Below are 56,651 nucleotides of genomic sequence, written 5' to 3'. Positions count from 1 at the left end.
ACCAGCAACGTGGTGCGCACCTTCGCCTGGATCGTCATTCTCGGGCGTCAGGGGCCGATCAGCGAAACCCTGATGGCATTAGGTGTGACGGGAAGCCCCACCAGCCTGATGTTTACCGAGCTGGGCCTCGTCATGGCCATGTGTCAGATCGACCTTCCGCTGATCATCCTGCCGCTGATCGCCATCCTGTCGCGAACGCCCGTGCAATTTAGTGAAGCTGCTCAGGTGTCCGGTGCCGGTCCGTGGCGCATCTTCGTCACGGTGCTTCTGCCCCTGATGCTGCCCGGCTTGCTCGCCGGCTGGATCCTCGTTTTCGCCAGCACCAGCAGTTCCTTCGTGACACAAGCGGTTATCGGCGGCGCACGCAATGTCTACGTGCCGCAACTGATCTACCGGGAGGTCGGCACGCTGTTCGACTGGCCCATGGCATCGGCGATTGCCGTCGTGCTTCTGCTCTCAACCGGCTGCCTGCTGGTCGCCATGACAATGATTTCCCGTCACAGGAGGCTGGTCGGCCATGCGTGATACCGATAAAAGTCAAATTGGGGAAAATCCCATTCCCGCGTTTCTCTACAAGGCATTCGTCTTCGGCTTTGGTGGCCTGTGCGTCATCTATCTCGTCGCGCCGATCTTCATCGCCCTGACGATGTCCTTCACATCAGGCCAGTCGCTGAAATATCCACCGGAAGGCTTTTCGTTGCGCTGGTACGAGGCACTACTCGATCCGGTCCGTTCGGCGACGGAGCACGTCGCGGCCTGGAATTCGCTGAAGATCGCCGGGCTTGCGGTTCTGGGCTCGTTGCTGTTCGCTGTGCCGGCCACCATCGGCATGAGCCGGATGCGGCGTGGCACGGTCGGGGCCATCGAGCCTCTGCTTCTCGCCCCGCTGGTTCTGCCCAGCCTTGTCTATGGCCTCGCCGCGCTGATCGTTGCGAATTTCGTCGGCTTTCAGCCTTCGCTCTGGCTGACGGTGACCGGGCATATCGTCGTGTTCGGACCACTGATGTACCGCGCCGCGTCTGTCGTGGCCCAAGGCCTCAATCCCTCGCTGGCCGAGGCATCCACGGTGATGGGCGCAACATGGTTCACGACGCTCAGGCGGGTGATACTGCCACTGCTGATGCCGGGCATCCTGGCCGGGGCGTTCCTCGTGTTCATCCAGTCGCTGGACAACGTCTCGGTCTCGCTCTTCCTTGCGGATGCGCAGACGACGGTTCTTCCGCTCCGGATGTTCGCCCTGATCGAAGAATCGCTCGATGTCCGCGTCGCCGCGATCTCCGGAATTCTGATCGGACTGACGCTCATCGTCATGCTCGTCGCCCGGCGCGTGCTGGCGCCGCCGAAGCAGGCGTGACCATCCGAACAAACCAAATTTTGTGTACTTTGAAGGAATAGACCAATGAACATTCGCGCATCGAAGTCAGGTGCTTACCGCATGGGACAGTTGATGGCCGATTTCGAGCCGGATTTCGAGTTCTCTGCGCCGCTGCCGCTGCCGGTCGAGGAATTCGAGGATCGCCTGCGCCGCATCCGGCGCCAAGCCGTCGAAGCGGGTCACGATGCGATCATCGTGCACACCGGCGGCGTCGGCTGGTTCCACACGTCCAACGCTTATCTTCGCTACATCTGCGACTGGATGCGTGAAGGCGTCCTGATCATTCCGACCGACGAGGACAAAGCCATGGTGCTCCTGTCCTTCTTCACGCAATCCGTGCTGTTGCCGCCGGGTGGCGAACCAGTTCTGGTCGAAGAAATCTGGCAGATCGGTCCCATCGGCCGCGAGTACGCTGACCGCCCCGGCGATTCCATCGTCAAGACAGCCGAGAAATGCGCGGAACTCCTGAGCAATCTCGGTCTCGCCAAGGCCCAGATCGGCCGGATCGGCGACCGCACATCGCTGACCTTCTGGTCGGCGCTTGATGAGCTTCTTCCCAAAGCCAAGTTCATCGCCGACAACGGCGTTCTCGACCGCATGCAGAAAGTCCGCTCGCCGCGCGAGGTCGAGCTGTTCCGCGCGGCAGCCCAACTCGTCAGCATCGGCACCCAGGCTGCCTATCACGTCGCCAAACCCGGCGTGACCGACCATGAAATCTATTCGGCCTTCACCTATGCCCAGTTAACGCTCGGCGGCGAGACCGGCGACGGCTATCAGATCGGCATCAACGAGTTCGGCACCCATTGCGGCAAGCCCTACGGCCATGTCGTGCGTCCCGGCGATCTGATCAACCTCTATATCTCCAATGTCACCTATCGCGGCTATACCGCCCAGACCGCCCGCATGGTCGCAGTCGGCGAGATCACCAAACGCCAGGAGGAGGTACTGGCCGTCTGCACAGATGGCGTCAAGCGCGCCGAAAAGTTGATCAGGCCGGGTGCCCTGATGCGCGACATCAACAACGCCGCCTTCGAGCCGATGATCGAGCGCGGTTTCCTGACGTCGCCAGAAGCGCGTGCCATGCCCTACAACTGGTCGTCGATGCCGGACGGCAAGGCGCGGCTGATCCCGCAGCAATATGTCAAGGATATCGACTGGGAGGCGCAGGGCCGCAAGCTGATGCACGTTTACCCGGCCACCGCAGGCCCGCACAATCCGAACCTCGGTCACTCCGTCGGCATGGCCGGCGGCCAGAACAGCTTCAACATCTCGTCTCACAACTACGACCGGCTGGAGGAGGGCATGGTGTTCGTCATGCACACCCAATGGCTTGAGCCGCTATCCGCCGGCTGCAATATCGGTGACATGTATGTCGTCACCAAGGATGGCTTCGAGAACCTGAGCCGTCATACCCCGCTTGAAACCCATCGCATTGCCGTCGAGGCCTGACATGAACGAAAACATTCCCCACACGCATTTCGATTTCGCTAAGCTGACGGAGCGGGAGCGCTACAAGATCCTGATCGGCACGGTCATCCCACGGCCGATCGCGCTGGTGACCACCGTCAGCAAGGAAGGCCTGCCGAATGCCGGGCCGTTCAGCTTCTTCAACGTGCTGACCCACGACCCGGCCATCGTCGCCATCGGCGTCGAGAACTATTCCGACATGCGCTTCAAGGACACGGCTCGGAATATCCGCGAAACAGGTGAATTCACGGTGCATATCTGCGACGACGACCTCGTCGCCCAGATGGAAATCTGCGCCATCAAGTTCGGACCCGAGGTCGACGAACTTGAGGAAGCGGGCTTGGCCACCGCACCGGGCCAGATGGTCCGCAGCCCGCGCATCCTCGCCGCCCCGGCCGCCCTCGAATGCCGCCGTCACACGACGTTGCAGGTCGGTCCGGCCCGTGAAATCATTCTCGGGGAAGTCCTGGGCGTCTACGTCCGCAGCGATGCGGTCAACCCGTCGAACCTGCATATCGACCAGCAACTGATGGACCCCGTCGGCCGCATGGGCGGGCACACCTACACCCGGACGCGGGACCAGTTCGATGTAAAGACACACACCAAGGAAGAGTGGGCTCTCCCCCAAACCAGTTCCATGCATGTTGTGGCGTAAAACAATGTCATCCTCGTCGATCATCGCCACTCGCTTCGGCGTACGAAGGCCGCAATGATCTACAAGGCCACAGGCAATCTTCGCACGATCCAAATCTTGTTGGGGCACACGACGATCGGAAACACGGTCAAATACCTCGGCGTGGACATAGAGGATGCGCTGGAATTAGGTGAGCATACTGAAATTTGACAAGGCACGGCCCCGCATTAGCGGGGCCGTGCCATATGGAATATGTGTTCCCGGATTAGCAGCTCGATTGAGCAGCTACGCGCCTGCCATGCGCTCATAGGGCCACCGGCCGCCGCTTCTGCAAAGCGGACACTACCTGACCTCTCGGGATTGGGATTCTTGTCGAGAACTACGTTTCTGGAAGCTGCAGGTCCTCTCAAGAAGGTTACCTATGGATACGCAATTGACAGCACTTGGCGTCGCTTTCGTCTCGGTCGGATTGATGAACCTCGCCACGTCCTAAAACGCGTGTTGTGGCTCGCCATCATGAGACCGATTGTCGAAATCTCGCAAAGGGTTTAACTTGGCATTGCACGGTCCGGGTGGCGAGATCCACAGGAGGTGAGAACGAGATGCGCGTCAAAGATGCAATGACGACGAATGTCATCAGGATATCGCCCGACAACAGTGTCAGGCAGGCAGCCAAGGTCATGCTGGAAAATCACATCAGCGGCATGCCTGTCGTCGATGATGAGGGACATCTGCTCGGCATTATCAGCGAAGGCGACCTTATTCGAAGGACGGAGCTAGGAAGCGGAGCATTTACATCGCCGGGCGACAAAGCTTCGTCTGCCGAAGATCGGGCGAGCGCGTATGTCAAACGCAGCTCCTGGAGAGTGGGTGACGCGATGACTAGCGATCCCCTGACCATTGACGAGAATGCTCCCCTACGGCGCGTCGCACAGCTTATGCAGGATCGCGGTGTAAAGCGAATTCCCGTCATAAGAGCGGGTGAACTGGTCGGAATCATCAGCCGAGCGGATCTGCTGCAGGCAATTCTAATGGCTAAGCAGGATGAAACCGCAGCGGGCGATGAGGCCATTCAACGCAGCATTTCGATCCGCCTGGGAGAAAGCACAGGGCTGGAAGGCCTGGACGTGAAAGTGACGGTCGCCGACGGGATCGTTCATCTCTGGGGCAACGTCGAGACGCAAGAGTGCAAGAGAGCCGCACGGATCGTCGCAGAAAGTGTTCGAGGGGTCAGAGGAGTTGTCGAGCACTTTTAGCGGCATTCTCCCTATCGGAGAAGCCAAATTTGCCTGCTCAAGAATTACATGCGGGATCATGCCGCAAACTATGAAAGCCGCGGTCGTCCGTGCATTTCGGGCGCCTCTTGCAATCGACGAGGTAGAGGTTCCAACTCCCAGGGCAGGTGGGATCGTCGTCCGGTATGAAGCGACCGGCGTTTGCCATACAGACCCTCGTGCGAACCGATTTCTTTCAGATAAGGCGTCATCTCAGCGAACTCCTTCTTTCACCGCGGTTTACGACCGCTGAGTATACTGACGAAATCTGGCATGTGTGTCGGTGCGTAGTATCAAGGGGCGCAACTTAAACGTGCTCTTTGGTTCGAATTTACTTTGCCGTTCGCCCTTTTTATGCAACATTGGAGCGCCTATCTAGGTCGCGAAAATTCGCAACCTTTACCTGGTTTGCGCGGCATCCGATGCCAGCCTAGGGGCGAAAGCAGTTTCGTTCAGCGATCGGTCCGACTTCACAGGAGACTTTGATGGTTTCGCTTGCGACGGCAATGGGCAAAGAACTTGCAGCAGCGCAGACCTTGGCGAAGCCGCCCCTGTCGCCAGATGAGCTTCATCTCGTCGACGCCTATTGGCGGGCCTCCAACTATCTTTCTGTAGGGCAGATTTATCTCCTCGATAATCCGCTGCTGAAGCGGCCCTTGGCCCGGGAACACATAAAACCGCGCCTGCTTGGACACTGGGGTACGACGTCCGGGCTAAACTTTCTCTATGTTCACCTCAACCGGGTGATCAAACGAGACGATCTCAACATGATCTACGTCATCGGGCCTGGACACGGTGGTCCGGCTTTGGTTGCACACGCTTATCTCGAAGGAACCTATAGCGAGGTCTATCCAAATATCAGTCAGGACGCCGAGGGGATGCAGAGGCTGTTCAAGCAATTCAGCTTTCCTGGTGGCATCCCCAGCCATGTTGCGCCAGAAACGCCCGGCAGCCTCCATGAGGGAGGCGAACTGGGCTACGCGCTCAGCCACGCTTACGGGGCAGCATTCGACAATCCCGATATGATCGTGGCCTGCGTTGTCGGCGATGGCGAGGCAGAGACCGGGCCGTTGGCGACTGGGTGGCACAGCAACAAGTTCCTCAATCCGGCGCGCGACGGATGCGTGTTACCGATCTTGCATTTGAACGGATACAAGATCGCCAACCCGTGCTTCCTTGCCCGCATTCCCCGAGACGAGCTGCAGAAGTTCTTCGAAGGTATGGGCTACAAGCCCTATTTCGTTGAAGGCCGCGACCCGGAAAACGTGCACCAGCAGTTGGCGGCTGCGCTCGACGCAGCAGTCGCGGAAATTCACAATATCTGGGATGAGGCCCGCATAAACGGCAACCTCAAGCGTCCTGCATGGCCGATGATCGTATTCCGCACACCAAAGGGTTGGACCTGCCCGCCGGAAATAGACGGCAAGAAGTGCGAAGATTACTGGCGGGCGCACCAGGTACCCATGAGCGACATGGACAAGCCGGAGCACATTGGCGTTCTTGAACAATGGATGAAGAGCTATCGACCCGATGAACTTTTCGACGAAAGTGGTCGATTCAAACCGGAGCTGGCGGCGATGGCCCCGGTGGGGCACCGTCGAATGAGCGACAACCCGCACACCAATGGCGGGCTGGTGTTGCGCGACCTGAGGATGCCCGATTTCCGCGATTACGCTGTATCCGTTGACCGTCCAGGGGAAACGATAACGGAATCGGCACGGGTTATGGGCAAGTTTCTTCGTGACGTCATGAAGATGAATCTGGACAGCAAGAACTTTCGCTTGTTCAGCCCCGATGAGAACAACTCAAACCGCTGGCAGGATGTGCTGGAGGTGACCAACCGTTGCTACATGGCGGATATTTACCCGGAGGATGACCATCTCTCTCCGGATGGCCGGGTCATGGAGGTGCTCAGCGAACACCAATGCCAGGGATGGCTTGAGGGCTACCTATTGACGGGTCGGCACGGCTTCTTTTCCTGCTATGAAGCCTTCATTCACATCATCGACTCGATGTTCAATCAGCATGCCAAGTGGCTGAAGGTCTGCAATCACATACCGTGGCGGCGTCCGATCGCCTCGCTCAATTATTTTCTGAGCTCCCATGTGTGGCGCCAGGATCACAATGGTTTCAGCCATCAAGACCCAGGTTTCATTGACCACGTCGTCAACAAGAAGGCAGACGTTGTGCGGGTCTATCTGCCGCCGGATGCCAATACACTTCTCTCGGTGACCGATCACTGCCTGCGCAGCCGCAACTACGTCAATGTCGTCATCGCCGGCAAACAACCAGCTCCGCAATGGCTCACAATGGATCAGGCCGTAAAGCATTGCAGCGAAGGGCTCGGAATTTGGGAGTGGGCAAGCAACGACAAGGGCGTCGAACCCGATGTGGTGATGGCCTGTTGCGGTGACGTTCCAACTCTTGAAACCCTGGCTGCAGTCGAACTCATCCGCGAGCATCTCCCGGAGCTGAAAATCCGCGTTATCAACGTGGTGAACCTCATGAAGCTTCAGCCATCGGAAGAGCATCCGCACGGACTTTCGGATCGGGACTTTGATGTCCTGTTCACGAAGGACAAGCCGATCATCTTTGCATTCCATGGTTATCCGTGGCTGATCCACAGGCTCACCTACCGCCGCACGAACCACGGCAATCTGCATGTCCGTGGTTACAAGGAAGAGGGAACGACAACGACGCCATTCGATATGGTGGTCTTGAATGAAATGGACCGGTTCCATCTGGTCGAGGACGTTATCGACCGGCTGCCGCAGTTGGGCGCCCGGGCCGCGTATTTCAAGCAGGCAATTCACGAGAGGCTGATCGAACACAGGCAATATATCGAGAAGCACGGCGACGATATGCCGGCCATCAGAAGGTGGAAATGGAACTCGAAAGATGGAGGCGCAGCCCACAGAACCTCGACGGAGGGAGACAACGCCTGAGCGAAGGCGCAACCCTGCCGGTTCCCGCGGTGGTTCCATCCAGTGGGCGGGCGGACCTCCGAGGTCAAATGCAGATACGCGTCGGCTATTCATCGCGTCTATCTCGATAATGCCAAAGGGGAGGGGACAGGCGTCCAATCCGAGACGCTGGGCGATGAACCCCCTAGTGAACGAGGGGGTCCGGCTTGCCGAAGGCGGACTCACGCGCGAAATCCACGTATTGGTTGGTTAGCGATCATGCCGGAACTGTTTTCCACGGACGCCGATCTCGACCGTTTGCCAACGGACCAGGACCTCGCCCGGCTGCAATTCACGACCCTGTTATATTATCTGCACTGCACGAACCCCGACAATGGGTTGGTCCGCGATAAAACGGAGCCAAAAGCCCCGGCAAGCATCGCAGCGATCGGCATGGCCTTGGCTACGATCCCTGTCGTTGTAGAACGTGGGATCATTATCCGCGAATTCGCGGCAAAAATCACGCGAGACAGACTTAGGTTTTTAATGGCCTGTCCGCAGGGGCCTGAACCGGATTCATCCGGCTACAAAGGTTTCTTTTATCATTTTCTGGATATCGAAACCGGACGCCGCGTCTGGCAGTGCGAGTTGTCTACCATCGATTCGGCGTTTCTGTTCGCTGGCGCTCTCACCTGTGCGACCTATTTCGATGAAGCTTCAGCCGATGAGGCAGAAATCCGTCGCCTTGCAACGGCGCTCTATGAACGCGCCGATTGGAGGTGGGCATGCAATATCGGTCCCACATTGACACATGGCTGGCGGCCGGAAAGCGGGTTCATCCCCTACCGTTGGCGCGGCTACGACGAGGGCTTGCTGCTTTACATTCTGGGGCTGGGATCTCCCACCTATCCATTGCCCCGTGAAAGCTTTGCCGCCTACACCGAAACCTACGAATGGCGAAACATCTACGGCCGTGAGTTGCTCTATTCAGGGCCTCTCTTTACCCACCAGTTCTCGCACATGTGGATTGATTTTCGTGGCATTCGCGACGACTTCATGCGCCGGCACGACAGCGATTATTTCGAAAATACTCGCCATGCAACGTACGTGCAGCAGGAATACGCAATTCGCAATCCGATGGGATTTGCCGGGTATGGGGAGCATTGTTGGGGCTTCACGGCGTGCGATGGCCCCGGCTGGGGCAAGCGGACGATAGACGGTATCGAGCGGGAGTTCTTTGACTACGTCGCGCGTGGTGCTCCCTTCGGACCCGATGACGGGACCGTTGCGCCATGGGTCGTCGTGGCGTCGTTGCCGTTTGCACCGGAGATAGTGGTGCCGACAGTTCGCAATTTTGCCCGAATGGACCTGGGCATGACCCGGCTTTACGGTTTCAAGCCGTCGTTCAACTTGACGAATGCGGTGGAGGACAATTCGACCGGATGTTGGATAAGTCCTTATCACTTCGGCATTGACCAGGGGCCGGTTGTCTTGATGATCGAAAACTACAGGACCGGACTGATCTGGAATATTGTCCGGCGATGCGGACCGATCGTGGCAGGGTTGCGACGCGCGGGGTTCACCGGAGGGTGGCTGTAGGTTGGCCGACGCGTCGTTGTTTTTCGAACCTGTTATCGGCTGCAAAGGTCAAAGTCAGTTTAGGGTCCGAGTCCACCGGCCAGTCTCACCGTATTCGAGGACGGCTTGGTATCGATCGCGCGGGATATCTGTCTTTCCGATGATGACGCAGGTTATCGATAGCTCGGAGAGCAGATGCAATATCTTTTCGAGCCGTAGAGAGCCCAATGTCATTTCTCTCTCGTGTTCTTCATCTGCAGGCGTGATTTCGCTTCTTCTTCTGTCGGCCCGAGGCGGGTATTAGAGGATTATCATACTTAAACTATGCGGTATGACCCGCAAACCGAGTGCAGCCTGCGTAACCCCGAGGACCACAGCCGGTACTTGAAGAGACGTTCCGACCCACCGCAGAATAGTCTCCGCGAACATCATAGCTACCCAGTCCAGCGCCAGGATCACTGACACTATGGCGGCCACGGTGAGGCTTTCTGCATGGCTGCCCCCCGGCTAACGTCGCGAAAACGATGACGGCGGCGATACCGTATGGCGTGACAATCGTGGGAAATGCCAGCGGCGTGAGGCCAGAGCGGCGATGCCGTTTTTGCCGACAAAGCCTATGACAGCAACGCCTTTCGTTCCGTCATCGCTGCTATGGCGGCCAAGGCGGTGATCCGGCAAACCGCGCCCGCAAGATCATCATTCCGCACGATGTGCTCGACTAACAAACATCGCAACGGTATCGAGTGGTGCTTCAACCGAATGAAGCACTTCCGGCGCAACGCCCTACGACCGAAGAACCATTCATTTCTCAGGCTTCGCCTATCTCACCGCCGCAATGATCTGGATGCAGAGAATGTCGATTGGTCCTAGGCCTCTTTAGGCATAGAAAAAGAGCGGGTATTCGAACCCGCGCATCGATTTTCACATTTATCGTGCACGCAGAGACGTCTTATTGCCGACTGGCAGGGGAGGGTTCACCGTCAGAGCGTGTCGATCAGACCTCCGTCCACGCGCATGGAAGCCCCTGTCGTCGCGGATGCTAAAGGCGAGGCCAAATAGGTTACGAGGTTGGCGATTTCCTCGACGCTTGCCGCGCGTTGAATAATCGAACTGCCACGATGTTTCTTGACGAAGTCCGCCGCGACCTCCTCGATCGGCTTGCCCGTCTTTTCACGCTCTTCAGCTAGCATCGCCTCGACGCCTTCAGACAGTGTTGGGCCGGGGAGAACCGAGTTCACGGTGACGCCCGTGCCCGCCATGCGCTTGGCCAGCCCGCGGGCAACCGCGATATCGGCGGTCTTGCTAACGCCATAGTGAATCATCTCCACCGGAATGTTGAAACCGGATTCCGATGCGATGAAGATGACGCGACCCCAGTCGAGGTTCTGCATGCCCGGAAGGTAGGCACGCGAAAGCCTGACGGCCGACATCACGTTGACCTGCCAATGACGATCCCAGACCTCGTCGCTCGCCTCGAAGAAATCGAGCGGCTGGAAGATGCCCGCATTGTTGATCAGGATATCGACCTGAGGAACCTTCGCGATGAGAGCCTCACACCCTTCGGCGGTAGCGACATCGGCTGCGACGGCGGCTACGGTGCCCACGGCGCCTTCACCTTCCAGGCGCTCGGCGGCCTTAGCGGTCTTTTCTTCAGACCGTCCATTGATCACCACGTCCGCGCCAGCTCGCGAGAGTTGGCGGGCGATTGCGTAGCCGATGCCTTCGGTGGATCCGGTAATCAGAGCGGTCTTACCTGCGAGGTCGATCTGCATCTGCAGCTCCTTCTGAGGTTGAACGGAGAACGTATGAACTGGCGGTCGGTCTTGCAACAGCCCACGCAGTTCCCTGCCGGATGTGAATGATCAGGATGCCGGCGTCCCGGTAGGCTGCGATGAGCCGGTTGACCGGGGGAGGATGGCGCGACGCGGGGGGGCGTAGCCCTGCCGGGCGAAAGTCCGTGGTCTATAGGAAATCGTACTGTCGGTCGATGATGATAGGCACGGTTTTCTGCGGATCAGGCGACGATCTGCCGGCGCCCGCCATATCCCATCAGTTGGCGCGTGTAGTCCTCGGCCGGCTCCCTGGACACCTGTTCGGTCGGTCCGGCTTCGACGACGCGACCGCCGCGCATGACGATAAGGGTGTCGGAGACGTGCTGAACAACCTTGAGGTTATGGGTGACGAACAGCATTGACAGTCCGAACTCTTGCTTGAGATCGGCGAGAAGGTTGAGGATTTGCGCCTGGACGGAGATGTCGAGCGCTGAGGTCGGCTCGTCCAGGATAAGGAGTTTCGGGCGCAGCATCAGCGCCCTGGCGATGGCGACGCGCTGGGCTTGCCCGCCGGATAGTTGTCGCGCCCGCCGGGTTAGAAAATCGCCGGGGAGCCCGCACCGCTCCAGCGTGTCGGCGGAGCGCTCCTTCACCTTGCTGAGCGGAACACCTGTCTGGGCCGTTATCGGCTCGGCCAGGATTTCGGCGATCGTTAGCCGGGGACTGAGCGACAGGAAGGGGTTCTGGGAGACGACGCCGATTGCGCGGCGGTGCTCTCGCAGTTCCTTTTCCGGCAAGGCGAGCCAGTCGTTGCCATCCAGCCGGATCGTTCCGCTCTCCACTGGGATTAGACGCAGGATGGCCCGCAGCAGGCTGCTCTTGCCCGAACCGGATTCGCCCACGAGGCCGAGCGTCGTGCCAGTTGCAAGATCGAGGCTGATCGAGCCGACGGCCGGTGGCGGTGGATTTGAGAACAGGCTTGTGCGACGATAGCGCACCACCAGATCGCGTATCCGCAGCAAAGGCTCATCCATGATGGGGCTCCAGATGGCATGTCCAGCTATGGTCGATACAGCCATGCCGCGGCGGTTTCGCCTCGTGACAGATCGCCAGCGCCTTGGAACAGCGGGGCGCAAACGCGCAACCTCCTATGGCGGTGAAGGGCGGCGGAAAATGGCCTTCGATCGAAGCCAGCTTCCCGCCCTTTGCGACGGCGTCCGGCAGCGCGGCCAGCAGGGCCTGTGAATAGGGGTGGCGGGGCTTGGCCAGCAGGTCGTCCGTTGGCCCTGTCTCCACGGTATATCCAGCGTAGAGCACGGTGGCGCTGTCGCAACATTCCGCGATCACGTCCATGTCGTGTGTGATCATCAGCACCGTCAGCGCGCGTTCGCGAACAAGCCGTTGCAACAGCGCCAGCACCTGCGCGCCGACGGTCACGTCGAGCGCGGTGGTCGGCTCGTCGGCGATGATGAAGTCTGCGCCGGTGGCCAGGGCCTGCGCGATGACGACACGCTGCTGCATGCCGCCCGAAAGCTGGTGCGGATAGCTGTTCAGCACCCGTCTCGGATCGGGCAGACCGGTGGCGGCCAACAGTTCCTCGGCCTGAGCGCGACGCTGAAAGCGCGGCAAGCCGGTGTGGCTCCGCAGCACGTCATCCATTTGCCGGCCGATCCTCAGCACTGGATTTAGCGCGGCGGCGGGGTCCTGCGAGATCATGGCGATACGCCGACCACGCAGGCTTTTCGCCACATCGAGAAGGTTCAGCCCATCGAAGCTGAAGGCCTCGGCGGCGACATGGGCGCTTTGAGGCAATAAACCGAGGAGGGCCATGCCGGAAATTGTCTTGCCGCAGCCGGACTCGCCAATCAGTCCGTGGATAGTACCCCGTTCGATTGACAGATCGAGATGCCGGACCGCATGGATAGGCTGGCGGAGGCTACCGAAGCTGATCGACAGGCCCTGGACTTCAACGAGCGACATCGGCCTGCCCTCCGTCGCCGCCACGCAATGCGTCACCCAGCACCGAAAATGCCAGTGCGAGCAGGAAGATCGTCACGCCTGGGGCTGTTGCATACCACCAGCGAAGTGGGAAGAACGCGCGGCCGGCATTGACCATTTGTCCCCAGTCGGCAGTCGGCGGCAGGATGCCGAGACCGAGAAATGACAGAGCCGATGCCGTCAACAACGCCGGGCCGAAGTCGAGCGCGGCCTGAACCGCGAGCGGGCCGCTTGCGCTCGGCAAAATGTGCCGAAGGATGATCCTGGCGTGGGAAACACCCATCACCCTTGCTGCCTCGACGTAGGGTTGCCCGCGCAACACCAAAACTTCGGCGCGCGCCAGTCGCGCGTACCACGGCCACCAAGTGATGGCGACGGCGATGGTCGAGTTGACCATGCCTGCCCCCATCGCTGCCGCCATCAAAACGGCAAGTAGCAACGCGGGAAAGGCCAGGAAGACGTCCGTGACGCGCATCAGCGCATCATCGACCCAGCCGCCGAAATAGCCGGCCAGTAGGCCAACCGGCAGTCCGATCGCAAGGGAAAGCGCCACGATCAGGAAGCCGGTCGTCATTGACACCCGCGCGCCATAGATGACCCGGCTTACCATATCGCGGCCGAGATGGTCGGCGCCAAGCCAATGCTCGAACGATGGCGGCGCAAACTTGCTGGCGATGTTCGGCGCGCCCAGCCCCTGTTCCGGAAAGGGTGCGACCGCCGGTGCGAACACTGCCAGGAGGAGAACCAAACCAATGATGGCGAGACTGGCGGAGCCAGCCCAACCGAGCCGATTGAGTAATTTGCGCATCAGAGAGCCACCCTCGGATCAAAGACCGCCTGTGCCAGGTCGATCAGCAGATTCATTGCGACATAACAAATCGTCACCACCAGAGCGGCCGCCGCTATGACCGGAAAATCCTTGGACAGGATGGCTTCTGAGACGTAGCGGCCAAGGCCCGGCCAGGCGAAAATGATCTCGACAAGAACGGCTCCCGTCAGCGCATAAGCAAAGCTTAGCCCGACAACCGTGAGTGCCGGCCCCATCGCGTTTGGCAGCGCGTGTCCGAAAAGAATGCGCGGCTCGGACAATCCGAGCGCCCGAGCGGCGATGATGTGCCGCCGCTGCAGGATTTCGATCATCGCCGATCGGGTCAGCCGCATGGCGATGCCCGCCGGATAGCTGGCGAGCGTCAGAGCCGGCAGTACCAGATGCAGCAGCGCATCGACGAATGCCGCGGGGCTTCCTGCCAGCAGGGAGTCCACCAGATTGAAACCGGTAACTGAAGGGAAGGGCGCAAGGACTGCGAACTCCTTGGACAATCGTCCCGAAAGCGGCAGAACGCCCAGCCACTGAGCAAAAAACGCTTGCAGCAGCATCGCAAGAAAGAAGGTGGGCATTGCCACGGTGGCAATCGAGCCGAGCCCACCCAAGCGATCGCAAAAGCCGCCACGCCCCGCGGCGGCCAGGACGCCGGCCGGCACGCCGATGAGGAGCGCAAGCACGGTGGAAAACACCGCGAGTTCAAGTGTCGCCGGTAGGAACACCGAGAGATCGTCCGCGATCAGCCGGCGGGACTTGTAGGAGACGCCAAATTCTCCCGTAGCCATGTGGGCCGAGAAGGCGATGAACCGCTCGTAGAGCGGTGCATCCAGGGCTAGTGTCTTGCGCGCCACCTCGATCTGCGCGGCCGTCGGCCGAGGACCGGCGTAAAGCGCGGCTGGGTCGGACGGCACGACCTGCGCGACGACGAAGACCAGAAACGTGACCCCGAGTACGACGAAGACAGAAAGAACGGCCCGTCGTAACAAGTAGCGTATCAAGTGCATGCCGCCCTCCTTCTCCGCTTCAGCGGCTCATTTCGTGGACGAACGTCACATGGCCATAGGCTGGATTGTCGACATAGTTTTTGACGTCGGAGCGAATGATGTGGACATTGGGCTTGTCGACGATGAAGACCGCCGCCGCCTCATCGATCAGGATGCGCTGCGCCTTCTTGAAGGAGGCCTCGGCGCCGGGCCGATCGGTCGCCGACAGCGTGTTCGCATCATCGATCAGCGTGTCGAACGCGGGGTTCGCATAGTAGCCGAGATTGTAGTTCGGTGCCTTTTCCGAGTGGAAAAGATTGAACAGGTAGTCGTAAGGGGTCACAAATGTCGGCCACCAGTACATCAGGAAGATATCCTGCGCCGCCGTCGGATCGGCCTTCGCCAATTGCCACTGGGCCTCCCAGGCCATGGGCTGCAAAGTGAGAGTAATGCCCAATTGTTCGAGGTTCGCCTTCCACAATTCGCCGGCCACCGCCTCCAGCGCATCGCCGGTCGCATAGGTGAGAGAGAGTTCCAGCCCTTCGGCGACACCGGCTTCGGCGAGCAACGCCCGCGCCTTCTCGATATCGGTCGCGGGGACTGGTGCGTCGGGGTCGTGGCCCCAGATACCGGGAGGAATGGCGCCCTTGGCACGCGTGCCGAACCCCGCGGTTCCGGCGGCGATGACGTCGTCATAGGGGAATGCGATGGCCAATGCCTGTCGGACCTTCGGATTGTCGAGCGGCGCCCGCCGCGTGTTGAACATGCCGACAAGGGTTTCGAAAGACGGATTGACGACGACTTTCAAATCGTCCCGCGCCTTCAGGCCTTCGAGATTGTCGTAGGAAAGGCCGTATGTCCAATCCACTTCGCCATTTTCGATCTTGCTCTGGGCAAGCACGGTGTCTTCGGTAATCTCGAAAACGACCTTGTCGAAGGCACCTTCCGCCCATCCGCCCCAATAGCCATCGTGGCGCGTCAGGATCGCACGTTGGCCGGGCTCATAGCGTTCGATCTTGTAGGGACCGGTACCGGCGCTGTTGCCGGCGTTGAACCAGGCGTTGTCCTTGTCCATCGCGGCCGGGCTATAAATCCAAGCGGCAAAGCCGGCGGCTGCCGCGACGTCCATCGGCTGCGCCCCGGAAAGGCGCAGCTTCACGGTCGTCGCATCCGGTGTCTCGATCGTTTCGACAGGAGCCCAAATGAAGGAAGCGCCGCCACCGATTTTCTTGGTCCGCTCGATCGATGCCTTAACCGCTTCCGCGGTCAGTTCCGCGCCGTCGTGGAACCTCACGCCCTTGCGCAATTTGAAGGTCCAGGCGAGGCCGTCGGCCGAAGACTCCCAGCTTTCTGCCAGAAGCGGCTCGATCCTGGCATCGGCGCCGTCGAAACCGGGAACGTAGCGCGTCAGGGTCTCGTAGGCATTAGCCAGCACCGCGCCGTCGTTCGAGAATGATGTGGCCGGGTCGAGATCCGGAAAGCCGGCGGGATAGGCCAGGGTAAAGATGCGCTGGCCATCCTCGGCCAGGGCCTCGCTCCACCGCAACGGTGCTGCGAATGCCAAGGCGGTCAAGCTGGCGGTTTTAAGAAAATCTCGACGCTTCATCACTGTTCTCCCCTCGGAGCCGGCGTTCTCGCAGCTCCCTTTTCGTGGTATCAAGCTTTATTTTTGGAGGCCGTACGCTTCGACCGGACGGGCGACTGTTGGCTGCCCGCGCGGCACAAAATCGAAGTCGTAGCCGAAGGCGCGTGGTCCGACGGAAGCGAGCGCCAGCTCGGTTCGCAATAGCGACGGCGACGGAATGGCGATGACGCTGACACGCAGGCCATAACGCTGCTCCTCGGTGGAAACCGGCCGGCCGGTTTCGCTGTCCATGATACAGATCAGGTCCGGCACCATCGAGAGGATCTTTCCCTCTTCGCGAGCGACCAGGTATTCATTTTGGATATCGACCTCCAGCAAACGGCCGGAAAATGTGCCGAGACCGGCAACCGTCAGTCGCCCACGCACAAAGCCACCCTCGATCTTGCGGCCGATATCGACCACCTTGCCTTGGAGAAGCAGGGCTCCGCCTTCCTGCTCAAGCACCGCTGCGACCGGGTTCGTCTTTTTGGCCCGCGCGTTCAGGACCGTGTCGCCAAGCCGCCAGGATTGGCTGACCGTGTGCGGCACACCGAAGCGGCGCACGAAATCGCCGCTCATCGGCGCCGTGCCCATGTGCGCTGTGCAGCCCATTGCCACCGTGCCCGCGCGCATCAGCTTTTCCAGCATTTCCGGGCTGGTTGCTTGCGAGACGATAACCACGTTGCCGGACGCATCGGCGAGCGCCGTCGGCGCGGTGGACTGACCGTTGATGAAGAAAGTCGTCATCTGCACTTCGGGAAAGGCTCGCCCCATCCCGTCAGCATCCACCACGGGCAGACCGAGTTTCGCCGCGGTGATCATCGGCGCAATACCGTTTCCACCACCAATTTCATCCGCCATGACGGCATCGATCCGGCGACCGATCAGCCTTTCCATGGCATGAAGAACCCGCACGCCCTCATCGCCCTCTTCGATTTTCTCGATGCCGACCGTCGGTGCGCCAATGCCGCCAAGTGCAAGAACCATCGCGTCCGGAGCCAGATCGGCGGGACGAACCATCTTGATTTCCCGCCCCTGGAGCAATTGCGCCTTGGCCATCAGCGATGCCAGATAGGGGTTGCCGCCGCCGCCCGTTCCCAAAATACCGACCCCGAGCGCGATCCGATCGATATCGGTTTCTTTCAAGTTCCAAAACGTCACGAGTTCAGATCCCCTACCACTTTGGCCGCGATCCGCATGGCATTGCCCGGCAGATAGGAAAGCGGCGTTTCATCGATTTCAGCCAGCACGACGGTGTCTTCCGCCGCGCCCGCTTCGACCGCCCGGCGGCGCGCCTCAGCGATCACCCCTTCCACCGCCGACTGGCGCGACTGGCCTTCGAGCGAAACGATGTTGTCCACCTCGCCGGAAACCTGTGCGATCGCGGCGCCAATGGCATTGGCCGAGCCAAAATGCTCTGGACGCAAGGAAACGCTTGTTCCCTCCAAGAACCCGTCGATCAGCACGGATCCGCCACCGACGAGGATCGCCGGAATGGGGTCGGGTCCAGGTTTCATCTGGTCGACAACCGCTTCGACATCCCGCTTCATCTTGTTAAGGGCGGCCTTGACTACTGCGCGATCCAGATGTTTCAGCCGGGTCTTGTCGCCGAGATCGACCAGACCCGCGGCAACGGCAATATCCGTCGCAGTCAGTTCGTCGCCGCCGAAGCAGAGCGCCTTCTCCGGCAGGCGGAAGCCGACGGAGTCCGGGCCGATGCGCAAATCATCCCCATCGCGAACGCGGCTGCCACCGCCGAGCCCGAAGGAAAAAACGTCCGGCACGCGGAAATTGGTGCGTACGCCGGCAACGGTCGCGCCCTCGCCGCGACTGCGGGGAAAGCCACTAACAAGCATGCCAATATCCGTCGTCGTGCCGCCGATATCGATGACCACGGCATCTTTCAAACCCGTGAGGAAGGCCGCGCCGCGCATGGAGTTGGTCGGCCCGGAGGCCATCGTGAAGACTGGAAAGCGTTCGGCGTATTCCGCCGACATCAGCGTGCCGTCGTTCTGGGTGAGATAGAGCGGGCAAGACAATCCCAGCTCGCCGAAGGCATGGCGGAAGGCGGCGACGGTTTCGTGTCCGATGCGGTGAAGGCTCGCATTGAGGATAGTCGCACTCTCGCGCTGCAAAAGTCCGGTTTTGCCGATGCGATGCGACAGGCTGACCGAAACGTCCGGCACCTCCTCGGCGACGATTTCCGCCGCGGCGATTTCCATGCGCGGATCGACCAGCGCAAACACCGAGCAGATGGCGATGGCGCCGATGCCCCGCTCGCGCCAGTCACGACAGGCCAGCCGGATCGCGTCCGTGTCGAGGGGGGCGATGGACGAACCGTCATAGTTTACGCCACCCCCGACAAGCGCCGCTCCACCATCGACGACAAGCCGCAGATCCTCGGGCCAATCGATCATCGGCGGCAAGGCGCGAGTGGCGGGCCCGCACAGCCGGAGAATACCGGTACGCTGCAGGTGGCGGCGTTCGACTAGCGCATTGAGAAAATGCGTCGTGCCGATCATCACCGCTCCGACGCGGTCGCTGGCGACACTGGCGGCCAAAAGCACCGCCCGGATCGCGGAAGAAACGCCGTCGGTGACGTTCGCGGTCGTTGCCGTCTTGATCGTCGACAGAACCTCCTCGCCCTGCAGCAAAGCCGCGTCCGTGTTCGTTCCGCCGACATCGACGCCGATCCGCAGTTGCTTCGTCATTTCGTTCTCCTCGCGCGCCGTGCCACTCCGTTTGCCGTTGTGGACTGGCTCAACGCGGTCGTGCGCGTGCCGTAGATCTTGTACATTCGCAGGATCATGTGGGTGACGACCTTGCGCACCCCGGGAATTTTTCCGATCACGTTCTCGGTGAATTCGAAAAGCTCGGCATTGGTGTTGAAAAAGATGGCGGCCGTTAGCGTGTACTGGCCGGTAACCGCCGCCAAATAGCCGACCTCGTCATATTCGCCGAGCTGCGCTGCGACCTCATCGACCTTGCCGGGCTCCACATCGATCCAAAGGTCCGCCTGAACATCCCGACTGCTCGCGGTCGGATCGGGAATGGCGCCGATAACGATGTGCCGGTTCTGCAGCAGCCCCGCGATCCGGTTGCGGATGGTCCGTTCCGAAACATTGCCGATTCGGCCAGCGATTTCCGACGCGGAAAGTCGCCCATCCTCCGTCAACATCGAAACGACTATGCGGTCGAGATCGTCCAGTTCGTCGCGGTTTGCCACCACATCCTCCTGAGATTAGCGATAAAGGCAAGCTAGTTTCCGAATCGGCATTTTGTCAACATAATTATTCCGAATCGGCACACAAATTTCCACAGAGAGCAGGTGCCAGACAGGCGTACGAAAGTCCCCGAGGAAGGAACCCGCGGACCCAGTCGAAGGCTATGGAGATTTCAATCTTCGGCTCATGTGCGCGGTACCAGGATCGCCGTGAGGGAGTGGGATGATGGATGACGGGCAGGTCGCTTCTTTGCGCGCCTGCGCGGATTTCCGGCCCCGGCCCCGGCCCCGGCTGCCGCGACCGTGTCGGCGGCAATGATCGCCACGGTCGCATGCGGGTCGGTTGCCGGAGGCGTGACGCCTGCGACTGAAGTCTTGACCATGCCAATGCCGGGTCATGAGGCAGTCTCCCGGTTCGGTGAGGTTTTGTTCGGCGGTCCACGCGGCTGTCTTCACCGTTCGAACATCTCGATGATAATCATGCGTCCGTCGCAGCATGGGCATGGCGGGCGGAAGTTGTCCGGTTCGTCTGGGGTATCGTCATCAGGTGGCGCGGCGACGTTCAGCAGTTCGCGCGCGAGCGCGAGGCTGGCCTTGCGGGCGGAGCCGGCGAGCAGGCCGTAGTGCCGAATGCGGTGGAAGCCACGCGGCAGGACATGGATGAGGAAGCGGCGGATGAACTCGTCGGTTGCGAGCGTCATCACCTGCTGACGGTCAGCGCTGTCGCGGCGATAGTCCTTGTAGCGGAAGGTGATGCTGTCCTTGTCGAAGCGGATGAGGCGGCTGTTGGAGATCGCGACCCGATGGGTGTAGCGCGACAGATAGGCAAGAACCGCCTCAGGACCCGCGAACGGCGCCTTCGCATAGACCACCCAGCGTTTCTTTCGGACCGGCGACAGATGCCGCAAGAATGCCCGCCGCTCGGCGAGGTGAGCAAGTGCGCCAAAAAAGCTGAGCCGCGCGGCGTCGTGCAGAGCGACCAGCCGAGTGAGGAATAGTCGTCGAAACAGTTTGCTGAGTACGCGTACTGGAAGCAGGAAGGCCGGGCGCGATGATATCCATCGACTTCCGTCTGGCGTGATGCCGCCGCCAGGCACGATCATGTGCACATGCGGATGGTGCGTCATCGCCGATCCCCATGTGTGGAGCACGGCGGTGATGCCGATGTGCTTGCGATCGGCCGCGATGGTCAGCATCGTCTCCGACGCCGCCTTGAACAGCAGGTCATAGACAAACGCCTTGTTCTGGAACGCTATGCCGGCGGCCTCGGCCGGCAGCGTGAACACGCCGTGGAAGTAGCCGACTGGAAGCAGATCAGCTTCGCGTTCGGCAAGCCATGTCCGTGCCGCTGCACCCACTTCAGACAGTGCCGATTGCGGCAGGAGTTGTAGGCGATCTGCCGCTGGCCGCAGTCCTCGCAAGCCTCGACGTGACCGCCGAGGGCAGCAGTGCGGCAGTTCTCGACCGCCGACATGACCTTCAGTTGAGTGCGGTCGAGGGTTTGGGTGAAGAAGAACCGTCGCGCCGACACGATGCTGTTCATCGTCGGAACTGGAACGTCGTCCTCCTGCTGCTCGATCTGGAACCGGCGGAGGTCGTCGGCGGTCGCTGTGCGCCGATTTCTCATTACAGAAAATGAAAATTACATGATCGGTGGTTCGAGACTGTTCAAGGCGTCCTGACCTTTAGTATTTCTTCTTGCGAACACTTTTGTTGCCGCGTGGTCCGCTGATGGTCGGTGTCCTATCCCGGTTCTCAAGGACAAGACTTCGCCACCGCTCAACGCGTTCGGCGGCGAAAGTGCCGTTTTTGACAGCAGCCTGAACTGCGCAGCCCGGTTCGTGCAAATGGGTACAATCACGAAATCGGCAAAGCGGCGCCAGTTCCACGATGTCGGCAAAAAATGTGTCGATGCCATCGGTAATATCGCTGACGTAGAGCGTCCTAATTCCTGGCGTATCGATGACCCAGCCGCCACCGGGAATGGCATGCAGGGATCGCGCGGTCGTGGTGTGACGGCCTTGTGCATCATATTCGCGGATATTCCCGGTTTTCTGCTTTGAGCCATATGCAGGGCCGGTCAGCGTGTTCACCAGCGTCGACTTTCCGACCCCGGAGGATCCAACAAGGGCGATCGTTTGGCCAGCACCGCACCAGGAACGCAAAAGAAAGCCTGCATCGGCGGAGTGTCCATTCAGTGCAATGACAGGCAGATCACGCTGCAAAGCCTCGGCCTGCGTCTGGAACAGGCCAACGTCGTCCGTGGCGTCAGCCTTTGTCAGCACGATTACCGGTTTGCTTCCTGCCTGGTTGGCCATGATCAGGTAACGTTCCAGCCGGTCAGGATTGAAATCGGCATTGCACGATGTCACGATCAACAGTGTGTCGACGTTGGCAGCAACGAGTTGCTGGCCACGTCCGACCTCCGGACGTCTCTGAAAAACGGTTTTCCGATCGAGCCGGCGAACAAACATGTCAGATGAAGGATCGGCTAGCACCCAATCGCCCACCGCAAAATCCGCCGTGTTGGCATTGGCTGGAAGCTCCAGCTCGACCGACCCCGTGACACCGATCGCCTCGATGCGTGCCCGGTGGACCGATGCGATGCGCCGTGGCACGAGGTCTTCATCGGCAGGCTCTATCTGATCTGCGAAGAAGTCAGACCAACCAAGCAGTTCCAAGGATGTGGGAAGACGGGCGTTTGTCAAATTGTGCTTCGCATTCGCTGAGGGAGTTTGCTTATGGTTTTCGCAGGCTTCCTATCTGGTTACGCTGCTGTTCTCGCTTTGGCAAAGAGTTCGCGTAAGCAGCAGCCTCGCCGGAATAGGGGAAAGGCTCCCCCAACGGACCGTCGTCGTCGGAAACTTGGAAGGCAGGCCCATCGATTTCGATGATCTTATACCCATTCACGTAGTCAAACTTTGGCGTTTTCCAAACCATAAATGATCTCCAGTTTCGGTCCAATGTTTCCCAACGTAGGTGATTGCCAGCCGCGACCACGGAGTTTCGCCACCCGGCGTCCCCAGCCGGGGTTTTTTGATTGTATTATCTTTTTTTATTGAAGTCTCGCTGCGCTCGGATCAAATTATTCGTCACTGCCGGTGGCGGCAGAGAGGGGCAATTTGTCGTCTTGGGAGAGAACACAAATGAACCTGTACGAAACTTGTATTCCGCCTAAAGATGCCTTCCTTCAGCAGAGCGTCGCATCGCGGGAACCGGTCGCAGCATTTCCACTGGGGCCGCGAACCCTGTCGTTCATCGAGCGTGCGGCCGCGAGCCGTTGCGTAACGATGCCGTACTGTAACAAAAATCAGATTGCCACTGCGCCCCTTTTTCAGGTCAATATTTTCGATCGTCGAGACGCGGGAGACCTGGTCGCCAATGCGGAAAATCAGGCCTCAAGGTCAGCGAATTTTCGTTCGGTTCCTGGGTAACTTTCGGTAAGCAGGTCGACGGCAGCGACGCCGTAAGCTTGATGGCGCACGCATATGACAACGGCATCAATTTTTTCGACAATGCCGAGGGCTACGAGAGCGGGAATTCCGAAATCGTGATGGGACAGGCACTCAAGACCCTCGGATGGAGCCGCGATAGTTTCGTTGTTTCCAGCAAGGTGTTCTGGGGCGGAGAGAAGCCTACGCAGCGAGGGCTTTCACGCGAGCACGTAACCGAGGCGGCGCATGCCGCCTTGAAACGCCTGCGGCTTCGCGCAAGAGCCAATTGGAAGGCAACCTCGCTGCGCTGGATAACAAAAGTAAACTCACACCAGAAATTCTGGCAGGCATCGATGAGATCACTGGAAACAAGCCGTCGCTGCCGCAACGGTTTTGAGTTGGGTCGGTCTGCATTGGTCTGGGCTTTTCTTCCAAGCATGGCGTGGATGCAGGATCCTTCATCGAACTCGCGCTACCCTTGGAGTACAACCCCACCTGCCAGTATCCCATCGGCCATGACAGTGGCGCGGGCAAAGGCGCAACCTGTAATGCCGACCACCGGGGCTTTGCTGTTAACGCCGTGGCCGACCTCTGTTTGAGCGGCTGTGCATGAAAAATGAACCACCCGGTGTCTGTACTACGCCCGCCACGTGAATTCGATCGCGGCCACTCACTGGGGAATTCGGAAGTGATCGTCGACATGGCGGCGGTGACGGGTTTCCTTGTGCCAGCCGATGGCCTTTCGGTAGCTGCCGAAGAGATTGTTTTCACGCACGCCTTCGACCGTCAGCCCCTGCACGAGTTCTGCGTCTGGATCGACATAGAGCGCATCCACCGGGCAATAAGCCTCGCACATGAAGCAGGTTTGGCAGGATGCCTGCCGCAGGATTTGAGGCGGACCGTTCGGTATGGCTTCGAAGACATTGGTCGGGCAGACCTGGACGCAGAGATTGCAGTCCGTGCAGGTATCGGTATCCAGAACCTCGATCATTATTCCGCAGCCTCCCTGTAGGCGCCGGGATCGATTGTTTCTTGCCGGACGGTGATGGTATCGAGGCCACCAACGACCAGTCGGTGATGCTGGCCAGGGTCTTGCTTGGGAAAGTCTTCTCGTCGGTGCATGCCGCGGCTTTCCGTGCGGGAAAGTGCTGCGCGATACATGAAGCGGGCGGTGGCGGTCATCGCCTGTGCCTGGCGCAGTTGCAGAATCTGGCTCTCGTCCGCGACCGTTGCTGCGGCGATCTCCTCCCAAAGCCGGTCAAGGCGCTCCAGCGATGCCGTGAGGCCCGCATGGGTGCGGAAATAGTTGATGTGGAGCGGGAAGACTTCGTCCTGTACCGCCTTGATGATGGCTTGGGGGTCGATGACCGTTTCTCTGACGCGCGATGGGGGTTGAGGGGTATGGATATCCAGCGCACCGGTCTTCTGCTGGGCAAAGGCGGCAGCGGAGGCGCCGGCATAGGTGCCGGTCGAAATCGCCCAGGCGGCGTTGTGGCTGCCACCGCCGGTGAAGCCGCCGCAGATCGGCTCGCGCGTAGCGTTGTCGCCGGCAGCATAGAGCCCGGCAACGGTGGTGGCGCAGTCGAGGCCGGTCAGCCGCAGACCGCCGGTGCCGCGTACCGTGCCTTCAAGACGAAGCTTAACCTCGAAGAACTCGGTGAACGGATCGATGCCGCGGCGGTCGAAGGGCACAAAGAAATTCGGCTGGGCGCGCCGCAGGATCGCCTTCACCTCATCCGTTTCGGCAAGATCGAGCCGGGCATAGACGGGCTCGGAGAGCAGCGTGCGGGCGACAATCGAGCGGCCACGGGCGGAGCCGGCGCCTTCGATCACGCTCTGATCCTTGCGGTAGAACTGCGCAAAACGATAGAGCGCTGTCTTGGTAATCGAGGCGAAGGCCGGTGAGATGGCATAGGCCGAGGAGAATTCCATACCGGAAAGCTCGGCGCCCGCTTCCGCGCCCATCAGGTAACCGTCGCCGGTCAGCACGTCGCAGCCGAGCGCCTTGCTCATAAAGGCGCAGCCGCCTGCCGCCAATATTACTGCGCCGGCGCGCACTGTCCATTGCCCGCCTTCCTGTCGGCGCAGGCCGCTTGCACCGACGACGGCGCCGCCGTTAGTCAGCAGTCGCGTGGCGGGATGGTGATCGAGAATGGTGACGCCGGCATTCTTCACCCGCCGCCGCAACAGCCGCATGTATTCCGGCCCCTGCACGGAGATGCGCTGCTGCTCGCCCCTGTCATCGACAGGGAAGGGGTAGCCCCAGTCCGCCAGCCGGTTGACGCTCTCATAGGTCCTGTCGAGAACGGGCGCCATCCAGGAGCGTTCGGAAAGATAGCCGCCCATCGCCTCGCGGCTTGCCATCGCTTCTTCGCGCTCAGTCGGGTCCGGCGGCACATACCAGATCTGGGTGCCGGCCGAAGCCGTCGCGCCGGAGCTGCCGCAGTAGCCTTTCTCGACCAGCACGACCCTGGCCTTGGCGCCCGAGGCTTCCAGTGCCGCCCAGCATCCTGCGGGGCCGCCGCCGATGACCAGTACGTCGCAAGCGATCTCAGTTGCTGACGAAGGGCGGGTTTCCTGTGCGGACGTGTTCATGGCAGGCATCCTTTCAACGAAATTTCGTTGCGGTTTAAATCTATGTATTGCATAGGTTTTCGAACTGTTTTTCCGGAGTCTTCCCGATGTCGCTTGCCAGTCTCGCCATGTATGTCAGCCCGGCCCCGGTTGCGGAGGCTACGCGGCTGTTCTGGGAGGCGCTGGGGAAGCGCATTCGTGGCTTTGGGCTCGATGCGCCACAGGCTTTGGACGAGGATGTCCGCTACGACGAAGCCTGGCTGCGCCCCGACCTGCTGTTCGGCCAGACCTGCGGATATCCTTACGTCCAGCATCTGCGCGGCAAGGTGCAGCTGGTGGCGTCGCCGGTTTATGGGCTTGATGGTTGTGACGGACCGCTGAAATGCAGCTTTATCATCGTCAATGCCAACTCGGCCGCGCAGTCGATCGAGGAACTGCGCGGCGCACGGGCCGCCATCAATGAACCCGGCAGCAATTCCGGCTACAACCTGTTTCGGGCCTTCGTGGCGCCGCATGCCGTCGATGGCCGGTTCTTCTCCTCGGTCAAAGAGACCGGTGGCCACCGGGCGAGCATCGATGCCGTTTCGAGCGGGAAGGCGGATGTCGCGGCGATCGATTGCGTCACCTTCGGCAATACTCTGCGTTTCGATCCCGATCGTGTCGCGGGCGTACGAATCCTCGCGGAGACGCCCCGGGGACCGGGCCTGCCGTTCATCACCGGCGCCGCGACGTCGCCCAAGGACCTCATCATCCTGCGCCGCGCCCTCTCGGAAACCATTGCCGATCCTGAGCTTGCCGCAGTGTGCGACACGCTCTCGCTGCGCGGCATCAGCCTGCTCGGCGATGCCGATTATGAAGTGCTGGCGGAGCTGGATCGGGAGGCCGCTGACCAAGGTTACCCCACCATCGCCTGAGGTCTGACAACCGCTTCCGCGGCAAGCTGGAAGTGGCAGGCGACGTTGCGACCATCCGCGCCGGCTTGAAGCGCGGGGATATCACTTGCGCATCTCGGCTGGGCCAGCGGACAGCGTTTGTGGAAGCGGCAGCCGGACGGCGGGTTGCTCGGGCTCGGCAGCTCGCCGGACAGAACGATGCGCTCGCGGCGGCGACTGGGATCGAACGTCAAGTTGGCCGAGAGCAGCGCCCGCGTATAGGGATGCGCGGGATCGCGGAACAAGGCGGCCGTCGGCCCGCTTTCGACGATCTGGCCGAGATACATCACCGCCACGCGATCGGTCACGCGGCCAACGACATTGAGGTTGTGGGAGATCAACAGGTAGCTGAGCCCCAGTCGATCGCGAAGAGCCCGAAGCAGGTTGAGCAGTTCGCCCTGGATGGAGATGTCGAGGCCGGCTGTCGGTTCGTCGGCGACGATGATCGAGGGTTCGGCGGCAAGCGCCCGCACCAGCGCCACGCGCCGCGCCTGCCCGCCGCTCAGCTGGTGGGGATAGCGCGACAGAAGCTGTTCGCCGAGACCGATGCTTTCCGCGAGCGCCACGATCCGTGCCGCGCTCTCAGGTGTGTGGAGTTTCCGGATTTTCAGCGGCTCGGCGAGGAGCGAGCGCACCGTCATGCGTGGTGACAGCGAGGCGGCCGGGTCCTGAAACAGCAGCTGGATCCGGCGCTGCAGATCGCCGCGGCGCTTGGGCGGCACGTCCTGCAGCGTCTCGCCCTCGATCGTCAGCGTACCTGACGCAAGTGGCTGCAGCCCGACGATGGCGCGGGCGACGGAGGATTTTCCGCAACCGCTTTCACCGACGAGGCCTAGCGTCTCGCCGCGTCGCAGTTCCAGCGAAACACCATCGACGGCTATCAGCCGGTCGTAGCGAACCACGGCATCTTTCAGGGTAAGTGCGGGGAGGGTCAGGGCTGTCGCGGTCATCAGGCAGCCTCCAGCCAGCAGGAATAGCTCTGTCCGCCGCCGACCTGCCTGCGCGGCGGCCTTTCGCGACAGCGATAGTGGCGGGATGGACAACGGCCGGCAAAGATGCAGCCTTCGGGACGACGGGCGGGATCGGGCACGTTGCCGGGGATCGTCGCAAGGTCCTGCGAGGGATCGAAGGCGGCGTAGGGATCGATCTCGCAGTCAAGCAGCGCGCGGGTATAGGGGTGGCGCGGACGATGCAGCACGTCGCCGACCGGCCCGCTCTCCACCACCGTTCCCGCATACATGACGATGACGCTGTCGCAGAGTTCGGCGATCAGCCCCATGCTGTGGCTGACGACCAGCATGGATGCGGCGGTCTTTTGCCGCAGGCGATGCAGCACCTCGACCACCTGCGCCTCGATTGTGGCGTCAAGCGCCGTCGTTGGCTCATCGGCGATCAAGAGCTTCGGTTCGACCAGAAGCGCCATGGCGATCACCACGCGCTGGCGCATGCCGCCGGAAAACTCGTGCGGATAGCAGTGCATACGATCAGCCGCATCCTGCACGCCGACATCGGCCAGCACGGCTTCGGCCCGCGCCCAGAGCTTGCGCCGGTTTTCCTTCGGAAACCGCCGCCGCTGGATATCGACGAGCTGGGCGCCGATGGTGAACATCGGGTTCAGCGCCGTCATGGGGTCCTGAAAGATCATGGCGATCTCGGTGCCGCGCAGGGCCGTCGGTTCGTCGCTGGCTAAATTCGTATCGTGGCCGTCGAAGGCGGCGCGATCAGCCGAAATCTCGGCATTGCCGGCGAGCAGGCCGAGCATGGCGAAGGCGACCGTCGACTTGCCGCTGCCGCTTTCGCCGACGAGGCCGACGGATTGGCCGCGCCGGATGGTGATATCGACGCCATTGAGGATATGGGCTGTGTTCCCGTCGCCACGGTAGGAGACGTTGAGGTTTTCGATGGTGAGGAGGGTGTCCGTCACAGGGTTTTCCTCAGCTTCGGATCCAGCGTGTCGCGCAAAGCTTCGCCGAGCAGCGCAAAGCCGAGCGTGGCGAGGATTAGCGCCAAGCCGGAAAAGGTGGCGAGCCAGGGCGACTGGTCGAGATAGGTGTAGCCGTCATTCAAGAGGTTGCCCCAGCTGGCGAGCGGCGGACGTACGCCAAGCCCGAGGAAGCTCAAACCGGCCTCGATGGTGATGACGACCGGGATGTCCATGCAGGCGAGCACGAAGATCGGGCCGATGATGTTGGGCGTGACATGGTGCAAGATCACCCGCCAAGGTTCCGCGCCGAGCACCCTTTCGGCCTCGATGAACGGGCTGTTGCGGATGGCGATCGTCTGGGCGCGGGCGACGCGGCCGAAATGCGGAATGAACACGATGCTGACCAGCAGCACGACATTGCCGAGGCCGGGTCCGAAGACGGCAACCAGCGCCAGCGCAAGGATGATGCTCGGAAATGAGGTGACGACGTCGAAGATGCCGACGATGACGAAATCGACAGCACGCAGTGAAAGCGCCGATGCTATGCCGAGCGTGACGCCGGTCGTCAGCGAAATGGCGATGACCGAGAGCGATATGCCCAATGCAACGCGTGCGCCAAAAATCAGGCGGCTGAGGATATCGCGGCCGAGATGGTCGGTGCCGAGTAAGTGTTGCAGCGAGGGGTCCATGAGCCGGTTGGCCGGTGCAATGGCGTTGGGCCCATAGGGCGCAATCAGCGGGGCAGCGATCGCGATCAGACAGAGCAGCGTCACGGCAAAAAGCGCAAAAGTGCCGCCGGGGCGGCGGGAGAGATCGGCGAGCACGTTCATATCACTGCCCCCGGCCGGAGATGAGGCGAGAGCGCTCGCGTGGATCGATCAGGCTTTGCGACAGATCGGCAACGAGATTGGTGAGCACATAAAGCAGCACAATGACGAAGACGCCGCCCTGCACCACCGGATAGTTACGCGTGCGGATCGCATCGTAGATCAGCGAGCCGAGGCCGGGACGGTTAAAGATCACCTCGGCAAAAACCGCGCCGCCGAGCAGTTCGCCGAAACCCATGCCCAGCACGGCGACCGTCGGCAGCACCGCTGGTTTCAGCGCGTATTTCACGAGGATCTTCGTTTCGCTGACACCATAGGCACGCAGCGTACGGATATGGTTTTCCCCGAGCACTTCCAAAAGCGACGAACGCAGCAGGCGGGCGATATAGCCCACCCATCCGGCGGCGAGCGCTGCAGTCGGCAATACCAGATGCCAGAGTTGGTCCCCGAGATCGCCGCTTTCGCCGGCCCCCAGCACCGGAAACCAGCGCAGCGTCACGGAAAATACCATCAGCAGGAAAACCGAAACGACGAAACTCGGCGTCGAGATGAAGCCGACGCTCAGGAACGCGATCAGCCGATCGATCTTGCCGCCCGGCCAGCGCGCGGAGAGGAGAGCGAGCGGCACGCCGAGCGCGATGGCACAGAGCATGGCGGAAATCGCGAGCGCTACCGTGTTCGGCAGGGCAGAGGCGACGAGGGCAAGGACCGGGCGGCCGTTGAAGACATCTTCCCCGAGATCGCCGGAAACCAGCCGGCCGAAGAAGACGAAGACCTGCTCGACCAGCGGTTTGTCGAGGCCGATGCGGGCGTTGAGGGCTGCGACGGCCTCGGGCGTCGCGCGTGAACCCAGGATCACGGTCGCGGGGTCGCCGGGGATCAGCCGTGTCAGCGCCATCAGAAGCACGACAGAGCCGGCAACGGCGAGAAGCGCCGTCGCCAGCTTGAAGGCGAGATGGATCTGGAGGGACGCGCTCCTCATCGCAGCGCATCCCCGTGTTTCATTTCAAAGTCAGTCACCGGATCAGGCCGTCGCTTCCGTAAAGGCCGTGTAAAGCCAGTTGTTGCCATTCGGCAGGACGCCCGGCTTCAACCACTTTCGCGAGGCGAAGGCATTGAGATTGTGGGTGATCCAGATGAAGGCGGCGGATTCGTCGAGCAGCTTCTGCGCCTCGATGTAGATCTTCTCGCGCTCGGCCGGATCGACGGTGACGCCACCCTTTTCATGCAGCGCGTCGAAATCGGCGCTCTTCCAGCGCTGCCAGTTCCACTGGCCAACCTGCGCCGAGGTGAACCACTGTGTCTGGAAGCCGGGGTCGAACTTGCCGTTGTACTTGATCAGCGACAACTCGAGGTCCTTGCTGGCATCATTTTCGCCGAGCGCCCAATAGGCTGCGGATTCCAGCGCCTCGATCTCCACCTCGATGCCGACTTCGGCCAGATTGGCCTGGATGATCTGGGCGATCGCCTCGTAGCGGGCATTGGCTTCGATCGTCAGCTTCGTCTTGAAGCCATCGGCATGACCGGCTTCTGCGAGGAGAGCCTGGGCTTTTTCCAGATCGCGGGCGTGAACCGGCGCGTCTTTCCAGTAGCCGAGCAGGCTCGGCGCCAGCAACGAATTGGCCCGCGGATAGATGCCGGAATAGGCACCCTGCAGGATCGCGTCGATATCGACGGCATAGCGAAGCGCCTGACGCACGCGGATATCGTCGAATGGCGCCTTCTCGATGTTGGGGCCGAACCAGACATAGTCGATCGCCGGAATTTGCGTCACGCTCGCATCCGGCAATTCCGCCAACGCCTTGCCGCTTTCCGGGTCGATGGCGGTGAAGTCGATCTCGCCGGACTGGAAGGCGATCTCGGCGGTCTTCTGCTCGCCAATCGGCTTGCCGACGATCTGAAGGAAGTGCGGCTTGATCGCGCCCTTGTAGTCCGGGTTGATTTCAAGGACGAACTGCTCGCGCGGGGTCCATTCCTTGAGCACGTAAGGACCGCTGCCGATCAACTTCGTGGCGATTGCCTTTTCTCCGAGGGCTTCGAAAGCCTTCTTCGAGAGAATACGGCCAGAGCCATCGGCCAACGCGATCGTGTAAAGCGCCGGTGCTGGGTTCTTCAGGATGATACGGCCTTCGAGCGGGCCGGTCACTTCGACGCGATCAAGTGCGGACCAATCCTTGGCGTAGGTAACGGGCTTGCCTTCGCTATCCGGCTTGATGAAGCGCTCGAAGGAGAATTTCACGTCTTCGGCCGTCAGGTCGCCATAGCCGCCGGTAAAGGCGAGGCCGCTGCGCAGCTTGAAGCGGATTTCGGTGTCGCTGACCTGTTCAAGCTCTTCTGCAGCGTCGAGCTCCCATTCCGTCGAGCCCGGCTTGAACGAGATCAGGCCCTGCTGCACCGACCAGATCACGTTAAGATCGACCGGGCCGGAACGGTTGGCGGGATCGAGATTGGAAAGGTCCTTCTCGACGCGAACTGCAATCTTGGTGCGGTCCTCGTTTGCGACGGCGGGATGAACGCCTCCAAAGGCGACGATGGTCGCGATGGACGCGCCGCCGACAAGTACCTGTCGGCGCGTGGGGTTGAATGTCATGGAATTTCCCTCCGGTCTGGAGCGCCCTCTCAACCGGAAAAGGCGCTCGTCAATTCGATGGAACGATTAGAGCCAATAATCTATAAATTATATAGAATAAATATTTTCCAATATGACCTCTTTTCGCAACCAGTTTTCCGTTTTTCCGAACTCTGATGCAAAGCCATACGGCGCGGCTCCCGGCGTTGGCCTTTTATATTGGCAGTTGAAATCTATCGGTTTTTCGCACTTGTCGGAATTAACGTCATGTCCATCCGCCCGTCGCCAGAAATACTGCCTTCCCAATCCACCCTTTCCGTCATCGCCCGAATTGAATGGCAGACGGTGGCTTTGGCTCTCGCCATTTATGGTGGCTACTTTGCCGTGACATGGTTCTGGCAGTCATTGCCGGTCGTCGTGGTCATCGCCGCTGGCGGCTGGTTGGTCGCCTGGCACGGGTCGCTGCAGCATGAGGTCATCCACGGCCATCCGACCCGCAACCGGCGTGTCAATGATGCGATCGGTTGGCCGCCTTTGTCGCTCTGGCTGCCTTACGCGATCTACCGAGAAGGCCACCTGACCCACCATCGCGACGAACACCTGACCGACCCGATCGAAGACCCGGAATCGTCTTACTTTACACAAGTTGCCTGGGAGAGCATCGGCTGGCTCGGCCGCCGCCTGGCGGCGTGGAACACGACGTTGCTTGGACGGCTGACGCTCGGCCCTGTTGTCATGATCGTCAACTTCCTCGTTCAGGAAGCCGCACTGGTCTTTAAAGGTGACCGGAACCGCGCGGCATTGTGGGCGCGGCACGCGATCGGCGTCGGCGCCGTTCTGGTCTGGGTGATGTGGGTCTGCGAAATGCCCCTGTGGCTCTATCTCTTCGGCTTCGTCTATGTCGGCGCAGCACTCAGCCGGCTGCGGTCCTATGCCGAACATCGCTATGCCGACCATCACGACGAGCGCACGGCCATCGTCGAAAACAGCCCGCTGTTTGGACTTCTCTTCCTCTACAACAACCTGCATGTGCTGCATCACAAGCGGCCCGGCGTTCCATGGTACCGGATACCCTTGCTCTATCGCCGTCACCGCGATTTTCTGGTCTCGGTGAATGGCGGCTTGGTCTATAACGGCTATGTTGACGTGGCGCGTCGCTTTCTAGTGAAGCCCCATGACGACCCACGCCATCCTCAGCATCGCCAGCCTGTCACCCGACGTGACGACGAGGTAAGCGCTGTTCCAGAAATTACTATTTGAAAGCTGTCCGTGAGTTCACCAAAAGAAATTCTCCTCAACGCGTTCAACATGAACTGCGTCGGCCATATCAACCACGGTCTCTGGACTCATCCGCGCGATCGATCGGACGAATATAACAGGCTCGACTACTGGACCTCGCTTGCGGCGACGCTGGAACGCGGCCTGTTCGACGGGTTGTTTCTGGCGGATATCGTCGGCGTCTATGACGTCTATCAGCAGTCGGTCGACCTGACGCTGAAGGAATCGATCCAGCTTCCGGTCAACGATCCGTTGATGCTGGTCTCGGCTATGGCGGCGGTTACCAACGGGCTTGGCTTCGGCGTGACCGTCAACGTGCATGCCGAGGAGCCCTATATCTTCGCCCGCCGTATGTCGACGCTCGATCATCTGACCGAAGGCCGCATCGGCTGGAACATCGTCACCGGCTATCTCGACAGCGCCGCGCGCGCCGTGGGGCAGGCCGCCCTTGGTGAACATGATACACGCTACGACCGTGCCGACGAATGCCTCGATCTGCTCTACGCTCTCTGGGAAGGAAGCTGGGACGACGAGGCCGTTATTCGCGACCGGCAGGCGCGGGTCTATGCCGATCCGCAGCATGTGCGAAAGATAAAACACGAGGGCAAATACTACCGCGCCGATGGCTATCACCTGAGCGAACCGTCACGCCAGCGCACGCCGGTGCTCTATCAGGCTGGTACCTCCGGTCGTGGCCAGCAGTTCGCCGCCCGCCATGCCGAATGCGTCTTCATCTCATCGCCTGACACCAACGTGGCGCGAGCCGCATCACGGAGCATCCGGCAGGGTGCCGTCGCGCAAGGGCGGCGGGCCGAGGATATCAGGATCTTCGCCGGCATCACCGTTGTCGTCGACAGGACTGAGAAAGCGGCGCAGGAGAAATACGAGGATTACGTCCGCTATGCGAGCCCAGAGGCGGGCCTTGCCCATTTCTCCGCCGGCACCGGCATTGATTTTTCCCAATACGAACTCGATGAGCCGATTACCTACGGCAAAGGCAATTTCGTCCAGACCTCTGTCGATCTCGCCCGCGAACGCGGCTGGACGAAGCGCAGCATTCTATCGGGCATGGAACTTGGCGGCCGTTATCCGCTGATTATCGGCAGCCCGGAGCAGGTGGCCGATGCGCTCGAAACATGGATCGACAACGGCGAGGTGGACGGTTTCAATCTCGCCCGCACGGTGACGCCGGAAAGTTATGAGGATTTCATCGATCTGGTCGTCCCCGTGCTGCAGCAGCGTGGCCGATACAAGACGGCCTATGGCGAGGGAAGCCTGCGCAAGCGTTTGTTCGGCGAAGGAAACCGACTGCCGGATCGTCATACCGGCGCAACCTTCCGGCACGGCCGCTCGGCTGAAATCCCGGCCTGATGATTGGTCGCCGGTATAATTTTTCACAGTGCCAGACCGTCGGAATGGATGTCGGCTCAGGGGGCGAGGAGACGACATCGGCATGGTGCAAGCCTGATGACGGGTGAAACCGGCTTTATGAGGTGAAATTATCGTTTATTTCGCTGGCAGGGGACGTTCTGGCGACGAAAACCGTCGGCTGCCAGCGCGGGACGAAGAAGCCGAGCTTTTCCCGCGAACCTCGGTTGCGTGGAATAAATTTCTTTGCCTATAGAAATAGTCGATAATACCCTCGCTGCCATTGGAAATCGTTCAATGGTTTTGCGACGTTATGGTCAATTCTGTCTTCGGTGCCGCCGGCACCTCCATCTTCGAAGAGATGTCACGGCTGTCCGCCGAGACGGGATCGATCAATCTCGGTCAGGGCTTTCCCGAGGCGCTTGAGCCGGAAGAGCTGATCGAGGCGGCCATCGCTGCCCTTCGTGAAGGCCCGCATCAGTATCCGCCGATGATGGGTATTCCGGCGCTGCGCAAGGCGGTGGCGGAGAATACCCAGCGCTTTTTCGGCCAGGGGGTCGATTGGGAGCAGGAAGTGCTGGTCACCTCTGGCGCGACCGAAGCCCTGACGGATGCCTTCTTCGGCCTGCTTGATACGGGTGACGAGGCGATCGTGATCGAGCCCGTCTACGACGCCTATAACTTGCTCATCCGTCGCGCCGGCGCCGTGCCTGTCCCCGTCCGCCTTGAGCCACCCCATTGGCAGCTGACGGCCGACAAGCTGGAGGCGGCGATTACCCCGCGCACGAAGATCATCGTGCTCAATACGCCGATGAACCCGATCGGCAAGATTTTCGACGACAACGAGCTGGTGGCCCTGCGCGATGTGGTGCTCAAGCACGGCCTGACTATCGTTTCGGACGAGGTCTACGAACATCTGGTCTTCGACGGCGCGCGCCATCGCTCGCCGTTCTTCCTGCCTGAGCTGCGTGATCGCACCGTGCGTATCGGCTCGGCCGGCAAGACCTTCTCCGTCACCGGCTGGAAGGTCGGTTATGTGACGGCGGAACCCCATCTTCTGCGCCCGATCGCCCGCGCCCATCAGTTCATCACCTTTACGACGCCGCCCGCCCTGCAGGCTGCTATCGCCGTTGGTCTCGCCCTGCCAGACAGCTATTTCGATGGGCTGAAGGCTGGGCTCGCCGAGCGTCGCGACCTGCTGGTTGCCGGGCTGCGCGCCGCCGGTTTCGCCGTCGATCCGGCCGAGGCGACGTATTTTGCCGTTGCCGACCGCAGCGGGTTTGCACCCGAAGAAGACGATCTTGCCTTCTCGCGCCGGCTGACGCTGGAGGCGGGCGTGACGCCGGTGCCGATCTCATCGTTCTACGGCAAGCGCGATGTCACCAGCCGCATCCGTTTCTGCTTTGCCAAGCGCACCGAAACCCTGAACGAGGCCGTGCGCCGGCTTGCGGCCTGGCGCGACGAGCGCGGCTGGAAGGCCGCTTCGTAACCCGAATTCTTCTCATTCCATCCATGCCATACAAGGGGACCTATCTGATGAAACGTAGCTATCGTTCTTTGCTTATCCTGCCGGCGCTTGCGCTGTTTCTGGGAACAGCCGCTTCGGCCTCCGCTGAAAAAATCCGCTTCGGCGTCACCGCCGGGCCGCATGCGCAGATCGCCGAAGCCATCGTGCCGATCGCCAAGGCCAAGGGCCTCGATATCGAGGTCATCGAGTTTTCCGATGGCGCCCTGATCGACCCGGCTACCAATGACGGCGATCTCGATGCCAACGGTTTCCAGCATACGCCGTACCTCGACCAGCAGAACCGCGACCGCGGCCTCGCCGTCGTCTCTGTCGGGAAGACGGTACTCCTGCCGATGGCCGGCTATTCGAAGAAGTACAAGACGCTCGCCGAGCTGCCTGACGGCGCGCAGGTGACGATCCCGAACGATCCGAGCAATCTCGGCCGCGCCCTGAAGCTGCTCGAAAAGGGCGGCCTGATCAAGCTCACCGCCGGGGTCACCTTCAACGCGACCGAACTCGACGTCATAGAGAACCCGAAGAACATCAAGATCATCCCGCTCGAAACCGCGCAGCTTCCGCGTTCGCTGGAAGATGTCGATTTCTCCGTCATCACCTCGCACTTCGCGCTGAGCGCCGGCCTTGTTCCGACCCGCGACAGCATCCTCATCGAAGACCAGCTATCCGACTACCATTGCCTGATCGGCGTTGCCGAGAAGAACAAGGATGCGCCCTGGGTAAAGACACTGGTCGAAGCCTACCAGTCGCCGGAGGTGAAGTCGTTCATCGAGACCAAGTTCGGCGGCAACGTCATCGCGGTCTGGTAAGATTATGACCAAGCTTGCTCTTTCCCCTGTGCTGCGGATTGATGAGAAAGTGGAGCCCTCCGTGACGGCGGCCCCGGCCCGGCGACAGGTGGTCCGTGTCGAAGACCTGACCATGGTCTACGACCAGAAGGCCGGGCCTGTTCTCGACAAGGTGTCGCTTTCCGTGGAGGAGGGCGATATCCACGGCATCATCGGCCGCTCGGGCGCGGGGAAGAGCACGCTGGTGCGCTGCCTCAACCGGCTGGTGGTTCCGACCTCCGGCCGGATCGAAGTCTCCGGCCACGATATCACCCGTCTTTCGGGCGCAGACCTTCGCGGTGCCCGGCGTGATATCGGCATGATCTTCCAGCATTTCAGCCTGATGTCGTCGCGGACAGCGGCGGATAATGTCGCGCTGCCATTGGAGATCGCCGGCATCTCAAAGGAAGAGATCCGCAAGCGCATTCCCGTGCTGCTCGATCTCGTCGGTCTTTCCAACAAGGCCGATGCCTATCCGGTCGAGCTTTCCGGTGGCCAGAAACAGCGTGTCGGCATCGCCCGCGCGCTGGCGCTTGATCCGAAGGTGCTGCTGTCGGACGAAGCGACCTCGGCGCTCGATCCCGAAACGACAGAGCAGATCCTCTCGCTCCTGAAGGACATCAACCGCCGCCTCGGCCTGACGATCGTGCTCATAACCCACGAGATGGAGGTGGTTCGTGCCATCGCGAGCCATGTCACCGTGCTGGAGCATGGCCAGGTGGTCGAAAGCGGCCCGACCTTCGATGTCTTCGCCTTCCCGAAATCGCCAGTGGCGCGCTCCTTCCTGTCGTCGATCGTGGCGCACGAACTGCCGCCGCAGGTGGCCGGACGGCTGAGCCCCGAACCTTCCAGCGACACGGCGCCCGTGCTCCGCATTGTCTTCACCGGCGAAGCAGCAGAAGAGCCGGTTGTTGCCGATCTCGCCGTCAAGTTCGGCATCCGGGCCTCGATCCTGCATGGCCGCATCGACTACATCGACGAACGGCCGCTCGGCATTCTCACTTTGCTGCTTCCGGAGGCGGCCGATCGTGTGCCCGCCATTCTCGCCCATCTGTCATCCCTCGGTCTCCATGGAGAGGTTATCGGCCATGCTGTCCGATCTTCTGCCGCCGGCACTCGTCGCGCTGCTTCTTGATTCCATTCTCCAGACGGCGACCATGGTCGGCGTTGCCGCGCTGCTGTCGACGCTGATCGGGCTGCCGCTCGGCGTGCTGCTGGTCGTCACCGGAACTGGCCAGTTTCTCGAACGCCCGGCGCTCAATCGCGTCATCGGCACGGTCGTCAACCTGATCCGCTCCACGCCGTTTATCATTCTCATGGTTGCGATCATTCCGTTGACCCGGCTGTTGGCCGGCACGACGGTCGGAACCGCTGCAGCGATCGTGCCGCTGACGATCGCGATCACGCCGCTCTATGCGCGCCTTGCGGAGGCTGCGATGCGTGAGGTCGATCAGAGCCTGATCGAAGCCGCGCAAGCCATGGGCGCCACGCCGCTGCAGATCATCTGGAAGGTGCTTCTGCCCGAGGCGCTGCCCGGCATTCTCGCGGGACAGACAGTCACACTCGTCAGCCTTGTCGGCTATTCCGCCATGGCCGGAACGGTCGGCGGGGGCGGGCTCGGCGATCTCGGTATCCGCTTCGGCTACCAGCGCTTCATGCCGGAAGTGATGGTCGCCGTCGTCATCGTGCTCGTGATCATCGTGCAGTCGATCCAGGTGGCGGGCGACTGGGCCGCGCGCACCGTCAACCATCGCGTGGCCCGCAGCCGCCTCGTGGCTCGCAGCCACGACCAAACCTGATCTTTCTTTTCGAGGAGTATGAACATGACGATCCACACCAAGCCGACCCATCTGCCGACGATCGATTTTTCCCGCTTCTACGGCAGCTCGGCCGAGCGCGAAGCCTTTATCAAAGAACTGACCCGCGTGCTGCACGATCACGGTTTCTTCTATCTGACCGGCCATGGCGTGCCGCAGAGCCTGATCGATGACGTCATCGCCATCTCCAAGCGCTTCTTTACGCTGCCGGAGGCTGACAAGCTTTCGATCGAGATGGTGAAATCGCCGCATTTCCGCGGATATAACCGCGCGGGATATGAGCGCACCCGCGGCGAGCAGGATTGGCGCGAACAGCTCGACGTCAACACCGAGGGTGAGCCGGTGGCATCCGGTGCCGATACGCCGTGGAACCGGCTCTACGGTCCGAACCAATGGCCGGAAGCTTTGCCCGAATTGCGGCCGCTGCTGCTGCGCTACCAGGCTGAAGTCACCCGCATTGGCATCGATGTACTGAAGGCGATCGCGCTGTCGCTCGGCCAGCCGGAAAATGCCTTTGCCGAGATCTACGAACCGTCGCCGTCGCAACTCCTGAAGATCATCCGCTATCCCGGCCGCGATGCCGCCGGCAGCGATCAGGGTGTCGGCGCGCACAAGGACGGCGGCTTCGTCACCGTGCTCCTGCAGGATACGACACCAGGCCTTCGCATTCGCACGGAAGAGGGCGTCTGGATCGAGGCCCCCCCGGTTCCCGGCACCTTTGTCATCAACAGCGGCGAGCTTCTGGAACTGGCGACCAACGGTTTCGTCAAGGCCGACGTGCATGATGTGGTGACCCCGCCGAGCGGCACGGAGCGTTTCTCGGTCGCCTTCTTCCTCGGTGCCCGCTACGACGCCACGATCCCGGTCATTCCGCTACCGGAAGAGCTGAAGCGCGGCGAGCGCGGCATTACCGTCGATCCGCTCAACCCGATCTTCCGGGAAGTCGGCATCAACCACCTGAAGAGCCGCCTGCGCTCCCATCCGGATGTCGCAGCCGAGCACCATCCTGACCTGCTGCACCTGCTGGAAAAGCCGGCAAAGGCATGACGTTTCCCGCCGCCTCCATCCCAACGGGCGGCGGTCTCACACGGTTTTGGAGGATGCCGGAATGTCCGCACAGGAAAGCAATGTCGTCACCCTTCCCGTGGAGGATGCGTCCCGCTGCGAGGTGGCAGCTCTCTGGGATGCTCTGCGGGAAGAGGCCGACGCAGCGCTTCACCGCGATCCGGCGCTGGCCCGGGCCATGAGTTCGGCCGTGCTGATGCATGTGAGCTTCGGCCACGCGCTGTCGCATCGTCTGGCGATCAAGCTTGCCGACCATGACGTGGATCGCGACGAATTGCTTGCATTGATCTACGGCGCCTATACCGACAAGCCGGGCCTGCTCGGTGCGGCCGCAGCGGATCTCGCAGCCGTGAAGGATCGCGACCCGAGCAACACCGAAGTCCTGACGCCCTTTCTCTATTTCAAGGGTTTTTCTGCCCTGCAGGGCTACCGCGTCGCCCATTGGCTCTGGACGACGGGGCGCCGGCATCTGGCCCGCCATATCCAGAGCCGTATCTCCGAAGTCTTCGCCATCGATATTCATCCGGCGGCGGTGATGGGGCGTGGCATCATGCTCGATCACGGGGGTGGCCTTGTTATAGGCGAAACAGCTGTCGTAGAAGACGAGGTATCCATCCTCCAGAATGTCACGCTGGGCGGAACCGGCAAGGAAACGGGCGATCGTCATCCGAAAATCCGGCGTGGCGTGCTGATCGGCGCCGGTGCGAAAGTTCTCGGCAATATCGAAGTCGGCATCGGTGCAAAAGTCGGTGCCGGCAGTGTGGTAGTTTCGCCGGTCGCACCCTATACTTCCGTCGTCGGCATCCCGGCCCGCCCGGTCGGGCGTCCCCACAAGGCCTTGCCCGGCGTCACAATGGATCAAGCACTGCCCGAGCCGGAATATATGATATGAGCGATACCAGACAGCTGCATCTCGGCGCCTTCATGCGGCCCGTCAGCCTGCACACCGGTGCGTGGCGCTATCCAGGCGCCTACGCCGATGCAAACTTCAACTTTGCTCACATCAAGTCGTTTGCGCAAAAGCTTGAAGCGGCAAAGTTCGATGCCTTCTTCATGGCCGATCATCTGGCGGTTCTGAACATGCCGGTTGAAGCGCTGCGGCGCAGCCACACGGTCACCTCCTTTGAGCCGTTCACGCTGCTGTCGGCGCTGGCCTCGGTGACAGAGCGCATCGGCCTCGTCGCGACCGCCTCCACCACCTTCGATCAGCCCTACCATGTCGCCCGCCGCTTTGCCTCGCTCGACCACATCAGCGGCGGCCGCGCCGGCTGGAACATCGTGACGACCGCAAACCCGGATGCCGCCTTGAATTTCGGTCTCGACGACATGGTCGATCATGACGAGCGTTATGTCCGGGCGCGGGAATTCTTCGACGTGGTCACCGGCCTTTGGGACAGCTTCGCCGACGACGCCTTTATCCGCGATGTCGACAGCGGCATCTTCTTCGACCCGGAGAAGATGCACGTCCTCGATCACAAAGGGCCGGAATTGAAAGTCCGTGGTCCGCTTAACATCGCCCGCCCGCCGCAGGGCAGGCCGGTGATCGTGCAGGCTGGCCAGTCGGAACCGGGCCGGCAGCTTGCTGCGGAAACGGCCGAAGTCGTCTTCTGTTCGCCGCGCGATCTTGCCGGCGGCAAGGCGCTCTATGCTGATATCAAGGGGCGGCTCGAAGCTGTCGGGCGCAAGCGGAATGATCTGAAAATTCTTCCTGCGGCCTTCATCGTCATCGGCGATACCGTCGAAGAGGCGCGGCAGAAACGGCTGAAACTCGATAGCCTCGTGCATTACGATAGCGCCATTGCGTCTCTTTCCATCGCGCTCGGCCACGACGCCTCCGGCTTCGATCCCGATGCGCCGCTGCCGCCGATACCCGAAACAAACGCCAGCAAGACGGGCCGCTCGCAGGTTTTGAAGCTTGCCGAAGAGGAGGGCCTGACGGTGCGCCAGCTTGCCCAGCGCTATGGCGGTTATGCCGGTCTCGCTTTTGTCGGAACGGCGGATACCATTGCGGAAGAGATGGCCGTTTGGTTGAACGAAGAAGGTTCCGACGGCTTCAATGTCGTGTTTCCCTATCTTCCCGATGGCCTCGACGACGTCGTCGATAAACTCGTGCCAGAATTACAGAGGCGCGGTCTTTTCCGCACGGAGTATGAAGGCACGACATTGCGTGACCATCTCGGTCTCTCTCGCCCGGAGAACAAATTCTTCCGCTGATGCTCCGGACCGGAAATATTAATCTACCAATTTCATAGAAAATATTTTCCCCCTGAAAGCGGATCGACGATAGGGAAAGTTCACATCGGCTCTGCCTCATAAATTGCCATTCGTTGTTCACAAATGCGGCATTTGCGATCTTGTTCACAGAAACGCTGGTGTTTCGAAGCCGATCCTCCCAATTGCGAGAGCAAGATTACCATGAGCAACAAATTCTTTGAAAACAAACTCTTTTCCCGCCGCGTAGCGCTTGCCGCTGTGGCGACGGTCGCCGTGGCGGTCACGACGTTCTCGGTTTCCGTGCCTGCCTTTGCCGAAGACAAGAAGGAACTGAAGGTCGGCATCATCTCCGGCGAGGATGAGGATGTATGGCGCGTGGTGACGGCAGAGGCTGCCAAGAAGGGACTGACCATCCAGACGGTCGTCTTCAACGATTACACCCAGCCAAACGAAGCGCTTTCCCGTGGCGAAATCGATGCCAACGCCTTCCAGCATCTCCCGTATCTGGAAAACCAGATCAAGACGCAGGGCTACAAGATCGTTCCCGTCGGCTATACCGGCGTCTGGCCGATCGGCCTCTATTCGAAGAAGCACACCAAGCTCGCCGAGCTGCCGGATGGCGCCATCATCGGCGTACCGAACGATCCGTCGAATGAAGGCCGTGCGCTGCGCGTGCTGCAGAATGAGGGCGTGATCAAGCTCAAGGACGGAACGGATATTCTGGCGACCATCGCCGATATCTCGGAAAACCCGAAGAACGTTCAGATCAAGGAACTTGATGCGGGCATTGTCGGCCGCTCCGTCGAAGACCTTGACGCTGCCGTCGTCAACACCGATTGGGCGCTGAAGAGCGGCCTGACGCCAGAAAACCGCATTGCCCAGGAGCCAGTTGCCGACAATCCGTACCGCAATTTCATCGCCGTGCGTGAGGAATCCAAAGAAGAGCCTTGGGTAAAGCCTCTGGTCGAAGCCTACCAGAACGACGTCGTGAAGGCCGAGTTCGACCGCGTCTACAAGGGTACCGGCATCAGCGCTTACTAAGCGTCTGACCATCAATCCAATACAGCCCGCGATGCTCGACAGCATCGCGGGCTGTATTGCCGTTTCGGGAAACAGACAGAATGAACAAACACGTATCATCGGTACTCGATGACGCAGAGGCGGGCGGCAAAGACGTCATCCGATTGACCGATGTCCGGCGGCGCTTCGGGGAGACGGCGGCGCTCGACGGCGTTTCGCTCAATGTGCGGCGCGGCGAAATTCTGGGCATCATCGGCCGAAGCGGTGCGGGGAAATCGACCCTCATTCGCTGCCTGAACGGACTTGAGCGGCCGGATAGCGGAAAGATCGAGATCGAAGGACGTGAGATCACCGGTCTCAGCGAAGCCAGCCTGCAGCCGTTGCGCCGCAGGATCGGCATGATCTTCCAGCACTTCAATCTCCTTTCTGCCAAGACGGTGGAAGAAAACGTCGCCCTGCCGCTAAAGATCGAAGGCTGGCCCAAAGCGAAACGGCTGGCCCGCGCCGCCGAGCTGCTGGAGCTCGTCGGCCTCTCGGGCAAGGCGAAGGCCTATCCGTCAGAGCTTTCCGGTGGCCAGAAGCAGCGCGTCGGCATCGCCCGCGCCCTTGCAGCCAATCCCGCACTGCTGCTTTCCGACGAAGCGACCTCGGCGCTCGACCCCGAAACGACCCGTTCGATCCTGGCGCTGCTCAAGGACATCAACAGCAAGCTCGGGCTTACTATCCTGCTCATCACCCATGAGATGGAGGTCGTCCGCAACATCGCCGACCGCGTCACCGTTCTGGACGCTGGCCGTATCGTCGAGGAGGGCCCGGTATGGCAGGTCTTTTCGAGACCGCATGCCCAGACGACCAAAAGCCTGCTCAGCGGTATCCGTCCGCAACTGCCCACACATATCGCGGAGAGCCTGTCTGACAATCTTGAAGAGGATTTTGTTCTCGCGATCGATATCGCAGGCCCCGCGGCGGCGGGACCGTTCCTGCAATGCCTCTCGACAGAGTTTCAGAACGGCTACCGCCTCATCCATGGCGGTGTTGATCATATCTGCGAGCAGCCCGTCGGTCGCTTCTTCATCGCCGTAGGCGCCGCTTCCGCCGGCCGTCTGGTTTCATTCGCAGAGCGCCTCGGCGCACAGGTGGAGGTGCTCGGTCATGTCGCCGATCATGCTTGAACTTCTTGTCCAGTCGCTTTGGGAGACCGTCCTGATGACGGCTGCATCCGGGATCATCTCGCTGGTCTTCGGACTGCCGCTCGGACTGGCGCTCGTGATCACTGCGCGGGGCGGCATCGCCGAAAATCTATCGATCAACAGGGTGCTCGGCGCTGTCGTCAACGCCTTTCGCTCCGTGCCCTTCATTATCCTGCTGGTCGCACTCATCCCGGTTACGCGGCTGATCGTCGGTACCTCGATCGGTACTTGGGCGGCCATCGTCCCCCTGGCGATCGCCGCAACGCCTTACTATGCTCGGATTGCGGAAGTGTCGTTGCGCGAGGTCGATAGGGGGCTGATCGAGGCGGTCCGCGCCATGGGCGGCAATCGCTGGACGATTATCCGCGAAGTGCTGATCCCGGAAGCCCTTCCTGGCATCGTCGCCGGCTTCACGGTGACGATCGTTACCCTCATCGGCGCCTCCGCGATGGCCGGCGCGATCGGTGCCGGCGGTCTTGGAGACCTCGCGATCCGTTACGGCTACCAACGCTTCGAGACGACGGTCATGGTTGCGGTGGTCGCTGTTCTCATCGTGCTGGTGTGCGGTATTCAATGGCTGGGAGATCGCGCCGTTGATCGCCTCGATCATCGGAGCTAATTCAAACCCGATCGGGAGGTGCGGGTCGTGCCTCTTGATCCGAGCGGCACGGGCGAGTGCGGATTTCGTTCTTCCAGACGCCCATGGTTGAAACAATATTCCCTCATATCGGAGTAAAATAATCCATTAAATCTATATACTATTATCCAATCTGTTAATCTACGCTCCTCATGATGTGAGGGGACCCTATGAGCGACAATCGGCAGACCAATCCTTCCCAAGGCATTTCACGTCGGGGGCTTATCAAAGCCGCAGGGCTGACGGCCGCAGCCGCAAGCGTCGGCGTCATCGGCGCCCGCTCGACGCGCTATGCGATGGCCGGCAATCTCATTCCGATCAAGCTGGAGTGGACCGAAGTCGCGGCCTGCCATTCGCCGGTCGGCTTCGGCCTTGCAAAGGGCATCTACGCCAAGCATGGCCTCGATGTGGAGCTCTTCTATCAGGGTGCCAGCGGCCAGACTTTGATCCAGGCACTCGCGACACGTAAGGCCGAAGCCGGCCCGGGCCTTCTCTATGATTGGCTCAAACCGATCGAGCAGGGTTTCGACGTGCGCCTGTTCGCCGGCTCCCATGGCGGCTGCCAGCGCCTGCTGGTAAAGCCGGATTCCGGCATCAAGACATTGATCGACCTTAAGGGCAAAACCATCGGCACCTTCGACGTGATGTCGCCGTCGCGTGTTGCCTTTTCCGTTGCGCTCGCCAAGGCAGGCCTCAATCCGGAGACTGACGTCACCTGGAAGGTCTTCCCGTTCGATCTCGTGGCCGAAGGCGTGCTGAAGGGCGAGGCCGACGCGGTCGCCCACATGGACCCGTGGGCCTATTCCTATGAGAAGCAGCATGGCTTCCATCTCGTGGCGGACACCCAGACAGGCACGTTCGAAAACCGCGTCTGCTGCGTGCTCGGCGTCAACGGCGATTACTACGAAGCCAACAAGGATGCGATCCGGCGCGTTGCCGCCGCAAACCTCGAAATCCACCAGTACACCGGCAAGCATCCGGACGAGGTGGCGAAGTGGTACTTCGATACGCTGAAGCCCGGCCTGCCGCTCGAGGACCTGACGGAGGTTCTGGCCTCGCTCACCTATCACGAGCACTGGTTCGGCAAGGAATTGCTGAACGAGGTGAAGATCGGCTATCAGGATTTGAAGCTCACAGGGGTCATCGACGCTTCGACCGATCCTGAAGAGATCGCCAATCGCATCACCATCGATATATTCGCGTGACGTCGATGAGTGCCGCTGTAGACGAGAGTTTCGGTAAGGCAGGGCGTCGCTCGCTTGCCCTGTCTTTCACGGGGATCTGGGGCAACGGGCTGCTCGCGGCCGGAACCTGGTTCATCGCGGCGGCGCTCACCTATCTGTTGCCGGATGTCATCAAATGGGGCGCCACGGAGCTTTTCGCTCTCGTGACCCTGATCGGTGCCGGTATCTTCCTGGCGCTGTCGGTCAGCGTCCATCGTTTCGGCAAGGCCGGCCGGACTCTGGTGCATTACGGACCCTGGTTCATCGTGATTGGCCTCTGGCTCGCAGTATGGGAAGTGCTGACAGCAAAGCTCGGTTGGCTGCCGAAGCCATTCTTCTCGCCGCCGCAAGGGCTTCTGCATGTCTATGTGACCGACTGGGATCGGCTGCTGATCTGCGTCGCCTATACCGGCCGTCTCTGGGGTCTCGGGTTCTTCTCCGGCGTGTTGGTCGGTTTTGCCGGGGGCGTTGCGCTCGGCTGGTCCAAACGCTTCGCCTATTGGGGCATGCCGCTCCTGAAGCTCATCGGCCCGGTGCCGGCAAGCGCCTGGATACCCTGCACCTTCTTCATCTTTCCCTCCACCTTCCACGCCTCGATCTTCCTCGTGGCGCTGGCGTCCGGCATTCCGGTGGCGATCCTGACAGCCGCCGGCGTCGGGCAGGTGAACCGTTCCTATTATGATGTCGCCCGCACACTCGGTGCCGACAACCGCTTCCTGATCTTCAAGGTGGCGATCCCGGCTTCGCTGCCGAATGTCTTCGTCGGCCTTTTCATGGGGCTTTATTATTCCTTCGCCGTTCTGGTGGTGGCCGAAATGCTCGGCGCCAAATTCGGCCTCGGCTGGTATCTCCAGTTCAACACCGCCTATTCGGCCTATGCCAATGTCTATGCGGCGCTGATCGTTATGGCCCTGATCTGCGCTGGCCTGGTGCGCCTGCTGTTCATTGCCCGTGACAGGCTGCTCGGCTGGCAGAAGGGGATCCTCTGATGGCGCCCGCCCTTTCTCAAGATGCGCAGAATCAAGATTTGCCGGTCAGCCGCAGCATCGCGCTGGATATCGAAAAGGTCTCGCATCGATACGAGCGCGACGGCAGGCAACTGCAGGTTCTCGACGATGTCAGCCTCAAGATTGAACCCGGCGAATTTGTCGCCCTGCTCGGGCCGTCCGGTTGCGGCAAGTCCACCCTGCTGCGGCTTGCAGCGGGGCTCGAAACGGCGACATCGGGCGATGTGCTGGAGGATGGCCGCTCCATTCGTGCGCCAAGTCCAGATCGCATCCTCGTGTTTCAGGAGGCCACCCTTTTTCCCTGGCGCACCGTGCGGGCGAATGTCGCGATCGGCCTTGAGGCCCGCGGCCTGATACGTGAGAGCGAACACCGTATCGACGACGTGTTGAAGCTCGTCAAGCTCGAAGGCTTTGCCGATTTCTATCCGCATCAGCTGTCGGGCGGCATGGCGCAGCGCGCGGCGCTGGCGCGTGCATTGGTCAACGATCCGAAATTGCTGCTGCTTGACGAACCCTTCGGCAAGCTCGATTCCCTGACGCGGCTCCGCATGCAGAACGAGCTTCTGGACCTCTGGAAAAACGCAGGCTTCACCGCCCTTCTCGTTACTCACGACGTGGAAGAAGCGCTGCTTCTCGCCGATCGTGTGATCGTGCTCTCCGATCGGCCGGCCTCCATCGTTGCCGAAGTGCGCGTCGAGCGCCCGCATCCGCGCCGGCGCGACGATGCGGAGCTTATCGCGCTGCGGGGTTCCATCCTCGAAACGCTGGGCATCTCCCATGATGTCTAACGGCTTGAGGACGGACCATATCGTCGCCTTCGCCGGCGGGCTTCTTGTGCTGCTGTCGCTTGGATGGTGGTGGTTGATCTTCAGCAAGGTGGTCGAGAACGACTACCTGACGATCGGGCAGGCCGTCACTTGCGTCGCTGGCGCGACCGATCTCTGTTCGCTGGCCCAGGCGCTCTGCACCGACGACCATCTCTACGGCATCCGCTGGTATGCGCCGGAGGCCTTCTGGGCTGCCGCGGCGATCCTCGCTGTCGGAACTTTCCTGTCCACCCGGCCATCCCGGCTTTAGCAACCCTCCCGGAAGGAGCATGCACATGACGATCCATCAATCGCCCGAGATTGCCGAGCAGGAACTTCCGCAGCCGCCGGCCGGCTCGCCGACATTCAAGAGCCGGCATCCGGAAACCATTGCGCTGCATGGCGGCAGCTTCCGCTTCGATCCGACAACTGGTGCGGTGGCCGTGCCGATCTACCAGACGTCGTCGTTCCAGCTACCCGGCACGGACGGCGCCGACAAGCTGTTCGCGCTGGAGGCGGCAGGCCATCTCTACACGCGCGTTTCCAACCCGACGCAGGATGCCTTCGAACAGCGGCTTGCGGAGCTTGAAGGCGGGGCAGCGGCACTCGCGCTCGCCTCCGGTCAGGCGGCATCCGCCTATGCGGTCCTCAACGTGGCGCGCAGCGGCGACAACATCGTCAGCGCTGCCGGCCTCTATGGCGGCACCTGGGCGCTGTTTGCTGCTACGCTGAAGAGCTTCGGCATCGAGACACGCTTCGTCGATGCCTCCGACCCGGATGCCTTCGAGCGGGCGACGGATGAGCGCACCCGGGCCTACTATGCCGAATCCCTGCCGAACCCGAAGCTTGAGGTCTTCCCAATCGCCGAAGTCGCCGCCATCGGCCGCAAGCACGGCATTCCGCTGATTGTCGACAACACGGCGGCACCCTTGATCATCCGCCCGCTGGAACATGGCGCGGCCATCGTTGTGTACTCGACGACGAAATATATAGGCGGCCACGGGACATCCATCGGCGGCGCGATCATCGACAGCGGCACCTTCCCTTGGGCCGAGCATGCCGAGCGCCAGCCGAACCTCAACGAGCCCGATCCGAGCTATCAGGGCAAGACCTGGATCGAGAAGGCTGCCGCCATCGCCTTCCACCCCTATATCCTGCGCGCCCGCGCCGTGCTTCTGCGCGATCTGGGGGCGGCGATCAGCCCGCAGAATGCCTTCCAGTTCATCCAGGGGCTGGAAACGCTGCCGCTCCGCCTGCGCCAGCACAACGAGAATGCGGTGAAGGTCGCCGACTATCTCAAGAGCAACGCCAAGGTCGAGCGGGTCATCTTCCCGAAGTTTCAGGACGGGCAGGCAAAAACGCGGGCGGACACCTATTTCAAGCCCGGCTATTTCGGCGCGCTGGTGGGGTTCGAGCTGAAGGGCGGGCGTGACGCTGGCCGACGCTTCATCGACAGCCTGCAGCTGTTCTACCACCTCGCCAATATCGGCGACGCCCGTTCGCTTGCGATCCACCCCTCGACCACGACCCATTCGCAGCTCTCGATCGAAGACCAGCTCGCAACCGGTGTTACACCCGGCTATGTGCGCCTGTCGATCGGTCTGGAGCACCCGGATGATCTTATCGCCGATCTGGATCGCGCCATCGCGCTGGCGTGATCAATGAGACGCAGAACCCAACCCAACGACCGTATCGAAAGCAATGCAATGAGAAACATGATCAAGGGTGCCGCCACCGCTCTTCTGGCGCTTATACCGCTCTCGCTGGCCCATGCCGGCGAGACCCTGGACCGCGTCAAGAGCAAGGGCGAGGTCGTCAATGCGCTCGTCAACGACTACCCGCCATTTGCCTATATCAACGACAAGAACGAGCTTGACGGTTTCGATGTGGACGTCGCCAAGGCCTTTGCCGACAAGCTTGGCGTCAAGCTTAAGCTGGAAACGCCAGGCTGGGAAACGATCATCGGCGGCCGCTGGGCCGGTCGTTGGGATGTGGCGATCACCTCGTCCACGCCGACTGAGGAAAGAGCAAAGGTCGTCAACTTCCCGGTCAATTACTACAGCGTTCCGGCCGTTCTCGTGGTGAACAAGGACGAGCAGGCGATCAAGTCGGTGGCCGATATCACCGGCAAGCGCGTCGGCGTCGGCACGGGCTCATCCTATGAGGCCTATGTCAGCCGCAAGTTCTCTATCCCCGGTCAGGCAGCGATCGCATTTCCGTTTGGCGAGGTCCAGGCCGTGCCGAACGACGAGACCGTGAACTTCCAGAACCTCGCCTTGGGCGCAGGTGTGCGTCTCGACGCTATCGTCGCTTCGCTGGGTACCGCGCAAGGCCAGATCGATGCGACCGGCAAGCTGAAGCTTGCTGGTGACACGCTCTTTGCCGAGCCCAACGCCGTGGTCACCGACAAGGGCGATCCCGAATGGGATGCCGAGGTCAAGCGCGTCATTACCGAACTCAAGGACGATGGCACGCTCGCCAAGATTTCCGAGAAGTGGTTCAAGGTCGATATTACCAAATATGCCTTCTGATATCGTTCTGCCGGCAATCGAAAATCCCGTGCAGGTCCGGCCCCGGTTTTCCGTGGCCGGACCTGCGGGTTTTCGCCTGCGTGTACAGCTGGTCTGGCTGGCCTTGCTGACGGGGCTGCTTTCGCTGTTCTATAATCTTGGTCTCGATTTCGGCCTGATCGGGCAAAAGCTTCCCTTCATGCTGGGCTTGCGCCTGTCGCCTGATGGCTTCGTCCAGGGTGTCGCGCTGACGTTGCTGATCACCGTGATATCCATGGTCGTGTCGCTCGTCGTTGCGGTGCTGACGGCGCTTGGGCGGCTTTCGTCCAATGCGCTCGCTTTCGGCGTGGCGACCTTCTACGCGTCGTTCTTTCGTGGCACGCCGCTGCTGGTGCAGGTGTTGATCATCTATCTCGCGTTGCCGCAGTTCGGGATCGTGCTGTCCGGTTTCGCGTCCGGCATCCTGGCGTTGTCGCTCAACTACGGCGCCTATCTCGCCGAAACCATCCGGGCGGGCATCCTTTCCGTCCCGCGCGGGCAGGCGGAAGCCGCCAGGGCGCTTGGGCTGGGTCGCGGCGTCATCGCTTTCAAGATCATCGCCCCGCAGGCGATGCGCATCATCATTCCGCCAGCCGGTGGCAACTTCATCTCAATGCTGAAGGATTCGTCCCTGGTCTCGGTCATGGGGCTCTGGGAGCTGAATTTCCTCGCCCAATCCTACGGACGTTCGACGTATCACTACATGGAAATGCTGCTGACGGCGGCGGCAATCTATTGGCTGTTGTCGATCGGGCTCGAACTTTTACAAAATCGCCTTGAACGGCGTTTCGGTCGCGGCTTTGCCGCTGATCGGTAGGGAGGAACATCATGACAATAGAACCAAGCTTCACCATTCTTGACGGCGGCATGGGACGCCTTCTCGAAAGGCTCGGCGCTCCGTTCCGCTTACCGGAATGGTCGGCCCTCTCGCTGATCGAAGCACCGGAATATGTCACGCGCGCGCATCAGGCCTATGTCGCCAGCGGTACCGACATCATCACCACGAACTCCTATGGCCTTGTACCCCATATGCTGGGCGAAGATCGCTTCAACGAGCAAGCTTTGTCGCTTGCTGATCGCGCTGGGCGCCTTGCGCGCGCGGTCGCCGATGGTGCGGACCATCGCGTTCTGGTCGCAGGCTCATTGCCGCCGCTCTTTGAAAGCTATCGGCCCGAGCGGTTCCAGGCTGGCGAGGCGCCACGCATTCTCGAAAGCCTCGTCGAAGGCCTGCGGCCGCATGTCGATCTGTGGCTGATCGAGACGCAGAGTTCGACCGTCGAAGCCTTGACATCGCTGGCTGCCGTTATCCGAGACGGCAAGCCGGTTCATGTCTCCTACACGCTGAAGGACGAGGATGGCCGGGCAGGGCCGCCGGAGTTGAGATCTGGCGAGCCGGTCGAGGATGCCGTGCGCCGGACAATAGCCGCAGGCGCAAGCGGTGTGTTCTTCAATTGCAGCCAGCCGGAGGTGATGAGCGAAGCCGTGCGGGCAGCCCGCAGGGTGGTCGATGAAGCCTCGGCCCCGATCACCATTGGGGTCTATGCGAATGCTTTCGCGCCGGAACCGCCTTCGGACACACCCTATGCCGGCATATCCGAAATCCGCGCGGATCTCGGCCCTGAAAACTACTTGAAGTGGATCGAACGCTGGCTCTCGGATGGCGCCACCGTGGTTGGCGGTTGCTGCGGTATCGGGCCAGAGCATATCGAGGCTATCCGCAGCTTTCGGGAAAAAACGTCGGCCGCCTGAATGGGAGACACTCTGGTGCGGGTGACGCATCAGAGGTGCACGATATTCGAAGAATATCCTACATGCCAGCCGATCTTTGGCATCAGGAACCATCCTCCCTTACGAGATATGATATATAGTCTACTAAATTGATAGACTATTGCGCTGGCTCCGTTGCGGACCCTGCGTCATATCGAATCTCACAGGTAGGATAGCGCCATGACCAAGCAAGAGATCGAATATGCCGGTATTCCTGTTGGTATCGTAATACCCGATAGCGGGCGTCTGAAATTCATCGCTGTGAAGTTCCACGTTCATTCGCTTGACGGGCGATACTTCTCCTCCGTCGATGACGTCTTGAGCGCGATCCATCAATCGGTTTCGCGTTCGGATGGCCGGTGGTCTTCCCTTACGATGTCGTAAGAGGAGGCAGTCATGGGAGCGCTCAGATATTTTCTACGACTTTCCGCGCGTCGCAACGACCTTGAAGATCGCCTGCTGGCTCTGGAATATCGCCGCCTCCTGCTCGATGACTTTGCCGATGATCTGGCGGAGGACGATCTCAGGGGCGCCCTTGGCGACGTATCGAGCGAAATCAGATTCGCAAAACGTCGTCATCGGAACCGGTGATGTGGTGCGATCGGGTTATCGCTCCTGACCGCCGCGTAGTGGACAGCAGGCAGAACTCGGTTTTCCAAATTTTCTCAATCTTTCATCGTAATTAGTATATAATTTCTATAAATTTAATCAAGAATTAATATTATCTGTTTCCGTCAAGCCATGCCGGATTTGCGAAATGAAGGTGAAAGATGAGTGAATACGACAATGCGCCATCATCAGGCGCGCGGTTCTATGCGGTCCGGCTGAAGCCGGGACAGGATGTGGTCAAGGAGCTGAGGGCGTTCGTGGACGCGAACAATCTGAAGGCTGTCTCCATCGTTTCCGTCGTGGGAAGCCTCAACACGGCGCTGTTGCGCTATGCCAACACCGGCGTGTGGAGTGAAGTGAGCGGGCATTTCGAGATCGTTTCCCTGGTTGGGACGATCGATGAAAAAGGCGAGCATCTGCACATTTCCCTTTCCGACCGGACGGGCCAGACGATCGGTGCGCATTTCGGGGTGGGATCGGCGGTTTATACCACGGCCGAAATCACTCTTGCCGAATTCCCGGACCTGTCTTTCCGCCGCGAACTCTGCCCGCAATCCGGGTGGGAAGAACTGACCGTCGAAGGGCGTCAGGCCAGCTGAAATTTTCGAAACACGACACTTGCGCTCGGCCGGGGGTTCGACGCCGGGCACATTCAAAAAGGGGGTTGAAACCATGTCGACTGCAGCAAAAACCTATTTCGATACCAAAATACTCGCGCTCATTGCCGTCGCGATCGTCATCAATATCGTCGGCGGCCAGCTCAACGATCTGTTGCGCCTCCCGATCTTTCTTGACTCGATCGGAACCATCCTGGTTGCTGTTCTGGCCGGGCCGATCGCCGGCGCGGTCACCGGTGTTCTGACAAACCTGATCATCGGTTTGATCTTCGCGCCGGTCGCGGCGGCGTTTGCCCCGGTTGCGCTGGTCATTGGCCTCGTTGCCGGATTGCTGGCGCGTGCCGGCTGGTTCAAGACCGTCTGGCAGGCTGCGATATCGGGCGTGGTCATTGCTGCGGCGCTGACACTGGTTGCCGTGCCGATCCGAATCTATCTGTTCGGCGGCGTTACCGGCTCCGGGGCGGATTTCTTTGTCGCCTATTTCTCCAGCGTCGGTCAGACCCTGTTCAGCTCCGTGGCGCTCACGGTTTTCGGTTCCAACGTTGCCGACAAGGTTCTCTCGGCCGTCCTCGTCTGGGGTCTCGTGCGCCAGTTGCCGGAGCGACTGACGGCTGGTTATGAGTATCTCAAGTTCAGCAGAGCCGTCGCGTAATGCAGGCAAAGTCCTTGTATGGCCCGGGGGAGAGTTTTCTCCACCGGGCCAATCCGTTGACGAAGCTGACGGGCGTCCTTGCCGTCGTGGTGACATCCTTCATTCTACCTTGGCCAACGCTCTGGCTGTCCAGTGCCGCGTTGCTGATTTCAGCTTTCTGGTTCCGGATCGGGTGGCTCGTGCTTGTGCGCTATGTCACCCTTTCGCTTCCTTTCACCGTAGCGGTGTTCGTGTTTCACGGACTGGTCCTGCCCAAGTCGGATACTTTCCGTGCATTCGGCTGGTTGCCTTACAGTCCCTTCGGTCTTGAGCACGCGGCGATCATCGGCGGTCGGATATCGCTGATGTTGGCGGCATCCCTGCTGTTTGTAACGACAACGGCACCCGCGACGCTTCTGGGGGCATTCGATACAGCCCGCTGGCCGCCTGCACTGTCTTTCCTGCTTGCGAGCCCGCTGCTTTTGATCGACCAGTTCGCGGTTCGGGCCAATGCGATCCGGGATGCCCAGCAGACCCGTGGGCTGGCGATCGGAGGTTCAGTCACGGCAAGGCTCGGTGCCCTTCGCATGCTGTTTGTACCGCTTCTGACCTCGGCCCTCTCGGATGCGCAGGAGCGCGCCCAGGTGTTGAACGCGCGTGGATTCCGGGCTTTACCGTATCGCACCGTCGTCAACCCACCCGCCGATAACGCTCTACAACGATGGCTGCGACTTGGCCTGTTTGCTGTCATCGCTTTGGAACTTGGATACCTGGTTGTGGGATGATCGAGATATCCGAGCTTCATTTCACCTACGGCGCAACGCCTGTTCTCGACGGTGTGTCGCTTCGCCTCCGGGAGGGCGAGCGTGTCGCCATTCTCGGCGGGAACGGTTCTGGAAAATCCACCCTTGCCGAATGGCTTGCGGGCTGGAAAACGGGCCGTGATCACGCGGCTGCCAAAGGGACAGTGCATTGGCATGGCCGTCCATGGCAGGATTACAGCGTGTCGGAACGTGCCTCGACCGTACAACTTGTTGGGCAGCGTCCGGCGCAACATCTTTCCGGTCGCGCCTTCACCGTTGCCGAGGAAATCGCCTTCGGCCCGGAAAATCTGGGTCTGCCGGTGGAGGATATCGTCTGGCGCCGGGACAAGGCCCTGCATACCTGCCGGCTGAACCACCTTGCAGAGCGGGATCCTTTCACCCTGTCGGGTGGCGAGCAGCAACGACTCGTCATTGCCGCAGCACTCGCGCTCCAACCGAGGCTCCTTATTCTCGACGAACCGTTTTCCAACCTGGACCCTGAATCGCGCGTCCAGACGGCATCGGTCCTGCGCGAGCTTCCCGACGATGTTGCCGTCGTGCTTTTCGATACCAATCCGGATACAGCCCTCGATCTGGCCGACCGGTTTCTGCTGTTGCATGATGGAAAGATCGTTGCGGAAGGCAGCGCGCGATCGGTTCTCCTTCATCCGCAGGCCATCGAAACCCTCGGTTTTTCATCAGTCGCGCGGTGTTTCATCGAGAATGGATTCGGAGCGCCGGTCGGTGGGCAATGGTCGACAGCCGGCCTGCCGCTCTCCCTTGCGGACGTTAGATCCCCGAGGGCCGAGATATGCTGACGCTTGAGAACCTTTCATTCGCCCACCATTCACAAACACCCTTGTTCTCTGGTCTCAATGCCAGCGTTGGCGAAGGTCAGGTGCTGGCCGTGGTCGGACGCAACGGTGCCGGCAAGAGTACGCTGCTTCGGCTTCTCAATGGTTTGCTGAGGCCGCAGAGCGGGCATGTTCTTCTGCGGGGAAAGGCGATAGATCGCCTCAAGGTTCACGAAATCGCGGCAGAAGTCGGGACACTTTTCCAGGCGCCGGAGCAGCAATTATTTGCAGCGCGGCTGTCGGACGAAGTGGCCTTCGGTCCAAAGCAGTTACAACTCTCGGCCGCGGAGATTACAAACCGCGTCGACGAGGCTTTGGCGCAGACATTTCTGACGCACCGCGCATCGCATCACCCGCTTGACCTCTCCGCAGCCGAGCGCCGATTTACCGCGCTGGCGTCCATTCTCGCGATGCGCCCGGCGGTGCTTCTGCTGGATGAACCGCAGCGCGGGCTGGACCGGATCTGGACCGAGCGCCTTGAAGGGATCATCTCGAAGGAGCGGGACGAAGGCAAATCCATCGTCCTGATTTGCCACGACATGAACTTTGCGGAGCGCAACGCTCAATCCGTGCTCGCACTCGGTGGTCGCCAGCCCATACAGCTTTCGACAGAAGACTTCTTCGCCGATGCTGGACTCCTACGGGAAACGTCCGTCGAGCGTCCCATGCGTTTGCAGCTCAAGAGCCTGTTGGAAATTCCGGATCAAGCGCCCCGTGTGACGGGATAGGTGCTTTTCATCTTCAGCCATTTCACCTCCATTTCGCCGTCGAGATATTCTGCTCGACGCGTCAGGAAATCGACGATGTAGGGTTGTGCAAGATGGGTTTTCAGGTGGGCGAGGCTTTGCCAGGCTTCGTAGAAAACAAAGAGACCGGGATCGGCCCTGTCGCGGTGAACATGATATTCAAGGGCGCCCGGTTCCTGCCGCGTTG

56 protein-coding genes and 4 pseudogenes (1 of these 60 running past the window's edge) are annotated in these 56,651 nt (G+C 60.8%); 39 read left to right on the top strand and 21 right to left on the bottom strand.

Annotated elements, in window-relative coordinates:
* The 9 genes and pseudogenes from QO002_RS20775 to QO002_RS20735 form a co-directional block, all read left to right on the top strand.
* On the top strand, positions 1-525 hold the 3' portion of the coding sequence (locus tag QO002_RS20775; protein WP_307233625.1) for an ABC transporter permease. The gene continues 303 nt to the left of window position 1, outside the view; 525 of the gene's 828 nt are visible here — the last part of the coding sequence; its start codon lies off the left edge, out of view; its stop codon occupies positions 523-525.
* Positions 518-1,354, top strand: a complete 837-nt coding sequence (locus QO002_RS20770; RefSeq protein ID WP_307233624.1) for an ABC transporter permease — start codon at positions 518-520, stop codon at positions 1,352-1,354. The genes QO002_RS20775 and QO002_RS20770 overlap by 8 nt, the downstream gene beginning before the upstream one ends.
* Before the next feature lie 45 nt (positions 1,355-1,399).
* Positions 1,400-2,824, top strand: a complete 1,425-nt coding sequence (locus QO002_RS20765) for a M24 family metallopeptidase (protein ID WP_307233623.1) — start codon at positions 1,400-1,402, stop codon at positions 2,822-2,824.
* Between the two features lies 1 nt (position 2,825).
* Positions 2,826-3,497: a flavin reductase family protein gene (locus tag QO002_RS20760; protein ID WP_307233622.1), complete on the top strand. Its 672-nt coding sequence runs from the start codon at positions 2,826-2,828 to the stop codon at positions 3,495-3,497.
* Positions 3,498-3,524: 27 nt separating this feature from the next.
* Positions 3,525-3,686: pseudogene (locus tag QO002_RS20755) on the top strand (integrase); the annotation flags it as partial.
* 392 nt (positions 3,687-4,078) lie between these two features.
* A complete protein-coding gene (locus tag QO002_RS20750) occupies positions 4,079-4,732 on the top strand; it encodes a CBS domain-containing protein (protein WP_307233621.1) in 654 nt (217 codons plus the stop codon).
* Positions 4,733-4,790: 58 nt separating this feature from the next.
* Positions 4,791-4,934: pseudogene (locus QO002_RS20745) on the top strand (zinc-dependent alcohol dehydrogenase); the annotation flags it as partial.
* A 301-nt stretch (positions 4,935-5,235) separates the two neighbouring features.
* Positions 5,236-7,695, top strand: coding sequence for a phosphoketolase family protein (locus tag QO002_RS20740; protein ID WP_307233620.1), 2,460 nt, complete (start codon positions 5,236-5,238; stop codon positions 7,693-7,695).
* 237 nt (positions 7,696-7,932) lie between these two features.
* Positions 7,933-9,252, top strand: a complete 1,320-nt coding sequence (locus tag QO002_RS20735; protein WP_307233619.1) for a glucoamylase family protein — start codon at positions 7,933-7,935, stop codon at positions 9,250-9,252.
* Positions 9,253-10,211: 959 nt separating this feature from the next.
* Here QO002_RS20735 and QO002_RS20730 read toward each other — a convergent pair.
* The 13 genes and pseudogenes from QO002_RS20730 to QO002_RS20670 form a co-directional block, all read right to left on the bottom strand.
* On the bottom strand, positions 10,212-11,003 hold the full coding sequence (locus QO002_RS20730) for an SDR family NAD(P)-dependent oxidoreductase (protein WP_307233618.1): 792 nt from the start codon (positions 11,001-11,003) through the stop codon (positions 10,212-10,214).
* A 242-nt stretch (positions 11,004-11,245) separates the two neighbouring features.
* Positions 11,246-12,037: an ABC transporter ATP-binding protein gene (locus QO002_RS20725; protein ID WP_307233617.1), complete on the bottom strand. Its 792-nt coding sequence runs from the start codon at positions 12,035-12,037 to the stop codon at positions 11,246-11,248.
* Positions 12,030-12,983, bottom strand: a complete 954-nt coding sequence (locus QO002_RS20720; protein ID WP_307233616.1) for an ABC transporter ATP-binding protein — start codon at positions 12,981-12,983, stop codon at positions 12,030-12,032. The genes QO002_RS20725 and QO002_RS20720 overlap by 8 nt, the downstream gene beginning before the upstream one ends.
* Positions 12,970-13,809, bottom strand: coding sequence for an ABC transporter permease (locus QO002_RS20715; RefSeq protein WP_307233615.1), 840 nt, complete (start codon positions 13,807-13,809; stop codon positions 12,970-12,972). The genes QO002_RS20720 and QO002_RS20715 overlap by 14 nt, the downstream gene beginning before the upstream one ends.
* Entirely contained in the window at positions 13,809-14,828 is a 1,020-nt protein-coding gene (locus QO002_RS20710) for an ABC transporter permease (protein WP_307233614.1), read from the bottom strand. Before QO002_RS20710 ends, QO002_RS20715 begins: the two co-directional genes overlap by 1 nt.
* Before the next feature lie 19 nt (positions 14,829-14,847).
* Positions 14,848-16,413 (bottom strand): ABC transporter substrate-binding protein, encoded by a 1,566-nt coding sequence (locus QO002_RS20705; protein WP_307233613.1) that lies wholly within the window; start codon positions 16,411-16,413, stop codon positions 14,848-14,850.
* Between the two features lie 57 nt (positions 16,414-16,470).
* Positions 16,471-17,592, bottom strand: coding sequence for a DUF917 domain-containing protein (locus QO002_RS20700; RefSeq protein WP_307233612.1), 1,122 nt, complete (start codon positions 17,590-17,592; stop codon positions 16,471-16,473).
* Positions 17,589-19,142 carry a hydantoinase/oxoprolinase family protein gene (locus QO002_RS20695; RefSeq protein ID WP_307233611.1) on the bottom strand — a complete coding sequence of 518 codons (1,554 nt, stop codon included), beginning with the start codon at positions 19,140-19,142 and terminating at the stop codon, positions 17,589-17,591. Before QO002_RS20695 ends, QO002_RS20700 begins: the two co-directional genes overlap by 4 nt.
* Positions 19,139-19,657, bottom strand: coding sequence for an Lrp/AsnC family transcriptional regulator (locus tag QO002_RS20690; RefSeq protein ID WP_307233610.1), 519 nt, complete (start codon positions 19,655-19,657; stop codon positions 19,139-19,141). Before QO002_RS20690 ends, QO002_RS20695 begins: the two co-directional genes overlap by 4 nt.
* A gap of 182 nt (positions 19,658-19,839) precedes the next feature.
* The gene (locus QO002_RS20685) at positions 19,840-20,037 is read right to left on the bottom strand and encodes a hypothetical protein (RefSeq protein WP_307233609.1); all 198 of its coding nucleotides are present in this window, start codon (positions 20,035-20,037) and stop codon (positions 19,840-19,842) included.
* Between the two features lie 69 nt (positions 20,038-20,106).
* Positions 20,107-21,152, bottom strand: a pseudogene (locus QO002_RS20680) (IS91 family transposase); the annotation flags it as partial.
* Positions 21,153-21,339: 187 nt separating this feature from the next.
* Positions 21,340-22,362, bottom strand: a complete 1,023-nt coding sequence (rsgA, locus tag QO002_RS20675; RefSeq protein WP_307233608.1) for a ribosome small subunit-dependent GTPase A — start codon at positions 22,360-22,362, stop codon at positions 21,340-21,342.
* A 31-nt stretch (positions 22,363-22,393) separates the two neighbouring features.
* On the bottom strand, positions 22,394-22,594 hold the full coding sequence (locus tag QO002_RS20670) for a hypothetical protein (protein ID WP_307233607.1): 201 nt from the start codon (positions 22,592-22,594) through the stop codon (positions 22,394-22,396).
* 206 nt (positions 22,595-22,800) lie between these two features.
* Between QO002_RS20670 and QO002_RS20665 the strand changes: the two genes are divergently transcribed.
* Positions 22,801-23,088: a hypothetical protein gene (locus QO002_RS20665; RefSeq protein ID WP_307233606.1), complete on the top strand. Its 288-nt coding sequence runs from the start codon at positions 22,801-22,803 to the stop codon at positions 23,086-23,088.
* A pseudogene (locus QO002_RS20660) lies at positions 23,031-23,360 on the top strand (aldo/keto reductase); the annotation flags it as partial. The gene QO002_RS20665 and the pseudogene QO002_RS20660, both read left to right, overlap by 58 nt.
* A 398-nt stretch (positions 23,361-23,758) precedes the next feature.
* On the opposite strand, the gene QO002_RS20655 reads toward QO002_RS20660, so the two are convergent.
* Both QO002_RS20655 and QO002_RS20650 read right to left on the bottom strand, forming a co-directional pair.
* Complete coding sequence (locus QO002_RS20655; protein ID WP_307233605.1) at positions 23,759-24,079, bottom strand: 4Fe-4S binding protein; 321 nt, start codon at positions 24,077-24,079, stop codon at positions 23,759-23,761.
* Positions 24,079-25,683: an FAD-dependent oxidoreductase gene (locus QO002_RS20650; RefSeq protein WP_307233604.1), complete on the bottom strand. Its 1,605-nt coding sequence runs from the start codon at positions 25,681-25,683 to the stop codon at positions 24,079-24,081. The genes QO002_RS20655 and QO002_RS20650 overlap by 1 nt, the downstream gene beginning before the upstream one ends.
* Before the next feature lie 86 nt (positions 25,684-25,769).
* On the opposite strand from QO002_RS20650, the gene QO002_RS20645 reads away from it, so the two are divergent.
* On the top strand, positions 25,770-26,576 hold the full coding sequence (locus QO002_RS20645) for a phosphate/phosphite/phosphonate ABC transporter substrate-binding protein (RefSeq protein ID WP_307233603.1): 807 nt from the start codon (positions 25,770-25,772) through the stop codon (positions 26,574-26,576).
* On the opposite strand, the gene QO002_RS20640 is transcribed toward QO002_RS20645, so the two are convergent.
* From QO002_RS20640 to QO002_RS20620, 5 genes are read right to left on the bottom strand one after another with little or no spacing between them, the layout of a single operon-like run.
* Positions 26,558-27,544 (bottom strand): oligopeptide/dipeptide ABC transporter ATP-binding protein, encoded by a 987-nt coding sequence (locus QO002_RS20640; RefSeq protein ID WP_307233602.1) that lies wholly within the window; start codon positions 27,542-27,544, stop codon positions 26,558-26,560. The genes QO002_RS20645 and QO002_RS20640 overlap by 19 nt on opposite strands.
* Positions 27,544-28,518 (bottom strand): ABC transporter ATP-binding protein, encoded by a 975-nt coding sequence (locus QO002_RS20635; RefSeq protein ID WP_307233601.1) that lies wholly within the window; start codon positions 28,516-28,518, stop codon positions 27,544-27,546. Before QO002_RS20635 ends, QO002_RS20640 begins: the two co-directional genes overlap by 1 nt.
* Positions 28,515-29,348, bottom strand: coding sequence for an ABC transporter permease (locus tag QO002_RS20630; RefSeq protein ID WP_307233600.1), 834 nt, complete (start codon positions 29,346-29,348; stop codon positions 28,515-28,517). Before QO002_RS20630 ends, QO002_RS20635 begins: the two co-directional genes overlap by 4 nt.
* A gap of 1 nt (position 29,349) precedes the next feature.
* Positions 29,350-30,327, bottom strand: a complete 978-nt coding sequence (locus tag QO002_RS20625) for an ABC transporter permease (protein WP_307233599.1) — start codon at positions 30,325-30,327, stop codon at positions 29,350-29,352.
* A 42-nt stretch (positions 30,328-30,369) separates the two neighbouring features.
* On the bottom strand, positions 30,370-31,935 hold the full coding sequence (locus QO002_RS20620; RefSeq protein ID WP_307233598.1) for an ABC transporter substrate-binding protein: 1,566 nt from the start codon (positions 31,933-31,935) through the stop codon (positions 30,370-30,372).
* A gap of 246 nt (positions 31,936-32,181) precedes the next feature.
* Between QO002_RS20620 and QO002_RS20615 the strand changes: the two genes are divergently transcribed.
* The 27 genes from QO002_RS20615 to QO002_RS20485 all read left to right on the top strand — a co-directional run bounded on the left by QO002_RS20615 (position 32,182) and on the right by QO002_RS20485 (position 56,446).
* Complete coding sequence (locus QO002_RS20615) at positions 32,182-33,174, top strand: fatty acid desaturase (protein WP_307233597.1); 993 nt, start codon at positions 32,182-32,184, stop codon at positions 33,172-33,174.
* Positions 33,175-33,183: 9 nt separating this feature from the next.
* Positions 33,184-34,563 carry an LLM class flavin-dependent oxidoreductase gene (locus tag QO002_RS20610; RefSeq protein ID WP_307233596.1) on the top strand — a complete coding sequence of 460 codons (1,380 nt, stop codon included), beginning with the start codon at positions 33,184-33,186 and terminating at the stop codon, positions 34,561-34,563.
* Between the two features lie 310 nt (positions 34,564-34,873).
* The gene (locus tag QO002_RS20605) at positions 34,874-36,049 is read left to right on the top strand and encodes an aminotransferase (RefSeq protein WP_307233595.1); all 1,176 of its coding nucleotides are present in this window, start codon (positions 34,874-34,876) and stop codon (positions 36,047-36,049) included.
* A gap of 47 nt (positions 36,050-36,096) precedes the next feature.
* The gene (locus QO002_RS20600; protein ID WP_307233594.1) at positions 36,097-36,891 is read left to right on the top strand and encodes a MetQ/NlpA family ABC transporter substrate-binding protein; all 795 of its coding nucleotides are present in this window, start codon (positions 36,097-36,099) and stop codon (positions 36,889-36,891) included.
* 4 nt (positions 36,892-36,895) lie between these two features.
* Entirely contained in the window at positions 36,896-38,044 is a 1,149-nt protein-coding gene (locus QO002_RS20595) for a methionine ABC transporter ATP-binding protein (protein ID WP_307233593.1), read from the top strand.
* A complete protein-coding gene (locus QO002_RS20590; protein WP_307233592.1) occupies positions 37,998-38,708 on the top strand; it encodes a methionine ABC transporter permease in 711 nt (236 codons plus the stop codon). The genes QO002_RS20595 and QO002_RS20590 overlap by 47 nt, the downstream gene beginning before the upstream one ends.
* Before the next feature lie 24 nt (positions 38,709-38,732).
* On the top strand, positions 38,733-39,773 hold the full coding sequence (locus QO002_RS20585) for an isopenicillin N synthase family dioxygenase (RefSeq protein ID WP_307233591.1): 1,041 nt from the start codon (positions 38,733-38,735) through the stop codon (positions 39,771-39,773).
* Between the two features lie 61 nt (positions 39,774-39,834).
* Positions 39,835-40,683: a serine O-acetyltransferase gene (cysE, locus tag QO002_RS20580; protein WP_307233590.1), complete on the top strand. Its 849-nt coding sequence runs from the start codon at positions 39,835-39,837 to the stop codon at positions 40,681-40,683.
* A complete protein-coding gene (locus QO002_RS20575; RefSeq protein WP_307233589.1) occupies positions 40,680-42,005 on the top strand; it encodes an LLM class flavin-dependent oxidoreductase in 1,326 nt (441 codons plus the stop codon). The genes cysE and QO002_RS20575 overlap by 4 nt, the downstream gene beginning before the upstream one ends.
* Positions 42,006-42,206: 201 nt before the next feature.
* Positions 42,207-43,046 (top strand): MetQ/NlpA family lipoprotein, encoded by an 840-nt coding sequence (locus QO002_RS20570; protein WP_307233588.1) that lies wholly within the window; start codon positions 42,207-42,209, stop codon positions 43,044-43,046.
* Between the two features lie 80 nt (positions 43,047-43,126).
* Positions 43,127-44,197 carry a methionine ABC transporter ATP-binding protein gene (locus tag QO002_RS20565; protein WP_307233587.1) on the top strand — a complete coding sequence of 357 codons (1,071 nt, stop codon included), beginning with the start codon at positions 43,127-43,129 and terminating at the stop codon, positions 44,195-44,197.
* Entirely contained in the window at positions 44,178-44,834 is a 657-nt protein-coding gene (locus tag QO002_RS20560) for a methionine ABC transporter permease (protein WP_307233586.1), read from the top strand. The genes QO002_RS20565 and QO002_RS20560 overlap by 20 nt, the downstream gene beginning before the upstream one ends.
* Positions 44,835-45,022: 188 nt before the next feature.
* Positions 45,023-46,057, top strand: a complete 1,035-nt coding sequence (locus QO002_RS20555) for an ABC transporter substrate-binding protein (RefSeq protein WP_307233585.1) — start codon at positions 45,023-45,025, stop codon at positions 46,055-46,057.
* A 5-nt stretch (positions 46,058-46,062) separates the two neighbouring features.
* Positions 46,063-47,064 (top strand): ABC transporter permease, encoded by a 1,002-nt coding sequence (locus QO002_RS20550; RefSeq protein WP_307233584.1) that lies wholly within the window; start codon positions 46,063-46,065, stop codon positions 47,062-47,064.
* Positions 47,064-47,870, top strand: coding sequence for an ABC transporter ATP-binding protein (locus QO002_RS20545; RefSeq protein ID WP_307233583.1), 807 nt, complete (start codon positions 47,064-47,066; stop codon positions 47,868-47,870). The genes QO002_RS20550 and QO002_RS20545 overlap by 1 nt, the downstream gene beginning before the upstream one ends.
* Positions 47,860-48,159 (top strand): hypothetical protein, encoded by a 300-nt coding sequence (locus QO002_RS20540; RefSeq protein ID WP_307233582.1) that lies wholly within the window; start codon positions 47,860-47,862, stop codon positions 48,157-48,159. The genes QO002_RS20545 and QO002_RS20540 overlap by 11 nt, the downstream gene beginning before the upstream one ends.
* A 25-nt stretch (positions 48,160-48,184) precedes the next feature.
* The gene (locus tag QO002_RS20535; protein WP_307233581.1) at positions 48,185-49,546 is read left to right on the top strand and encodes an O-acetylhomoserine aminocarboxypropyltransferase/cysteine synthase family protein; all 1,362 of its coding nucleotides are present in this window, start codon (positions 48,185-48,187) and stop codon (positions 49,544-49,546) included.
* A 3-nt stretch (positions 49,547-49,549) separates the two neighbouring features.
* Positions 49,550-50,419 (top strand): transporter substrate-binding domain-containing protein, encoded by an 870-nt coding sequence (locus tag QO002_RS20530; RefSeq protein WP_307233580.1) that lies wholly within the window; start codon positions 49,550-49,552, stop codon positions 50,417-50,419.
* Positions 50,409-51,254 (top strand): amino acid ABC transporter permease, encoded by an 846-nt coding sequence (locus tag QO002_RS20525; protein ID WP_307233579.1) that lies wholly within the window; start codon positions 50,409-50,411, stop codon positions 51,252-51,254. Before QO002_RS20530 ends, QO002_RS20525 begins: the two co-directional genes overlap by 11 nt.
* Before the next feature lie 11 nt (positions 51,255-51,265).
* Positions 51,266-52,186 carry a homocysteine S-methyltransferase family protein gene (locus tag QO002_RS20520; protein ID WP_307233578.1) on the top strand — a complete coding sequence of 307 codons (921 nt, stop codon included), beginning with the start codon at positions 51,266-51,268 and terminating at the stop codon, positions 52,184-52,186.
* A 198-nt stretch (positions 52,187-52,384) separates the two neighbouring features.
* Entirely contained in the window at positions 52,385-52,588 is a 204-nt protein-coding gene (locus tag QO002_RS20515) for a hypothetical protein (protein WP_307233577.1), read from the top strand.
* A gap of 12 nt (positions 52,589-52,600) precedes the next feature.
* Positions 52,601-52,795, top strand: coding sequence for a hypothetical protein (locus QO002_RS20510; RefSeq protein ID WP_307233576.1), 195 nt, complete (start codon positions 52,601-52,603; stop codon positions 52,793-52,795).
* 179 nt (positions 52,796-52,974) lie between these two features.
* A complete protein-coding gene (locus QO002_RS20505) occupies positions 52,975-53,412 on the top strand; it encodes a PPC domain-containing DNA-binding protein (protein ID WP_307233575.1) in 438 nt (145 codons plus the stop codon).
* Positions 53,413-53,485: 73 nt separating this feature from the next.
* On the top strand, positions 53,486-54,082 hold the full coding sequence (locus QO002_RS20500) for an ECF transporter S component (RefSeq protein ID WP_307233574.1): 597 nt from the start codon (positions 53,486-53,488) through the stop codon (positions 54,080-54,082).
* A complete protein-coding gene (locus tag QO002_RS20495) occupies positions 54,082-54,846 on the top strand; it encodes an energy-coupling factor transporter transmembrane component T family protein (protein ID WP_307233573.1) in 765 nt (254 codons plus the stop codon). The genes QO002_RS20500 and QO002_RS20495 overlap by 1 nt, the downstream gene beginning before the upstream one ends.
* Positions 54,843-55,682 (top strand): energy-coupling factor ABC transporter ATP-binding protein, encoded by an 840-nt coding sequence (locus QO002_RS20490; RefSeq protein WP_307233572.1) that lies wholly within the window; start codon positions 54,843-54,845, stop codon positions 55,680-55,682. The genes QO002_RS20495 and QO002_RS20490 overlap by 4 nt, the downstream gene beginning before the upstream one ends.
* Positions 55,676-56,446, top strand: a complete 771-nt coding sequence (locus QO002_RS20485; RefSeq protein ID WP_307233571.1) for an energy-coupling factor ABC transporter ATP-binding protein — start codon at positions 55,676-55,678, stop codon at positions 56,444-56,446. Before QO002_RS20490 ends, QO002_RS20485 begins: the two co-directional genes overlap by 7 nt.
* On the opposite strand, the gene QO002_RS20480 is transcribed toward QO002_RS20485, so the two are convergent.
* Positions 56,422-56,651, bottom strand: a 230-nt coding sequence (locus QO002_RS20480) for a putative quinol monooxygenase (protein WP_307233570.1), incomplete at its 5' end; no start/stop codon positions are given. The two genes, QO002_RS20485 and QO002_RS20480, sit on opposite strands and share 25 nt — an antisense overlap.

The sequence above is a fragment of the Pararhizobium capsulatum DSM 1112 genome, from assembly GCF_030814475.1.
In the GTDB taxonomy this organism is placed as follows: Bacteria; Pseudomonadota; Alphaproteobacteria; order Rhizobiales; family Rhizobiaceae; genus Pararhizobium; species Pararhizobium capsulatum.
The sequence above is the reverse complement of the archived record's forward strand: the minus strand, read 5'-3'. Positions and strand labels throughout refer to the sequence as shown.

Coding starts and splice junctions, on each gene's coding strand:
- QO002_RS20770 (WP_307233624.1), top strand. CDS start 518: ATGCGTGATACCGATAAAAGTCAAATTGGGGAAAATCCCATTCCCGCG.
- QO002_RS20765 (WP_307233623.1), top strand. CDS start 1,400: ATGAACATTCGCGCATCGAAGTCAGGTGCTTACCGCATGGGACAGTTG.
- QO002_RS20760 (WP_307233622.1), top strand. CDS start 2,826: ATGAACGAAAACATTCCCCACACGCATTTCGATTTCGCTAAGCTGACG.
- QO002_RS20750 (WP_307233621.1), top strand. CDS start 4,079: ATGCGCGTCAAAGATGCAATGACGACGAATGTCATCAGGATATCGCCC.
- QO002_RS20740 (WP_307233620.1), top strand. CDS start 5,236: ATGGTTTCGCTTGCGACGGCAATGGGCAAAGAACTTGCAGCAGCGCAG.
- QO002_RS20735 (WP_307233619.1), top strand. CDS start 7,933: ATGCCGGAACTGTTTTCCACGGACGCCGATCTCGACCGTTTGCCAACG.
- QO002_RS20730 (WP_307233618.1), bottom strand. CDS start 11,003: ATGCAGATCGACCTCGCAGGTAAGACCGCTCTGATTACCGGATCCACC.
- QO002_RS20725 (WP_307233617.1), bottom strand. CDS start 12,037: ATGGATGAGCCTTTGCTGCGGATACGCGATCTGGTGGTGCGCTATCGT.
- QO002_RS20720 (WP_307233616.1), bottom strand. CDS start 12,983: ATGTCGCTCGTTGAAGTCCAGGGCCTGTCGATCAGCTTCGGTAGCCTC.
- QO002_RS20715 (WP_307233615.1), bottom strand. CDS start 13,809: ATGCGCAAATTACTCAATCGGCTCGGTTGGGCTGGCTCCGCCAGTCTC.
- QO002_RS20710 (WP_307233614.1), bottom strand. CDS start 14,828: ATGCACTTGATACGCTACTTGTTACGACGGGCCGTTCTTTCTGTCTTC.
- QO002_RS20705 (WP_307233613.1), bottom strand. CDS start 16,413: ATGAAGCGTCGAGATTTTCTTAAAACCGCCAGCTTGACCGCCTTGGCA.
- QO002_RS20695 (WP_307233611.1), bottom strand. CDS start 19,142: ATGACGAAGCAACTGCGGATCGGCGTCGATGTCGGCGGAACGAACACG.
- QO002_RS20685 (WP_307233609.1), bottom strand. CDS start 20,037: ATGGTCAAGACTTCAGTCGCAGGCGTCACGCCTCCGGCAACCGACCCG.
- QO002_RS20670 (WP_307233607.1), bottom strand. CDS start 22,594: ATGGTTTGGAAAACGCCAAAGTTTGACTACGTGAATGGGTATAAGATC.
- QO002_RS20665 (WP_307233606.1), top strand. CDS start 22,801: ATGAACCTGTACGAAACTTGTATTCCGCCTAAAGATGCCTTCCTTCAG.
- QO002_RS20655 (WP_307233605.1), bottom strand. CDS start 24,079: ATGATCGAGGTTCTGGATACCGATACCTGCACGGACTGCAATCTCTGC.
- QO002_RS20650 (WP_307233604.1), bottom strand. CDS start 25,683: ATGAACACGTCCGCACAGGAAACCCGCCCTTCGTCAGCAACTGAGATC.
- QO002_RS20645 (WP_307233603.1), top strand. CDS start 25,770: ATGTCGCTTGCCAGTCTCGCCATGTATGTCAGCCCGGCCCCGGTTGCG.
- QO002_RS20640 (WP_307233602.1), bottom strand. CDS start 27,544: ATGACCGCGACAGCCCTGACCCTCCCCGCACTTACCCTGAAAGATGCC.
- QO002_RS20630 (WP_307233600.1), bottom strand. CDS start 29,348: ATGAACGTGCTCGCCGATCTCTCCCGCCGCCCCGGCGGCACTTTTGCG.
- QO002_RS20625 (WP_307233599.1), bottom strand. CDS start 30,327: ATGAGGAGCGCGTCCCTCCAGATCCATCTCGCCTTCAAGCTGGCGACG.
- QO002_RS20620 (WP_307233598.1), bottom strand. CDS start 31,935: ATGACATTCAACCCCACGCGCCGACAGGTACTTGTCGGCGGCGCGTCC.
- QO002_RS20615 (WP_307233597.1), top strand. CDS start 32,182: ATGTCCATCCGCCCGTCGCCAGAAATACTGCCTTCCCAATCCACCCTT.
- QO002_RS20605 (WP_307233595.1), top strand. CDS start 34,874: ATGGTCAATTCTGTCTTCGGTGCCGCCGGCACCTCCATCTTCGAAGAG.
- QO002_RS20600 (WP_307233594.1), top strand. CDS start 36,097: ATGAAACGTAGCTATCGTTCTTTGCTTATCCTGCCGGCGCTTGCGCTG.
- QO002_RS20595 (WP_307233593.1), top strand. CDS start 36,896: ATGACCAAGCTTGCTCTTTCCCCTGTGCTGCGGATTGATGAGAAAGTG.
- QO002_RS20590 (WP_307233592.1), top strand. CDS start 37,998: ATGCTGTCCGATCTTCTGCCGCCGGCACTCGTCGCGCTGCTTCTTGAT.
- QO002_RS20585 (WP_307233591.1), top strand. CDS start 38,733: ATGACGATCCACACCAAGCCGACCCATCTGCCGACGATCGATTTTTCC.
- cysE (WP_307233590.1), top strand. CDS start 39,835: ATGTCCGCACAGGAAAGCAATGTCGTCACCCTTCCCGTGGAGGATGCG.
- QO002_RS20575 (WP_307233589.1), top strand. CDS start 40,680: ATGAGCGATACCAGACAGCTGCATCTCGGCGCCTTCATGCGGCCCGTC.
- QO002_RS20570 (WP_307233588.1), top strand. CDS start 42,207: ATGAGCAACAAATTCTTTGAAAACAAACTCTTTTCCCGCCGCGTAGCG.
- QO002_RS20565 (WP_307233587.1), top strand. CDS start 43,127: ATGAACAAACACGTATCATCGGTACTCGATGACGCAGAGGCGGGCGGC.
- QO002_RS20560 (WP_307233586.1), top strand. CDS start 44,178: ATGTCGCCGATCATGCTTGAACTTCTTGTCCAGTCGCTTTGGGAGACC.
- QO002_RS20555 (WP_307233585.1), top strand. CDS start 45,023: ATGAGCGACAATCGGCAGACCAATCCTTCCCAAGGCATTTCACGTCGG.
- QO002_RS20550 (WP_307233584.1), top strand. CDS start 46,063: ATGAGTGCCGCTGTAGACGAGAGTTTCGGTAAGGCAGGGCGTCGCTCG.
- QO002_RS20545 (WP_307233583.1), top strand. CDS start 47,064: ATGGCGCCCGCCCTTTCTCAAGATGCGCAGAATCAAGATTTGCCGGTC.
- QO002_RS20540 (WP_307233582.1), top strand. CDS start 47,860: ATGATGTCTAACGGCTTGAGGACGGACCATATCGTCGCCTTCGCCGGC.
- QO002_RS20535 (WP_307233581.1), top strand. CDS start 48,185: ATGACGATCCATCAATCGCCCGAGATTGCCGAGCAGGAACTTCCGCAG.
- QO002_RS20530 (WP_307233580.1), top strand. CDS start 49,550: ATGAGACGCAGAACCCAACCCAACGACCGTATCGAAAGCAATGCAATG.
- QO002_RS20525 (WP_307233579.1), top strand. CDS start 50,409: ATGCCTTCTGATATCGTTCTGCCGGCAATCGAAAATCCCGTGCAGGTC.
- QO002_RS20520 (WP_307233578.1), top strand. CDS start 51,266: ATGACAATAGAACCAAGCTTCACCATTCTTGACGGCGGCATGGGACGC.
- QO002_RS20515 (WP_307233577.1), top strand. CDS start 52,385: ATGACCAAGCAAGAGATCGAATATGCCGGTATTCCTGTTGGTATCGTA.
- QO002_RS20510 (WP_307233576.1), top strand. CDS start 52,601: ATGGGAGCGCTCAGATATTTTCTACGACTTTCCGCGCGTCGCAACGAC.
- QO002_RS20505 (WP_307233575.1), top strand. CDS start 52,975: ATGAGTGAATACGACAATGCGCCATCATCAGGCGCGCGGTTCTATGCG.
- QO002_RS20500 (WP_307233574.1), top strand. CDS start 53,486: ATGTCGACTGCAGCAAAAACCTATTTCGATACCAAAATACTCGCGCTC.
- QO002_RS20495 (WP_307233573.1), top strand. CDS start 54,082: ATGCAGGCAAAGTCCTTGTATGGCCCGGGGGAGAGTTTTCTCCACCGG.
- QO002_RS20490 (WP_307233572.1), top strand. CDS start 54,843: ATGATCGAGATATCCGAGCTTCATTTCACCTACGGCGCAACGCCTGTT.
- QO002_RS20485 (WP_307233571.1), top strand. CDS start 55,676: ATGCTGACGCTTGAGAACCTTTCATTCGCCCACCATTCACAAACACCC.